Source organism: Marinomonas rhizomae, assembly GCF_003315485.1.
In the GTDB taxonomy this organism is placed as follows: domain Bacteria; phylum Pseudomonadota; class Gammaproteobacteria; order Pseudomonadales; family Marinomonadaceae; genus Marinomonas; species Marinomonas rhizomae.
The window spans coordinates 1-57,671 of the sequence record NZ_QNSE01000011.1; the positions used below are offsets into that span (position 1 = coordinate 1).

Consider the following 57,671-nt stretch of genomic DNA (forward strand, 5'->3'; position numbering starts at 1 on the left):
AGATAGTTTAACTTGTCGCGGGATGGAGCAGTCTGGTAGCTCGTCGGGCTCAACTTTCTATTGCTTAGGTACATACAGTCGAAGGTCGTTGGTTCACTTTTTAATTAAGAAAAGGGCTCTAAAACCACTTTCAAGTAAATTATTTTCCATTTTATATTCGAGCAATAATAAAGCTTTCTTGTTGGTAGTATTTGATGTTTTCTAATTTATCTAAGGAGTCAGTTTTGTGACTTCAGTCAGCAACCGGCTTAACTGCTGCATTTTTTCTTCGCCTAATTTGCCAATCAAGGTGGCATAAGCTTGATCTATTTTAGGACTAACTTCCTTAAAAATTTCGCTAGCTTTATCGCTCAGTGACAGCAAGGTAATACGCTGATCATGTTCGGAACGATTACGAATAATCAATCCTTCAGATTCAAAACGGCTGATGATCCGAGTTAGGCTCGGACTAAGGATGCAGCAGCGTTCAGCGAGCTGTTTTGCGTCCATCTGCTTATTGTCATTTAAGACTCGAATCACTCGCCACTGTTGCTCGGTGAAACCTGTTTCTTGAAGGATTGGGCGAAAGAACTGCATCGCCGATTCGCGAGATCTTAATAGTTGTAGCGTTAAAGAGTCTTCTAATTTTTTCATATATTTTCGATAGCAACGTAGTGTCGGATGTATGTGTAAAAGCAAAGTACTTAATTTGTTAACTAATTAATATAGCAAAATGCTTGCCAGTTTGCATAGTAATGATAGCTTTATGTGTTTTTACTTTGCTTCGAGTTCTGTGACCAGTGCCTTAAATGTAGCCATATGGCAAAGCTCATACAGGTAAAGATGAGCCAAAACACCAATGTTGGCAGGCTGGTGACGATTAGCGGAATAAACTGAGCAAATAAAGCGCCAGATAAGAGTTGTAAAAACCCCATTAAGCCTGCAGCCATACTAGATTGTTTATTAATACTGCTAATAGCGGCAGTTTGGTTAGTTGGTTGACTGATGCCGCGACCAAAAGTCACCAAACACATAGGTAGGAAAAGCCCAGCGTAATCGGTGTCTAAAAAAAGTTGAGTCAATAATAATAGGAATGCGCCAAGTAAACTGATGCTGTTACCGATGGCGATGGTCTTATCGAGCGTTAAATGTTGATTGATTAACGTACTCAGGTAGCCTCCAGCCATGAAAGAAATAGAAATGGAAATAAACCAATATCCGTAAGCGTGAATGCCACCTTTAAAAGTATTAGTAATATAGGGGGATGAGCTGACAAAGACATAAAAGCAGATGGCGACAAGCGTATTAGCGACGGCGTACGTTCTAAAGTCACGGTCTTGCAGTAGTGTTTTGTACTGAGTGATATTTTCTCTAAAAGATGGGCGTTGTGTTTGTTGAGAGTGGTGTGGGATAAGCTTTAAGGTCAACATCAGTAATAGGCTGCCTTGCAGGACAGAGATGGAAAAGATGAGTTGCCAACCCAGCAGTGAGTTAATCAGCCCCCCCATCAACGGAGCGATGCTCTGAGAGATCGCAATTGCCATGATAATGTAGCCCATTTTTTGCGATGCTTTTGTCTTTCCTGAGCCGTCAACCAAGAGTGCGCGCGCCAGTGACATGGCGATGGCTCCCCCCAACCCTTGCAAAACTCGGCCGATAAGTAACCCCTCGATATTGCCGAAGCCGCCGCTGATGGCGCTACCTAAAGTAAAACTTGCAAGACCAAGTAGCATGGTCTTTCGATAACCAAAATGGTTAACAATGCCACCTACTAATAATTGACCAAAAGCGAGGGCACACAAGTAAAGGGAATAACTCAGTTGCACCAAGCTAATATCGACATTGAGCTGTTTGGCGATATTTGGCAACGCTGGCAGCAGAATGTTGATGGCAATCGGGCTGCTCATCGCGATAAAGATCAAATAGCTAAGGGGAAAACTGGGCATATTTAACTCATAGGTTAATGGTTTTATTTGTCATTCTTAAAGCACGAAAAGCAAAAACCTCGACCATGAGGTTTTTGCTTTTTAACGTCAGTTTAACGATTTTCGACTACGCCAACCGGTGGCTAATTTAACTGCTTTAATACACTTTGCATTAGTTGTTTAAAGTTATCGTATTCTTTTTCGCTGAAATCACCAAAAATATCGTCTTGCTGTTGGTTTGCTATATCCCACAGACGAGCCGCCATATCTTGGCCTTTTGCTGTCAGCGTCAAAGCGTCGGTAATCAGTCCGGTTTGAGTGAGACGTTCCACTCCGGACTCGACATCTGTTTCAGGAATGGTAACTAAGTCTTTTAGTGTGTTTATATTTATGTCTTGCGTATCACTTAATACCAAAAGTAGACGAGCTTCGCTGGTATTTAAACCAATCGACGCTTGTTTTGGTAGGTAGTTTTCTTGAATTTTCTGCAAAACTTTATTCATTAAATAGAAGGCGTTGTTGTTCAACCTTTGGAGGGTGTCGGTTGGCGTGGTGTTTTGGCTCGTTGCGGTTAAGCCTGTAAAAGGAATGGCACCAGCATAACTGCCTTGTACGTAGAGTAGTGGGTTGCTTCCTAAATGTTCAAATGCCAGCACCTTACCAATCATGATCCAGTGATCGCCACCATCTATTACCTGATGCGTCTCACATTGAAAATTGGCGGTGGTGTCTTTCAAAATCGGACTATTGCCGACGCCAAGGGTGTATTCAATGCCTGCAAATTTATCATCGCTTGGCTTGGCAAAGTTATTTGACAAATCGATCTGATCGGCGGCTAAAATATTTACTGCAAAATGGGCTGATTTTTCAAAGGTTTCATAACTACTGGAACTTTTTACCAGACTCCACAAAACTAATGGTGGATCGAGTGAGACAGAGTTAAAGCTGTTTGCTGTCACGCCAACTTTGTTGCCTTCGGGGTCTTGAGCGGTAACCACAGTCACGCCAGTGGCGAAATTGCCCAGCGCTCTTCTAAATTCTTTTGGGTCGAAGTTCATACGTTTCTCTCTTATTTTTGTTCTAGATTAAAAAGGAAAATTACAGTAAAGAGGGATCAGGCTCTAAGCCCATTATTTCTCGTCCAAAGATTTGTGCACACACATCGTAATCTGTGTAGGCATGAGCACCGGTAACATGGCTATCACGAAACAAGCGTTGCGCTTCTTTATCCAGATACCAATGACTCGCGCCCATGCTGCTAAACAAACGATCTACGGCTTCAATACACATTTTCACTACATAGGCTTGGTTAGTACGCCACTCGGCTAAGGTTGCTCGGTCAGGGTAACGATGCGCTTCTGCGTATTCGGCGTGCTCTTCCCACGTTTTTTCTAAAAAAGCACGCGCCGCCATGACTTGATGAGAGGCTTCGGCAATGCGTAACAAGGCTGGTGTTGCTGTCCCAACTTTGGCACCAGTATAGGCACGAATTCGACCTTGAGTGGCTTCTTTAAAGACCGTCAACATACGCTCGGCAATGCCTAAACTAATGGCAGAAAACCCGGAAGCGAAGTAAGGACGATAGGGCGCATAAAAGATTTTACTGTCAGGGTATAAATCAAAACCGCCGGATTTTCCTTCCATCATATCTTTGGCTTTTTGTATTCTGTGTTCTGGTACAAATTTCTCACGTACAACCAGCGTTTTTGTGCCACTGCCTTTCATCGCCGCCGCTTGCCAGTCGTCGTCTATGGTGTAATCTGTCGCTGGAATTAACGCAAAACAATGGTCTTTACCACCTTCAGCATTTTCTCTCAGGAAACCACAAAGCGCCCATTGAGCATGGTCGCAACCACTGCTCCAGCGCATGTCGCCGGTGAACATCACGCCACCATCGGTTTCTTGGTATTTACCAAAAGGCGCAATACTACTGCTGGCTAAGGCATCTGGGTTTTCTTTCCAAATATCGTCTTGAGCTTGTTTTGGGAACAATGCGATTTGATGATTGTGAGTACACAGCAAACTGAATGCCCAAGCCGTACTGGCGCAGGCTCCTGCTAGCGCCGCAATGCAATCACCAAATTCAGGTAAGGATATTTCGTAGCCACCGTAGGCTTTTGGTAAGAATGCTTTATGAAGCCCGATCTGCTTCAGTAGATCGATGTTCTCTTTCGGGGCTTGGCGAAGCTCTTCGGCTTGAGAGGCATTTTCTGCAATTTTTGGCAGTACAGTTTGTAGTTCGATAAGTAATGGATTGGCTCTTTGCATAATAGATACCTTAATTATTTTTGTTTGGTGTTGTGTCGTGAAACGGTATGTTGAGAGTATTCGTGTTATGGCAACAGAAGAGAATGCAGATTTAGGATAATTGCTGGTACTTTTCTAGAATTTGGCCTATTGGTTTGAAAAGTAAGAAGGAAATAAGAGATCTAGAATTTCTGGATTATCAAAAGGTCTGTAGGTGCTGTATTAATGAATACTCTTTATGGACGAATTGCGGCTCAATTGATTGATGGATTAGAAGTCGTCGGTGTTAAACCGGAAGAAGTGAAGTATGTCTTGATCACTCTTGGCGATAATGTTCTTACCGCCAACCCGACACCGGGTCACACACCAGGGACTGTCTCTTATGAATACACTGTAAAAGACGGAGGCAAGTCTTATCAAGCTTTCACCGTTGGCGGCTTAGGTATGAATGCGATTAAGCGTCAAGAACAAGGCGAAGATTACATTGGCAGTGTCGATGCCATATTAGCGATGGTCAAATGGGATGAAAATCCATCACACGTGCATTTATCTGCCCATGGTCTTTCGAATAATCTTCTGGAAAATGCCGCTACGCTAAAAACACGACAAGCTGACGAACTTCATCCTATGGTTGATAAAGAAGGCTTTCAAGCGCAGCTATTACGTTTACGTGGGATAGCTGAAGGCCGAGTAGAAGTAGAAGAAGGTAAGAATTTTTTTCTAAAAATATCGTAACTCTCTGACTATACTAAACTTATATTCAAATATCCCGTTTGGGTTTTGTGATCGTTATAATAGGCGGGCGGCAATGTCATCACTCGATAATAAGCAATTATTAAACCTAATTCGCTATGCTCCAGTAGTAGTTGTGTTTGTATTTGCGTTGGCTGTAAACCTGATTGCGATTAAGGATAATCGCAATCAGGCCGAGTTAAGCATTAAAAATTTAAGAGAAGAACTGATTTTTCAACGTAAAGATTCTATTCGATCTCAGGTTCATCAAGTTTATAAGCAAGTTCTGCTAGAGCAGTCTCAGTCAGAAAATGAGTTAAAAAATCTTTCAAAACAACGTGTTTATGAAGCATTCGGAATCGCTAATCATATTTATGCTACAAATATGGGAAAGTCGAAAGCTGAGGTTAGTAAACTTATTATTGAAGCTCTTAGGTCTATTCGCTTTTTTGATGGGCGAGGCTATTTTTTTATTATTGCGAATGATGGCACCAGTATTATGAACAGTGCCTATCCCAGTTTAGAAGGAACGAGTACTTGGAATTTACAGAGTAGTAAAGGCCACTTTATGACGCGTGAAATGCTTAAGCTGACTGAAAGTAAAGGTGAGGGGGCGCTGAAATGGCTTTATAAAAAGCCGGGCTCTGTCAATGAGCAAGAGGCTGAAAAGATTGGCTACATTAAAAAATTTGAACCTTATGACTGGTCTATTGGTACTGGTGAGTACCTGACCGATTTTGAAGAAGATGTGAAAACATCACTCTTAACATGGTTTTCAGGATATGAGTATGGTGAAGATGGTTATTTTTTTGTTATCGATCGAAATGGCACACTATTAGCGCATCATCGCAATGACTTCTTAGGTTTAAATGTATCTGTTGGGAGTAAGCTTGATCACCAATTGGTGGACGATATCTCCGCTCAAGTTGAAAACGGTGGTGGATATGTTCGCTTTTTGAAGCCACTTACCTTGAGTGGTGATGTGACGTTAGAGCAAGTGAGTTATGTTAAGGAAATCAAGGAATGGGATTGGATCATTGGCACCGGCTTCAGTGCTCAAACGTTTGAGAAGCACATACGAGTAAAAGAAGAGCAACTGACTGAATTAAACAATCAAAGCCTAATGCGGTTGGTCTATCTGACGATTATTTCAATGTTTTTTCTGACATTGTCTTCCTTATATGTAGGTAACTTGATTGCAAGGCGTTTTGGGGCCTTTCAAAATCAAATAAAGGCTGACTTCAAGGAGCTCAATAATACCAAAAATGAAATGGAATATATGGCGTTACATGATTCGTTAACAGGCCTCCCTAACCGTCTCCTTTTGCAGCAAGACATTGCAGAAAGAATCCAGTTAGCAAAGTTGAATGGTGGGAAAATAGCCATAATGTTTGTTGATCTGGATAATTTTAAAAATGTTAATGACTTACATGGACATCATGCGGGAGATTTATTGCTTGATGCTGTGGCCGAAAGGTTCAAGGGGATTATGGATGTTCACAGTAGCGTTTCGAGGTTTGGAGGTGATGAGTTCGTTTTTTGTTTTTCGAATTTGACGAGCAAAGCGGAGGCAGAAGACAAAGCCAAATTGATCAGGGGGGCTTTGCTGGCACCTGTGGTTATAGAGGGAAGATCTCTCAATGTGAGTTGTTCTATTGGTGTGTCTATGTACCCGGAGGACAGCACAAATTTAGAAACGTTAATTAGTCAGGCTGATACCGTACTTTATAAGTCTAAAGCGGATAAAAAAGGACAATTTCTTTTTTATAACAACAGTATTAGTGAGCAAGTTAAGCGGAAAATGAATATTGAGAGTGAACTGATTTGTGCGATTGAGAAACATCAATTGTCGGTAAATTATCAACCACAAATTAGAGTCAGTGATGAAAAATTGGTTAGTGTCGAAGCTTTAATACGTTGGCAGCATCCTCAGTTAGGCTGCATTTATCCTGATGAGTTTATTTCTATTGCGGAAGAAACCGGAATCATTAATGAATTAGGTTTATTTGTATTTAAAAAAGCATGTGAAGATATTTATGCTCTTTCCCCAAATGGTAAAGAGGCACTTAAATTATCTGTAAACATTTCCCCTGTGCAACTTCTTGAACCGGACTTCGGTCCTCTCTTATTGGATATTTGTCATGAGGTTGGCATTGATCCGGAACGTATTACCTTAGAGTTGACCGAAAATATTTTCATTCATCGATTAGATATCGTGCAGCCTTTGTTGAGTAAGTTAAGGCAATTGGGTTTTGCATTATCGTTAGACGACTTTGGTACAGGCTATTCTTCTCTCAGTTACATCAATAGCTTGCCGCTAACCGAAATTAAAATAGACCGCTCGTTTATCAATAAATTTTTAGAGTTTTACCAGAGTGATATGTTGGTTCGTATGATTATTGAGATTGGGCGTTTATGTGGCTTATTGGTTGTCGCGGAGGGGGTTGAAACCAAGGAGCAGTTTAAGAAGTTACTGAGTTATGGTTGTCATCGCGTACAGGGTTACTATTTTGATCGTCCTTTAACCATAGAAAAGCTATCTGAAAAAATAATATTGTCTCAGCCTGAGACTGGTTCAAGCACCTATTTGAGGGAAGAATAAGAATCATGTTAAAAGAGACAAGAATGAAGTTGTCAGTATTGGGGGTGGTTGGCTTAAGTCTTTGCTCCAATATATTGTTGGCCGCACCACAGGAAATAGTGCTTTGGCGCCACATGGCAAGTGATGTTGAAATAAGTCGGTCATTGGCGGCAATCCAGCGGTTTAATGACAGTCAAAATAAATGGAATGTGGTGGCCGATCTCATCCCTGAAGCCTCCTATACGTTGTCTATAAGAGCCGCCGCCCAAGCAGAATTATTACCTTGTATTATAGAGATAGATCAGCCACTCGTTCCAAATTTTGCTTGGAGTGGTTATCTTCATCCGTTAGATGGTTTGTTGAGCGATGATGTATTGGCGTCGCTTAATGCGACAGGGAAAGGAAGTTATGATGGTCTAGTTTACTCTGTTGGAGGGTTGGAAGTTGCTTTGGCTCTTTTTACCACGAAATCTCTTCTTGAAAAGATCGGTGTTCGCTACCCAACCCTAGATAAACCTTGGGATAAAGCAGAATTCATGGCGGTGTTGGATGCCGTTAAGGCAACTGGAGAATATCAATACCCATTGGATATGAGAGCTCAAGATGTAACAGAATGGATTCCTTATGCTTGGGCGCCTTGGATGATGTCGTGGGGAGCTGATCTTATTGATCGCAGTGATTATATTACGGTTGAAGGCGTTCTAAATTCTCCAGCAGCCATAGACTTTGGCTTATGGATACAAGACTTAGTGAAAGATAAGTATATGGGGATCAACCCTCAAAGTAAAAATGGTTTTATTGATGGTGACATTGCTATTCAGTATGGTGGATCGTGGGCTCTAAGTGCTTACTATGAAAGGTTCCAAGAAGATTTGGCGGTATTGCCCGTTCCTGATTTTGGTCATGGCGCTACGATCGGGGGTGGATCATGGCATTGGGCTATGACTGAATCATGTCGTCACCCAGAGGCGGCCAAAGACCTGATTACGTTTCTAATGACAGCAGAAGAGCAGGCCGCGATGTCTAGGGTCATCGGTATTTTTCCGACCAACATTAATGCATTGGAACTAACAGCGAATTACTCAGAGCAAGGTAAGTGGCGAATGTTATTTGATTTCTCCAAACAGTTTTCAGTATTGAGACCAGAAACCCCCGCTTATGCAGAAATTTCGTCTAGTTACAAAAATGCCATGAGTAGTATTTTAAATGGTATGCCACCGGATCTTGCGTTGGATATCGCCGTGGAAAATATTCAAGCTGCGTTTGAACGGCATAACAACTATGGTGCTCGATTAAATGAATGAGACATACTAGGTAGGCAGAAAGAGTTAAATGATCTGGATTCTATTCTGACTGAGGCAAAGATAGAAATAGCCCTCGTCACTTTACAGCTTGATGATGTTGCCATTTTATCGGATCTTGTCTATCGACCTTGGTCTTTAGAAGGAAAGCGAATTGATACCCGTGCTTTAGACGATGCGGTTTTGCCTATGAGTGTGGGCTTAGCTTGGCGTCGTGGTAAACACTTTACGCCAGCCATGAATGCGATCCGAGAGTATTTCAAACAAGTGTTTTTAACGCCACAGCAAAATGTTCTCAAGCGAAGTTAGTGAAATCGCCAAGATTTTCCAAAACGAGTTGACGGCATTGTGGTGATTGGCGCCGCAGTTGGAAACGCTGTTATTTTGATCATTCGGGCTATGCTTATCCGCTTAAATCCTATTGTCCAATGCGTATTTTGTGATGACAGTAGAAGGTTTTGCTGAAGCGAAACTGAGCGCTAATAAATCGTAGTTTTGCTTGGGTTAGTGTTGTGACTAAGCGACTCAATGTGAGCCGCAATTCGTTTAATAAGACGATCCTTTTTGTGATAAACGATGAAAACCGTAGCTGATGATGCCGCATATTCCCATCATCACGAGCAATGAGCTGGCGGTGCCATCAAACACCATATTGGTCACCGAGCTTGAAAAGCCACCAACAATAAATTGGGTGGCGATGAGCAGGCCTGCCATGGTGCCTGCTCTTGTTGGCGCAATGTCGAACAAACAGGCTAAGCTGTTCGCACCAATCGCACCGGTTACACTAATGTAAAGCATGGTGACGGCAATAAAGAGTAAGGCGGTGCTTGGAAAGAAAAGCGCCACGATAAAGATCAGTAAGGTCGCGCTTAATGATGTAGTGGAGGTCACTCGTAACGCCTTATACACGGTAAATTGACTGACCAATTTCTTGTTGATGAAGGTGGCTGCAATGATCATTGCAACATTGGAGGAAAATACCATGGCGTAGGTGGTTTCAGAGAAGCCAAAGAAGTCGATGTAAACAAAGGCCGATGCAGCAATAAAGGCAAACATACCGCCAAAGGAAAACCCGTTAGCCAATAGGTAAAATGTCACCTTTTTATTAGACAGGCATTCCGCGTACATCTTCAAATAGCCTTTAAAATTGGTCTTATTGCTCGTGTCGCGTGGGGGCTCTTGTAGGATGCAGAAAATGCCAATAAGCGATAAAAAAGACAGTGCAGATAAAACGTAAAAAATCCATCGCCAGTTTAACCATGTGACGATATACGCGCCTAAAACAGGTGACATTAACATGACACTCATGGAAATGATGTGCATGTTGGATAAGATGCCAGCCGCTTTATCGAGCGGAAATAAATCTTTTACTAAGGCTCGTCCGAGTACGCCCGCGGAGGCCGCGCCAAGGGATTGTAAAAAACGCAACAACACCAATGATTCACCATCGTTTACGAGGGCGCAACCAATGCTACTAATCACGTAAGAGCTGGTACCAATTAAGAGCAGCTTTTTACGCCCGATTAAGTCTGACATAGGGCCAAAAAACAACATACCAATGGCCATGCCGAACAAGAAAGAAGTAATGGTGTACTGAATGGTTGATTGTGAACTGCCTAGATCGTTGGCAATAGTAGGTAAGCTGGGCAAATACATATCAACCGATAAGGGCCCAAAAGCAACTAAATAGCCGAGTAAAGGCACCAAGAGTTTTGAATGTGTTTGTGTTTTCGTCATAACGTAACCTTGAGCAAACTGGTAGCAGATAAAAGGCTGAGCAGTCAAACTGGTCAGCCTTTTCATGTGACTTAACTCGTTCTAAGTTTGTGCTCTTATTTTGGTGTTCTGAGTACGAGCAATTTCAGTTCTGTCATGTCTTCTATTGCAAAACGCACGCCTTCACGGCCTAATCCACTGTCTTTAACGCCGCCGTAGGGCATATGATCGACTCGCCAAGACGGCACATCGCCAATGACGACTCCACCAACTTCCAAGACATCCCATGCTTTGTAAGCCTTGTAAATGTCTTTAGTAAAGATGCCAGCTTGCAAACCAAAGTCCGAATTGTTCACTTCATCCAGAGCTGCATCAAAATCTGAAAATTTAGATAAGATGGCCACTGGCCCAAAGGCTTCCTGAGAAGAAATAGACATATCTGGCTTCACGTTTTCAAGCAGTGTTGCTTCTAGCATGGCCCCTTCGCGCTGGCCTCCGGCAAGCACATTTGCACCGCCAGCACGGGCTTCTTCTATCCAGCCGTGTAAGCGAGAAGCTTCTTTTTCAGAAATCATTGGACCAATAAACGTTGACTCATCTAACGGATCGCCCATGACAAGGTTGTTGACTGCCGCCGTTAGACGCGCTTTGGCTTCGTCGTAAAGGGACTCGTGAACGATAATACGCTGCACGCTGATGCAGCTTTGTCCCGATTGATAATAAGCACCGAAAATAATGCGTTGGACGGCATCCTCAAGGTCGGTGTCATGATCGACAATACACGCTGCATTCCCGCCAAGCTCCAGCACTACTGGTTTTTTGCCCGCTTTGGCTTTTAACGCCCAGCCTACATCAGGAGAGCCCGTGAAACTCAAGAGTTTTAGGCGCTCGTCGGTGGTGAATAAATCGGCACCATCACGGTGGCAAGGCAAAATTGAAAAGGCACCTTCCGGCAGGTCGGTTTCTGCGAGGATTTCAGCGACGATCAAGGCGCTGACGGGCGTTAAGCTGGCCGGTTTTAGAATAAAAGGGCAGCCAGCTGCAATGGCTGGGGCGATTTTATGGGCCGCCAAGTTAAGAGGGAAGTTAAATGGTGAGATGAAAGAACAGGGTCCGATCGGCACACGTTTCCACATGCCTTGGTAGTCTTCAGCGCGAGGAGAAATATCCATTGGCATGACTTCGCCATAGATTCGCGTGGCTTCTTCTGCGGCAATTTGAAAAGTATCGATTAAGCGAGTGACTTCACCGCGTGCGTCTTTAATGGGTTTTCCAGCTTCGATACACAACGCGTAAGCGAGCTCTTCATAACGCGCTTTAAAGCGTTCAATGCAATGTTGCAAGATGGCCTGACGTTTGTAAGCGGGCATGGCTTGCATCGCATGTTTGGCTTTATCCGCCGCTGTAATGGCGTTGTCGATATCGGTTACGCTTGCCATTGCCACATGGGTGGCGACTTGGTTGCTGTATTTATTGGTGACGGCCAAATCTTGATTCGCAAAAACCGCTTTGTTGGCGAGGTAAAAAGGGTAGCTTGATTGCAACATGTTTAATTCTCTTGTTATTTTGATAGGAATAATGAATTTAGCAACGTAGTGATGGCCATTTCGGCGCATTCAATATCTTGTGCTTCTGTGGCGCCGGATACGCCGATGGCAGCCACAATCTCGTTTTCGATAACCACCGGAATGCCGCCACCTAAATAGGTAAAATTGTCTTCTCTCAATAGGGCACTCATGGTGTCTGGCTTGTGTTTGAGCTTGTCTTGCCATGATTGGCTCGGGACGTGAAAACTGGCCGCGGTGTAGGCTTTTTTGCGAGCAATGTTTACGGCGTGCAATGGCGCTTGATTCATCCGCACCGCGGACAGCTCTATCCCAGCTGGGGTTAATACCACGACAGCAATGTTGGCAGGGAAGGTGTTGGCGTGGTTGATGGCGGCGAGACACAATTGAACGGCAAATTCATGATTGAGCTCTTTAGTTGACCGAATGATATCTTGCATCGTATTACCCTTGGCTATGTCGTTTTTTATATTCACTGGGTGTCAGGCCTGTTTTGATTTGGAAGAAACGCGAAAAATAAGATGGGTCCAGATAGCCAAGGTTGTATGACAATTCGTTCAAACTTTGATTGGCGTGTAGGATGTGACGTTTCGCTTCCAGAATGACACGACTGTTAATGATGGCTTTAGGGGGAGAGCCAGAGATTTTTTTACAGACGTAATTTAGTCGGCTTTCATTGATATCTAACCGCTGGCAATAGAAGGAAATGGTTTTTTCGGTTTTATAGTGATTTTCTACTAACTGATTAAAGTGCTTATAAATTTCGACTTCATGACGGCTGCTGCTATTGGTTTTTTCATCAGATTCAGACAGGCGAAAAATATTGAGCAGCAACAATTTGATGAGCCCTAAAATGGCCTCATTTTTATAAGATAATTCGCTGCTCCACTCAGATTTTATCATCTCGATCAGTTCTAATGTTGTCCTGAATAGCTTTTCTTTCTCTAGTCTAGTGTTTTCAGAAGTGAGGCAAATGGGCAGAATTAAGAAACGATTTTGTGCGTTAGCACCTAACTCGTCGGCAATTGTGCTGGTAATAGAATGATGTAGCGTTAGGACATAACCTGGCGCGTTTGCTTCCGTAAGAAAAGCATGAGGTGTCGCTGGTGGCGTATAAAAAATAGCGGCACCAGAGGTTTTATAAATATTTTGGTCAATGTTAAATTGCGTATCGCCAGTTAGGACAAAATGAATTTGGCAAAAATCGGCGTGCATGTGCACAGGCATATCACGGCCAAAAAAGTCGGCCATGGCACCAAGTTGGTCAAAGTGAATGTCTGCATCACGGTACTTACTGTCATAGTCTTGACCGATTTGTAGGTTGGGGATCCATTCTTTTGTCATGGTTCTTTACCTGTTTGGTAGGCTATCTTTATAGACAAGAAGGGTCTAATTGACCGACTCAGCTTAATAAACTGAGTCACCACCTTTATCAGTATTGGTTGTGTTGTTGGAAAATGAATCAACAAGGTTTTTTGTGCTGTTCATCAGTAAGCCGGTGTCACTGCCGACGGCCACAAACAAGGCGCCTTGGGCAATATAACGTTTCGCTTGCTCTTGTGCTGCCATTAGAATGCCTGGTGCTTTATTTTTTGCGACAATTTTGGCTATGCAGGCTTCGATAACGGCGACCACCTCAGGATGATTCGGTTGACCAATAAAGCCCATGGAAGCACTTAAATCTGCAGGGCCAATGAACACACCATCAACGCCTTCCACATCCAGAATGGCGTCCAATGCATTCACGCCTGCAAGGGTTTCTATTTGCACTAAAACACAAATTTCGTCATTGGCGGTGGTCAAATAATTGGGCGTGCGGTTGAACTGGGAAGCGCGAGCTAGGGCGCTTCCAACACCTCGAATACCTTGGGGAGGGTAGCGTGTTGCTTTGACCACTTGCTCTGCTTGCTCTGCGCTGTCAATCATGGGGGCCAAAATCGTTTGGACACCAAGATCGAGTATTTGCTTTAGGCTGACATGATCTGCCCACGCAGGGCGCACAATAGGGTGACTCGGATAAGGCGCGATGGCTTGCAGTTGGCTTACCATGGTTTGCAAGGTGTTTGGCGCATGCTCTCCATCGATTAATAGCCAATCAAACCCAGCGGAGGCAATCAGTTCCGCCGTGTAAGAATTGGCAAGACCCAGCCATAAGCCAATCTGTGTGTCACGGTTTTTAAGAGCCATCTTAAATTCGTTTTTTGGCGCGCTCATCCGGTTATCCTCATATTTTTTGTTATTATCGTTCTTTCTATTTCAGTCGGTAAAATGATTGACTAGGTTTTTTATTTTAAATGGCAAGACACTATTTAAAGTGACAAGAGACCGTCCCAAGTGGGCCATAATCCACCGTGAATGTATCCCCTTTTCGAGCGGCCGTTGGTCGAGTGAACGACCCACCTAAGATGATTTGCCCCGCTTCCAGCTCGACATCAAACGGCGCCAGTTTATTGGCTAACCATGACACACCATTGGCTGGGTGATTCAATACACCGGCGGCGACGCCGGTTTCTTCTACTATGCCGTTACGCATCATGATAGCCGATACCCAGCGAAGATCCATTTCGTCGATTTTGATTGGTCGACCGCCCAGGATAATAGCGGCGTTAGCGGCATTATCCGAAATGGTGTCATAGACCAAGCGAGGTCGTTTAGTCACAGGGTCGATTGACTGACTTCTTGCATCAATCAATTCAAGTGCTGGCACCACGTAATCGGTTGCGTTGTATACATCAAACATGGTGCAGTTTGGGCCTTTGAGTGGTTTTTTCAGAATAAAGGCCAGTTCCACTTCAATGCGCGGTACGATAAATTTGCTGGTGTCGATTTCACAGCCGTCGTGATAGAGCATGTCGTCTAACAATGTGCCGTAATCGGGCTCGTCAATTTGCGAACTTAATTGCATGGCACGAGAGGTCAAACCAATTTTATGACCAATAATCTGACGACCTTCTGCCAATTTGATCTTGAGCCATTCGCGCTGAATCGCGTACGCACCGTCGATGTCAATATTAGGGTATTCCAGCGATATTTGACGAATCTGAACGCAGTCCTTTTCGGCCTGATGCAAGTTCTGAGCACACTGTTTGATGATGTCGGCTGATAACATGGTGAGTTCCTTGTTGTTTTTGTTAGAGGCTACTTAGATAGTCAGTTTCTGAAATAATGGTATTTTTCAATATGCCAACGCCTTCCACTTCGGTAATGACTTCATCACCTGGATACACATGGGCAAGTCCTTCTGGGGTGCCAGTGAAAATCATATCGCCCGGTGTAAGCGTCATAATGCTGCTTAAGTAAGACACCAAGTAAGGCACATTGAAGATCAAGTCTTTGGTGGAACCTTGTTGTTTCAGTTCACCATTAATGTAGGTACGGATTGTCAAATTATGAGGATCTGGTACTTCGTTAGCATCGATAATGTAGGGGCCGATTGGCGTGCAAGTATCGCGGCTTTTTACACGTAGATTAGGGCGGTAGTAGTTTTCTAGATAGTCACGAATGGCGTAATCATTACCGACTGTGTAGCCACCAACGTATTCCATGGCATTTTCTAGAGAAATGTTTTTTGCTTCTTTACCAATCACCACCACCAATTCGCACTCGTAGTGCATATAGTCGATGTTGTCTGGCTGATAGGTTTTTTGATCGTGACCGATTAGGGTGTTGCTGGATTTGAGAAACACTAACGGTTCATCTGGCGCTTTAAAAGACAATTCTGCTGCGTGATCGGCATAGTTGATTGCCAACACAAAGGCTTTGCCTTCACAAGGTGGTAACCAAGTAAATGTCCCTTCTTCTATAATAGTGCCTTGCTCGGTAACGACTTGGTTCGCCGCATTAATGGTGACGTTTACAGCTTCTTCATTTAATAAAATCTTTGCGCGTTTCATGGTAATCACTCCTTATTCTGCGGCAACTGGGTTAACGAGACGGCCAATCTTTTCGATCTCAACCATGACTACATCATTAGCCTTAATCTCAAGGCTTTCAGTGCGAAGTGGTGTGCCTGCGATAATCATGTCGCCAACGTCTAGAGTGATAAAACTGCTGATATACGCGATGACTTGTTCAATGCTATGAATCATTTGGTTGGTGCTGGTTTCATGGCAGAGCGTATCGTTTATATAGGTTTTGATGGTCAAGTTTTGGGGCGTCTCCACGTCAGTGGCATCAACCACCCAAGGCCCGATAGGGCAAAACGTGTCGCGACATTTGGCTTTGACGGCTGGGCGGTAGAAAGACGTTTCAGCTAGGCTAACCTCATTCACTATGGTGTAGCCTTGAACGTAATCAAGCGCACTTTCTTCGGTGACGCGACAGGCTTTTTTGCCGATAACAATGCCTAATGATGGCCCAGCAAAAACCGATCCTAGGTTGCTTGGGATTTGAATAGTATCGCCATAGCCAATGTGAGTGTTGTCGGTTTTAATGTGCAGAACCGGTGTCTTAGGTGGGCTGACATGAGGCTTTTCGTTAAATTGTTTTTCTAACGACTGATAAAGAGTCTTGTCGTTTAGAGCCACACCAATCACGGCGCCGTTAACAGCAGGTAAAAGGTTGTTTTCTAACGGTACTTCAAAGGCGGCTTGCGCTTGTAAATTGATCACCTGATCATTCTTTCTTGTTTTGTAATAGAGCATGGGATGTTTGTCCTAATGTGCTTAACATGTTAACTATATTTGCTTAATCCTTTTCTTCTGTCAACTCAAAAAAATCAGATTGGGTGAAAACTAAACATAGATAAGGGCGATCAAGTTGAGCAGAAGAAAATTCGCTCTGTTCTATTCTTGTCTCTTGACAATTTCCTTTATGAGGAATAATTTACTTAACATGTTAATGAGTTTTGCTCTGCTTGATGTTATTTAGAGCTCTTTTTTGAGTTCTAATAACGGGCAGGGAAGAAAAAATAATCTGCTTTGAAGAGGCTATAAAAATGATAAAAAACTTAATCAATGGCAAATGGGTAGAAAGCAAAGAAACTTTCCAAACCTTTAATCCTGCAACGGGTGAAATGCTGGCTGAAGTCGCACATGCATCGGATGCGCAAGTCGCAGAAGCCGTGGCCGCAGCGAAAGCGGCATTCCCTGCTTGGGCGAATATGCCTGTAGCAAAACGTTCTAAAATCATCACCAAATTAGGCGATTTGATTGCAGACAACGTGGAAGAATTGGCGCAAATGGAAACGGCCGATACGGGGTTGCCTCTGTATCAAACACAAAATGCATTGGTACCGCGCGCTTCCAATAATTTCTATTTTTTTGCCGAAATGGCAAAACAAATGAACGGCCATACTTATCCTATGGACGATCAAATGTTGAATTATTCTCTGTATCAACCGACGGGCGTTTGTGCACTTATTTCCCCATGGAATGTGCCTTTTATGACGGGGACTTGGAAAACAGCGCCTTGCTTAGCATTGGGTAATACAGCGGTAATGAAACAATCAGAGTTGTCTCCTTTGACCACAGATTTTCTAGGTAAGCTGGCCATGGAAGCCGGTATTCCGGCGGGTGTATTTAACGTGGTTCATGGTTTTGGTGCAACCACGGGTAATGCTTTAATTACCAATCCAGATGTCGCCGCGATTTCTTTTACTGGTGGTACCGCCACTGGTGAACATATTATTTCAACAGCGGGTCTAAAGAAATTCTCCATGGAATTAGGTGGAAAATCTCCGGTGATGATTTTTGATGACTGTGACTATGATCGTGCCCTTGATGCGGCTGTATTTGGGATCTTTTCGATCAACGGCGAACGTTGTACAGCGGGTTCTCGAATTTTCGTACAAGAAAGCATTTACGATAAATTCTGTGCGGACTTTGCGGCTCGCGCGGAGAAAATCGAAGTAGGTGATCCGACGGATATGAATACCAAAGTAGGTTCATTGATCAGTCAACAGCATTGGGAAAAAGTAACAGGCTACATTAAAACAGGCATCGAAGAAGGCGCAACCTTGATCGCTGGTGGTCCTGAAAAGCCCACTGCGGAATTGCCAGATCATCTTAAAGGCGGTCATTTTGTTCGTCCAACGGCGTTTCGCGATGTGACCAATGAGATGCGAATTGCTCGTGAAGAAATTTTTGGCCCTGTTGCTGTTTTGATTCCATTCAAAGATGAAGAAGATGTCATTCGTATGGCTAATGACAACGACTATGGCTTGGCCTCTTATTTATGGACACAAGACAATGGCAAGGTGCATCGTATTGCACGTCGTATTGAAGCAGGAATGCTGTTTGTTAATAGCCAAAACGTACGAGATTTACGTACACCATTTGGGGGAATGAAAGCCTCTGGTACTGGCCGCGAAGGTGGTACATATAGTTACGAAATTTTCTGTGAACCAAAGAATGTGTGCATTAGTATGGGAAGTCATCATATTCCTAAATGGGGCATTTAGTCGTTATTCTGGTGATGTTCTGATAAAACGTCGATTGAGGAACTCTCTCTTTATGAGGGTTCCGTTGAGGAGCGAAAATGCCACATTTTATTATTGAGTATTCAGCAAATTTGGAAGAGCAGTTGGATTTTCAGCCGCTTTTTAAAGCGTTTCACGAGTATGTGGTTTCGACGGGGGCATTTCCATTGGGTGGTGTCCGAAGTCGCGCCATTCGGTGTGATGATTATCGTGTTGCGGATGGGCGCGAAGACTTTGCTCTGCTGAATCTGACTCTCAAAATTGGTCACGGCCGCAGTATGGAATTACGCCAAGAAGTGGCAGAGAGGGTATTTGAAATACTCTGTGATTGGATGAAACCCATTACGGATACGAGTTACTGCCAAATATCATTTGAATTAACGGAATTACACCCCGTTCTTAAATTTAATAAAAATAATATTCACGCTCTCTTTAAGTAGAACGTGACACGTTAAGAGGTTTTACTTATGGGTAAGTTAGCACTCGCCGCCAAAATTACGCATGTGCCTTCTATGTATCTTTCGGAATTAGATGGCCCCAGAAAAGGTACTCGTCAAGCCGCCATTGATGGGCATTATGAAATCGCACGTCGTTGTAAAGAGCTCAACGTCGATACCATTATTGTCTTTGATACGCATTGGTTGGTGAACGCTAATTATCACATCAATTGCGCGCCGCATTTCAAGGGGACTTACACCAGTAATGAGTTGCCACACTTTATTAAGAATATGGATTATGAGGTGTACGGTAATCCTGAGTTAGGCAAAATCATTGCTCAAGTGTGTAATGAGCAGGGGGTTGAAACCCTTGCCCATGATGAAACAACACTTGCACCAGAATACGGCACACTGGTTCCTATGCGTTATATGAACCAAGACCTGCATTTCAAAGTTATTTCTGTTTCGGCATTATTAACGGTTCATTATCTTAATGATTCTGCTCGTTTTGGTTGGGCGCTGCGCGAAGCCATTGAGAAACACTACGACGGTAATGTGGCGATTTTAGCCAGTGGTTCTTTGTCCCATCGATTTGCTCAAAATGGCAGTGCGCCGGATTTCGCTCATAAAATTTGGAGCCCTTTCTTAGAATCTCTTGATGAATCCGTAGTGAAAATGTGGGAAAACGCTGAATGGGATACTTTCTGCGAAATGTTGCCTGAATACGCCGCCAAAGGCCATGGCGAAGGCTTCATGCATGATACTGCAATGTTGCTTGGGGCGCTTGGTTGGTCGGATTACGATCAAAAAGTAGAAGTATTAACACCGTATTTTGGTGCGTCTGGAACGGGGCAAATCAATGCCATTTTTCCTGTCTCCCCTCAAACGGGGACCGCTGTTCCTAAGCCTCAAGCTTCTGAAGAAAATGGTACTTTTACTTACGGTAAAAGCCGTCTGTAATGGATTTAATTCTGATAGGAGTAGATTATGATCCAAGTCCCTGAGTTGAAACACTTTGCGACGTTAAAAGTGGAAATTGATGTGCCCCAGGAAGTGGGCGTGTCAGTGCATGGCGAGCGTCGAGTTATTCCGATTACAGGTGGGTCAGTTGAAGGGCATGGTTGGCAGGGGAAAGTGCTACAAGGTGGCGCTGACTTCCAATTAATCCTAACCCCCAGAATGACGCATCTCGATGCTCAATACGTCATTGAGTTAGAGAATGGTGAGTTAATCTTTATCCAGAACAAAGCGATTCGTGTGGCGTCAGCAGACGTGACGCAAAAGATAAAAGCAGGCATAGCGGTTGCGCCTGAACATATCTATTTTCGCTGCGTACCATCATTTGAAACAAGCTCGCCGTCTATGCAATGGATAACCGAACGTGTTTTTGTTGGAACTGGTATACGTCGCCCTGATTTAGTTGAACTGCAAATATTTGAAGTTATGTAGACCATATATTTTGCAAGGTTTTTTATCAAAAGCGGTTTTATTTTAATGAGCATTTAGTTAACATGATAACTAAATAAAAATAATAACTAGAGTATGAACTAGGAGTTGTCATGCAACTAAGTAGATGGATAGAAAAGCAATATCCGGAACCTAATATCTACCGATGGATTGGTTTGATACTTGAAGGGATCGCTGCGACGGTATTGCTGTTGATCGTATTATTGACTTGTTTTGATGTAGCAGGTCGATACCTTTTTAATAATTCTATTAATGGCGCTGTTGAGCTGACTCAAATCGGTTTAGCAATTATGGTGTTTGCTCAAATGCCTATTATTACTTGGCGCGGTAGTCATGTTGTTGTTGATCTATTGGATCAAATCTTAGGCTATCGTATTGTCAAAATTCTCGCTATCTTTTCTGTATTTATCATTTCGACGTCTTTTTATTTTCTAGCCGTTCGTATTTATCAGTTGGCAGAACGCTCACTTCGTCGTGGAGAACTCACTGAATATCTTGGTCTGCCTGCTGGTCATATTGCACAATATATTGCATTAATGAGTTGGGTCACAGCAGCATGCATGCTGACCTACGGTGCTTATTGCGTATTAAAAAATAAAAATATTTCTCAGTCGGTTGGAGAATAACGTGTCAGTTGTATTTATTGGTTTTGCCGTACTGTTACTTTTAATACTCGTGTTTCGTATGCCGATTGCATTTGCGATGGGCATTGTTGGCTTTTTTGGCTTTGCAATTTTGCAGGGGCTTGGCTTTGACAACCTCTTTTCGTTTCGATGGACCGCACCATTGACACTGGCTTCTAATCGGGTAGTTGAAACCGTTCAGGAATACAGCTTATCGGTTATTCCACTGTTCATTCTGATGGGGAACATTGTCACTCGATCCGGCCTTTCTCAAGAGTTGTATAACGCATCGTATGCTTTTTTGGGACACCGAAAAGGTGGTCTTGCTATGTCGACCGTATTGGCTTGCGGTGGTTTTTCAGCTATTTGTGGTTCAAGTCTGGCCACTTCGGCGACCATGGCGAAAGTGGCCATGCCACCCATGCGTAAATTTGGTTACTCCGATAGCTTGGCTACGGCCTCTATTGCAGCGGGCGGAACCTTGGGGATATTGATTCCACCAAGCGTCATTTTAGTAATCTACGGTTTGCTAACCGAATCCAGTATTCGCGAGCTGTTTGCTGCTGGTTTTATTCCTGGAATGTTGGGTATCGTACTGTATATGGCTGCTGTACGTTATGTGGTTTGGCGTAACCCAGCAGCAGGTCCGGCTGGGGAACGTATGACGTTCAAAGAACGCATGATTGCCTTAAGGGGAATTTGGGGTGTACTCATGCTGTTTACCATCGTTATGGGTGGTATTTATTTGGGTGTTTTTACGCCAACGGAAGCCGCTGGTATTGGTGCTGGTGGTGCCTTGGTTATTGGTTTTGCGCGCCGCAGTTTGAGCCTTCCGGGTTTGTACGAAACACTAATCGATACGGCCAGAACGTCCGCGATGCTATTTAGCGTGGTTATTGGGGCTCTTATTTTCTCCGATTTTATTAACCGAGCAGGGCTGCCGGATGCGCTGTTAAACTTTGTTACAGCCTTGGATGTTGCGCCCATTGTGGTGATCTTGGTTATCTTATGTATTTACGTTGTATTAGGTATGGTGTTTGAAAGCCTTTCTATGCTGTTGCTGACGGTGCCTGTGTTCTTTCCTTTGGTGGCTAGTTTAGGTTTTGATCTTGTTTGGTTTGGTATTGTTGTTGTAGTGGTGACTGAGATCAGTTTGATTACCCCACCTGTTGGGATGAATGTCTTTGTGCTGAGCGCAGTGCTAAAAGATGTGAGAGCAGGCACCATTTTTAAAGGTGTTACTCCTTTTTGGTGTGTCGATATTCTTCGGCTTTTGATCATTGTATTTGTGTTTCAAGTGTCGATGTTCTTACCTGAGCTTCTTTATCGATAACGAGTGTTTTAGTAAAGGATGTCACTGACTTTGCTTTTGAAGTTGGTGGCCTCGAATATAATTCATAAATAATAGGAATAATAAAATGATGAATTTTAAAAAAAATCTACTTTGTGTGACTGCTGGTGCGGTACTTTCTCTTTCCGCAGCGGCTGCAGAAACTACTCTACGTGTCGCCACTTGGTTACCGCCTACCAACCCTCAGAATGCAACGGTTTGGCCAACGTGGAAAAAATGGGTTGAAGAGGCGACTGAAGGTCGTGTCGAAGTGGTTATTGAAAACTACACCGGTCACCCAAAAACCATTTATGATGCGGTTGAAGACGGTATTTATGATGTCGGATTTAGCGTTGAAGCGTATTTACCTGGGCGTTTTAAATTGTCTGGTGTGGCGGAAATCCCGGGTGAAATTACGGATGCAGAAACGGGGTCTGTGGCCTTGTGGAGAACCTATAAAGATTACTTTGAACCAGCAGACGAATACGAAGGTTTTCAGCTATTAGGCTTATTCGTACATGGTCCAGGACAACTTCATACCAAGTTTCCAGTGAATTCTTTGGACGATTTAAAAGACAAAAAAATGCGTGTTGGTGGTGGTTTGGTTAACGATCTTGCTGAACGCCTTGAAGTCACTCCAGTGTCAGCCCCATCACCTAAGTCTTATGAAATGATGCAGCAAGGTGTTGTCGATGGCACGTTCTTACCAGCTCAAGAGCAGAAGTTTTTCCGCTTAAGTGAAATAAGTACCGACCTTACTTTGTTCCCTAAAGGTTTGTACACCACTGCGTTCAGCATAGTAATGAACCAAGACGTATTTGAAGGGCTTAGCACAAAAGATCAGCAGGCCATTATGAGCGTTTCTGGTGAAAGGCTGTCGCAACTTGCTGGCGCAGCTTGGGGTAAAGCGGATGATAACGGGATTTTGGAAGCGAAAGAAAAAGGTGTAAACGTGGTGTTCCTTGCTGAAAATGACCAACGCGTGAAAGACCTAAATAAATTGGCTGAAGGTATTGATCAGATCTGGGTCGACTCTGTTACTGATCGTGATGTTGATGCAAAGGCCGCCTTGGCAGATTTTAGAAAATATGTGGATGATATCAACAGCAAGAAATAGCAGTAGCAAAAATAGCAACATGGGTAGCTATTAAATAACTCTATACTAGTGCTGATGATTTTTTGAAATAAGCCGGATGATAGTTAAGTATCATCCGGCTTTTTATTATAACTCTGCTTTTTTATATAGGCCTTTAGTGGTCGCAAATAATCGCGTAAGACCAAATAGGGACTCAATATTTGGTGACTCTATTTCTAGCCTTTGGGTGAGTTCATAGATGATACCAAGAATTGAATCTAACTCTATAGCACCTCCATTTTCAACATCTTGCAGCATAGATGTTTTGAATGCGCCTAGTTTTTCTGTGCCTTTGTGTCTAGTCTCTGGGTCTTCGTCAATCATACAGCCTATATGTTCGCCTAAAATAGCGGCTTCATTCATGACGGATGAGCAATATTTTCGAACAAGAGGGTCTTGCAGTATCTTATCAGCCGTTGCTCCTGTGACAGCACTCACAGGGTTGATTGTCATATTCCCCCACAGCTTGAACCAAATTTCAGAGCGGATGTTTTCAGAGTGTATAGTGTCAAAGCCGACGTCAGAAAGCATGTTGGTTAGCATTTCAGCTCTTTCTGATTTGTCGCCTTTAGGCTCACCAATAATTAATTTATTTCCCGCTTTGTGCTGGATGAGACCTGGCTCTTTACGAATCGCCGCCGCATGAACAACTAAGCCAATGATATTTTCATAGGGGATGGCTAGGCTGTTTTTTCCTTGCGGGTTAACTGATTGAAATACTTGGCCAGATTGTTTTTCAATATCTCGGAAGAACCACCAAGGAATACCATTCATTGCAGAAACAACTAATGTTTTTTCGTCAATTAATGGCGCAAGCGTTGGCAAAACCTGTGCTAAAGCTGGTGTTTTTAAAGCAATAAATACAATGTCTTGGACACCAAGCTCTTCTGCAGACTCAGTTGCGATACAAGGCCGCTGGATGACCTCCCCGTCTTGCTCTAAACGCCAGCCATATTTATTAAGGGCGTTTAAACTATCACCTCGTGCTAACGCACTGACGGTGAGGTTATTATTCGTAGCAAGGCGACCGCCAATAAAGCCGCCAATCGCTCCAACACCTACGATACATACTTTCATATTCTCTTTCCTTTTTGATTCATGTATTTTTTATAATAACTAGCATGTTAAAAAAAGCTTAGATAGAGCAAAACCATAATAAATATGGTGTAGGTCACAGCTTTTTATGGAACACCGAGAAAGCAGGATGGAGCGTTTGTTTTTAATTGACCAAATGCCATTATGATTGCAATGTTGGCTTGAAATGGCCTCATTAAAGACGCAAGCACTCTTACACCTCATATGCTTTTTGAAGCACTGGAAGAGCGTGGTTATCGGCTTAAATAGGTTGGGCGTGTTTATAGAAATGACTTGGGAAAGCCAGTCGCTAACCGTCTCTTTAGAACCATGTTGGTGACCCCGTTTTATCATGCGGACAGTGACATCGCCCTGAATGAAGGCGATGTCATGAATTGAGTCCTCTTGCGATTATTTCACAACGAACAAAGGTTATCGTCCACTTACTCTCGGTACTTGAAAGCACGTTTCTAGTAAATGGATTGAGAGTATTGAGAACCCTTCGGCTGGATTTTGGCTTAATGCATAAAGGAAGGGTCTTGTTTTGCAACAATGCGTTTCATCGCCGCAAAGACATCTTCACCAGCGCCGAATTTAGGGTCAAAGTTAAGCGACTGAGCGGTACATTTTTTGCAAATTTCTTCAGGGATTTCTCTTACGGCTCCCATCGACATAGAAGCCATTTGTACTTCACAAGCACGGTTGACTAGCCACATCAGAGAGAAAGCTTGTGCAAGTGATGCGCCCATGACAACGGGACCATGGTTCCGCAACATCAACAGTGGTTTGCCACCGGCACTGTCTAGAATGCGTTGACCTTCATCCATATGCAATGTAATGCCTTCAAACTCGTGGTAAGCGACTTTGTCCCATAGTTGTGCGGAGTAGAAGTTACTGTAAGACAATCCGTCCTCTAAGCAACAGACAGCAAGGGTTGGCGTAGTATGAACATGCATAACACAATGTGCATCATCTACCTTGTCATGAATCGCACTGTGGAAAGTAAAGCCGGCCGGGTTAATCGGCCAGTCTGAGTGACCGATAATATTGCCTTCAAGGTCCACCTTTACCAAATTGGAGGCTGTCACTTCACTGTAGTGAAGCCCAAATGGGTTGATCAAAAAGTGATTGTCTTCTCCTGGTACACGCACTGAAATGTGGTTGTAGATGGACTCGTCCCATTTTAGATACGCAAAAATGCGATACATCGCGGCTAAGTCGACACGAGCTTTCCATTCTGTATCGTTAAAGCGAGTTGGGTGTTCAAAATTTCTAGGAGTAGAAGCCATGTTATTTCTCTTTCTAAATAGTTTTTGTTTGATTAAAAGTTCGTGGTTAACATGTTAAATAAACTAGTGGATATAAAAAACTAAAATGATTATGGTGGAGCTCCATATTTTTTATATAGCTATGAATTATGAATACCAAGCAACTTTTATTTTTTCTAAAAACGGCAGAGACTAATAGTATTGCCGCCGCGGCTCGTGCTTTGGATGTTGCTCAACCAAGTATTAGTTTACAGCTTGAGAACTTAGAGCATGAAGTCGGAGCGAAATTATTTGAACGTAGCTTTCGCGGAGTGGCATTGACAGAAACGGGGCGAATTTTCAAAGCTCACGCTGAATCAATTATTCGTCAAGTTGAACAGGCTAAGTTTGATGTCCACCAATTTGAAAGAGAGCCCGCGGGGCAATTATCAATCGGCATGACTCAACCAATTGGTAACGTCATTTCTGTGCCTTTACTGGCTTTGGTTGAACAGAATTTCCCTAAGATTCAATTGCAACTCTATACTGGCTTATCCTACAGCCTCTCCAATCAACTGTTGGCAGGGGAAATAGACATAGCAATTTCTTCGCCCGATGGCAGTGATGTTAGCCAAATTCGCCAAGAAAAACTGTTCCGAGAAAAGCTTTTCATTTCAATGGGGTGTGATCCAAAAGTGAAGTCGCATTTACCTCTAAGAGAAAAATCGACCATTCGTTTTTCCGAGCTGGCAGAGCATGAAGTGATTGTGACTGGTGAACGTGATTCCTTAGGTTATATTTTGAGGCAATATGAAGAAGAGACAGGAATCAGGGTGACACACAAACCAGCTTTTGGGCAATTAATGACAACACTACGTTATGTGGTGGATGGATATGGCATTTTATTGTCACCAACATCGGCTTTTTATCACTTACAACAAGTAGGACAAATTCATGCTCTAGAAGTTGTTGAGCCAAATTTATGGCGTGATGTCTATATCTCTACCTCTAAAAGCCGCCCAGAAACGGCTATGTTACGAGCGATTATTCCATTAATACATCAAGTCACCAAGCAAGAATGCAAGACAGGCTATTGGAAAGGTGAGTTGATGTGATGTGTTGTAGAGAGGGGGTTTAATGCCATGTAAATTGGTAATTCATCATGCTCACAAAAAATACTCGTAATGGAGGTCGGCTACAGCACCATTGATCTGGCTGCATAAGGTAATAATATTTTTTAACTAGGGAGAAAAAGTGGATGCGTTTTTTTGCTAATAAATAAAAAATGTATCTATTTTACTTAATTTACAAATCTATTTTTACAGGTGTCCTAGAACTAATTACGATCATACTTTGAATAGAATTATATAAAGTGATTATGTTAACATGTTAAGTAATTTTTTTGATAAAGAAAAAACTTATGAATTTAAAGCTATCAGTTGTTGATCAAAGTCCAGTACACGGATCTCACAGTAAAAAAGAGGCACCTTTGTTAACAGTAGAGTTAGCAAAGCTGTGTGATGAGCTGAATTATCATCGTTTTTGGGTCGCAGAGCATCATGACAGTGTGCATTTTGCGAACCCATGCCCTGAAATATTAGTCGCGCATTTGGCCAGTATTACCTCACGAATTAAAGTTGGCAGTGGTGGTGTGATGTTGTCACATTATAGTCCCTTAAAAGTAGCGGAGTGCTTTTCGATGCTGGCGTCACTTTTCCCTGACCGTATTGACTTAGGGGTAGGTCGAGCACCTGGTGGGTCGGGATTAACGTCGTCGGCTTTGGCATTCCCGAATAAACCATCTAACGGTCAGTTTTATAAAGAGCAAGCGCGTCTTTTAGAAGGTTTTATTCATGGTACCTTTGAAAAAGACCATCCTTTTGGCTCGATTAATGTGATGCCAGATGTGAGAGATTCGCCAGATTTATGGATGCTGGGCTCAAGTGGGGGCAGTGCGGAACTAGCGGGTCAATTAGGCTACCATCTGGCGTTAGCACGCTTTATTGATCCGGACAATTGTCATCCACGAATATTTGAAGCGCACGAACAAGCTTGGCGAGCGGCAGGGCATCAGCGAACCTTGCAGCGCATGTTAGCGATAGCTTGTATATGTGCAGCTACAGAAGAAGAAGCCAAACTTCGTGCGGGAACTGCTGTGTATCGTAAGTTTGCAACTCAGATGGGAGAGAGAGAAGATTTCCTTACACCGAGTGAGGTGCGTGACCGATATCGAGCTTTACCGGTTTCCCATCAAGCCTTGTTTGATCGCATTGAAGCTAGTTATACCATTGGTACACCTGAGCAATGTTGGGATGAAATGATGTTACTGGCGAAAGAGTTTAAAGTTGATGAGATGTCTCTTGTTAGTGTTACTCATAGTCAAGCCGACCGTTTAGACAGCTATCGATTATTAGCAAAGAATCTATAAGATAAGCCCCAAATAGCTATTTATCCTTGATTAGTTGAAAGTAGCAGTAAGCTCGGCATGTTGTTTGATTTTGCTAACATGTTTCGAGCTTATGACTTACTGATTCAGGTGCTTAACATCTAATAAGGCATGTGGCTTTGTATGTTGTTTTGTTTTTTGATGTGTTTTAGCCATCGTTTAGCCATCGTTTAGCCATCGTAAGACTCTTTCTTGAAATCCACGAATGGGGGCTTCTCCGTGAGCGGCTGAAGGGCCAAATTCAAAGTAGGGGCTTATTAAGGATTTTTGCAACTGCTCACATACATAGATGTCTTCTTGCATAAAGTCGGCACTACCAAGAGGGTGCTTGTTAGGGTAGCTGTTATCTTTGGGTTTGATTCGGGATGTCCAAAATTTGGCGGAACGGGCGGCTTGGCTTAAAAAATTCAATGACGATGTATTTTTGACTTTGTTGCGAATAATTACTCGCGTTTTGTTTACTTCAAGCGGGAGGATCTGATAAATAGACCAGCTAGATTCACTCTCGGCTAGGCCAAAGCTTGGAAAGAGCATAGGTACAAAGGTTCCTAATTGAGGACTGTTTTTGTCCATTAAAAGTGGCAAAGCACTGTTGGTTGCAAGGTTGCTACGAAACTCCTCTGATAAAGGTTCCCAAAAGTAATAATGGTCGCCACAAAAGCCAAATTGTGCGCTTTTGTGATCATACATATTGAGTGTGCCTCGGTGTAGTTGGGAAAGATGATAGTGGTCGATGTAATTTTCAACTACTAGTTTCCAATTTGCCGTAATAACCACTTCGAATATTTCGTCTTTTGCTTCTATTAACTCTTCTACACAATAGGGTGCTAAGTGTTCAGGCATACCTGAAAAGTAGTCTTCTAACGAGGTTGCATCTTGGTCCGGGTGAACCCACAACATGCCACGCCAAATGCTCACTTTTGCAGGTTTTAATGACAAACAGGCTTTATCTAAGCCTTTAAATTGGGCCTTTTCTTGTGGTAATCCTTTGAGTTCCCCTTGCCAGTTATATGCCCAGTCGTGATAAGGGCAACTAAGGTGAGAATGAGATATTTCTCCACTTCCCTCTAGTATTTTCATGCCACGATGACGACAGCGATTATGGAAGGCATTGAGCTGTCCATGATCATTACGGACTATAACAAGGTTGTTGTAGCCAGCCAGTACTGTTAAGTAATGGTTGTTTTTTGACAAGTCCTCCACTAAACCTGCGAAATGCCAGCACTGTGAAAAAATTTTTCTCATTTCTAAGTCAAAGATAGCTGGGTCGGTGTAATTTTTGGCGGTAAAGATGTTGTGTTCCATTGTCTCTCTCCTAGCTTATTGACCAGTTAGGAAAAATAAAACAGGACGCTGCGACCAGTGCCCAAACAAACATCGTAAACCAATACATGGTTGGCTGTTGCTGACGACTGTAAGGTTGCCAAATGTAAGCAACACCACGTACTAAATCGTATATCAACCAAAGTAATAGAAGTGCGCCAAGCCAGTAACTCCAAGGTAAATAAGTGAGCATGTTAGATCCTATGATTTTCGTAAAGGGTGGCCTTAGTTGTTTTGATCGAGTGGTGTTCACGATCTCCCTTGTTTGGGTGGGGCTAAGGTGTTATTTATTTTCATGTTGATAATTTATTGTTTATACGTGTTTTAAATTGTTTGTCAACATGAAAATTTAATCAGTCATGATATAATCTTGAATATTTAAGAAGGAGGATTTATGGCTAGACCTAGTATGGCGGCACAGAGAAAAGAAGAGATTCTTGATTCGCTACAGCAGTGTATTTTAAGTCACGGCATTCAGGCGACATCCTTAGAGAATATTGCCGACAAGGCAGGTATGAAGCGCACCATTTTAAGACACTATATTGGTAATCGAGATGACATTATTTGTGCGTTAAGCTCTCGGTTTAGAGGCCTCTACACTCAACAATGGCAGCAACTTCTGAGTTGGTTGCCAAGTGCTAATAAAGTAGATGCTTTGCTTGATTCATTGTTTAGTGTTGGTAATCAAGAACATATAGAGAGAGCTATCATTGGTGAGGCCATTTTTTCTGAAGCCAAACGCCTTGATGAAGTGAAGCAAGATCAACAAAGTATTATGAATGAATTTATTGAAATTGTGAGCTCCTTATTGCAGGAGGAATATCCAGCAGCAGAAAATAACAAGGTCTCTTTGGTTGCTCATGGAATTTATGCAAGCCATTTGCTTGCAGAATCTTTTCTACCACTGAACGCCATAGATCAAATTTACCAACTTAAGGCGACAGCCAAACTGCTTGTTACTACTTTGGAATAGGATCTGAAAACCTATTAATTTTCATATTGACAATTTATATTTTTAATTCTAATCTACGCAACATGTTCATGCGGAGATGGCATTATTATGAATTTTTCTCAATCTATTATCGTTTCGGTGTTGGTGGTTGGTGTTGGCTGGTCAGCTGCTTTGTTGCAGCCGCAAGTCGCCAATGCGCATAGCACCGAAGGGAAACCTAAGGCTCAATTAGCATCTGTACAAATGGAGGCTCAGAATGGCGAGGATATGCAGGAGTCAGTTGTTCGTTCTAAGGCTCGTACTATTGTGGGCGCCAGTGACACACTAGACATTGCTGATGTGGGTAAACTATGGCAAGCCTTTAACGACAATACTGTACTTCATGCACGTTTAAAAAAGGCGCCGACCCGAGTGTTTGTTGCTTATCAAGACTTTTCTAATGATTTTAAGAGAGCGCATATTTCTATTGGTTATGAGCGGACAATCGTGCCTCTCGCGGATGCGGGGATCAGTTTGAAGCCAGGATTGCATATACAAATTCTTGCTCCTGCAAAATACACCTCAGAAGAAATAGAAAAAGCATGGCAGACCCTTGATTATCGTAGACCTATTGAGCAAGTGATTGAGGTGTATCAGTTGTCTGCAGATAATACGGTTATGGCAAGTAATATGTTGGTGTTATACGGAGAGTAGAATGGACTGGTTAACTTATGTGTTTACGGCAGATGACGTTTTTTGGTTAGAAGAGTTTATTGGCGACTGGTTTTTTGTGATCGCAGCCAGCCTTTTTATAGTCGAAATACTGCGTTATGCATTTAAAAAGCAAATCACTAAAAACCTACTTGGGGATAGTGTAGCAAACTTCGTGACTCTAGCCTTGTTTATTGCCATTGTCAGTTTAGTCGGACTGGCTTATTTGGGGATTTTCTTTTACGTCTATGAGCACTTTAGGGTCACGGATTTGCCTCTAACTTTATGGACTATTGGTTGCTGTATTGTACTAGCAGACTTAGCTTATTATTGGGAACATCGATTCTTGCATAAAAATGGTTTTGCTTGGGCGACACACACTGTTCATCATAGTTCTCCGTATTTTAATATCTCAGTAGCTTATCGGTTTGGCCCTCTTGATTGGCTCTTTCCATTATTTTTTCATTTACCTTTGGCGCTTTTAGGTTTCCATCCATTTGTTATTTTGTTGGCAGAGATGGTAGTTCAGGTGTTTCAAACGTTGTTGCACACTGAGGCCGTTAAAAAGTTCCCACGACCTATTGAAGCCGTTTTTAATACGCCATCACACCATCGGGTTCATCATGCTACAAACAGCCAATATTTAGATAAGAATTATGCTGGCATTTTTATCATTTGGGATAGAATGTTTGGTACTTTTGCAAAAGAGGAAGAGACTGTCACGTATGGTGTTTTCCCACGTATTAATAGCGTTAATCCATTTAAAATTTTCTTCAGTGGTTATGTAAAACTTGTACAGCAATTGATAAGCGCACCGTCATGGAGCTATCGTTGGAAATTACTTGTGAAGCCACCTATTTGGGTATGGCAACAAGAGCAAGCCGTAAAAAAAGAGCAGGGAAAAAAACGAGAAGGGTAGCATTGCTTTTCATTTATGTGGCTTTTATTTAGGTGTCCTGCATTTAAGTGTATTTGATTAGGTTGTCTTTAATAGAGAATGGCGTAATATTTTTTGCAAGCAAGAAATAACGGTTTTTGATTGGCCTTTTGCAGAACATAAATTGAGTTCGGCGATTGCCCATTGTGAAATAGGCTGTCACTGGTCAGTAGTCGACGTTCTCCAAGATAGCTTTCAGTCGTTTAATAAAGCGATTTCTGGTACTTATTAGTAGCTGAGTAGCTGAGTAGCTGGCTATATGGCGTATACGCCGTTTAGTGAAATGAAGGTGTTATTTGATTATCGCTATTTTATGGCTGCTTGTTCTTGGGTGGGTGCTTCAAGAATCAAAAAAATCTTTATTTATTGCAGAATTGATAAATACTTAAGCCATCAGAGCAGGATTTCCTCTGCCTTACATAAAATGGAGTTGTTATGTCTTTGTTAGTGTCTATGTCAAAACCCTTTTTTGCCTCTTATATTGAAGAGCTAATTGTGCAATATGCACGAGAAAATGTGGAATCGGGTCGCTGGCAGAAAACAGGATCATTAACTCGAGCTAGGCGTGATACTGAAAGACTGCTACCTCGTGGTATAGAAACGGATAATAATCACTTTTTTGAAATGAAAGTGCCTGAAGTAAACGAGACAGTCGGTATGATATGGTTGTCGCTAGAAAACAGCAGCACCACAAGTACCGTGTTTATTTACGATTTAGAAATCAAGGCAGAATATCGTCGTCAGGGTTATGCCAAGCTTGCTCTAAAAGAAATTGAAGACTTCGCTGCAACGCATAATATCGTCAATATTGGCTTGCATGTTTTTTCCCACAATAGCGCCGCGCAAAAGCTTTACGCTGAAATGGGTTATGAAACCGTGAGCGTAAACATGGTGAAGAAAATAGGCCAAACTGAAGTGTGATGTTTGTTGGCAAAATAGCGCATCGTCACTAAATCAGCCAAGCTAACCACTGAGCTTGGCTGATTGGTTCTGTTACTGAAAAATAGAGCTGCACATATAGAGTGGCAAAGGTGGGTAGGTTAGTCGAGCATCCCCCGTAATACGTATTGTAAAATCCCGCCATGTTTGTAGTAGTCCCACTCTTTGGGCGTATCTATTCGGACATCCGCACTAAAATGTATTGTGTGGCCTTCGCTATTCGTTGCCACAATGGTAACTTCATCGACTTTGTCGAGTAGCCCATTGATGTCAAATTGTTCTTGCCCTGTTAAGCCAAGAGATTCATAACTGTCACCGTCTTTGAATTGTAGGGGCAAGACCCCCATGCCGATTAAATTAGAGCGATGAATTCGCTCATAACTTTGTGCTATTACGGCTTTTACGCCCAGCAATAATGAGCCTTTAGCTGCCCAGTCACGTGACGAGCCGGTACCATACTCTTTGCCTGCAAGAATGACTAATGGTGTGTTGTTTTCTTGATAAGTCATTGCTGCATCGTAAATGCTGGCTAGGTTATTGTCAGGTTGAGTACGAGTAACGCCGCCTTCGGTGCCTGGAGCAAGCAAGTTTTTAAGTCTTACATTGGCAAATGTACCTCGGACCATGACTTCATGGTTACCTCGACGAGAGCCGTAAGAATTGAACTGGTTTTTTTCTACGCCATGTTTTTGTAAATATAAACCGGCGGGTGAATCGGCTTTAATCGAGCCCGCAGGAGAAATATGGTCGGTAGTGACAGAATCTCCCAGTTTGGCTAAACAACGGGCTGCTTTGATCGTTGGAATGCCTGGAGGGTCGATGCTCATACCATCAAAAAAGGTGGCTTTCTTAATGTAGGTTGAGGCATCGTTCCAGTCGTAAAGTTTGCCATCAGGTATTTGAATTTGCTGCCAGTGACTGTCGCCTTCATATACGTTGGCGTAGCTTTTGGCAAACATATCTTTAGTAAGGGTTTCTTTAACCAAATCATTGACTTCTTGTACGCTGGGCCAAATGTCTTGCAAGTAAACATCTTTGCCATTGGTGTCCTGTGTTAGAGGCTCCTTGTAAATGTCTATATCGGTACGACCAGCAAGGGCGTAGGCGACAACGAGCGGTGGGGACGCCAAGAAATTCATTTTTACGTCTTGGTGAATACGCCCTTCGAAATTTCGGTTGCCTGATAAAATAGAGCTAACAATAAGTTTGTGTTTTTGGATGGCGTCGGCTATTTCATTCGCTAATGGACCTGAGTTGCCAATACAAGTAGTGCAACCATAACCTACAAGGTCAAACCCAAGGCTTTTTAGATCATCCATTAAGTCTGCTTTTACCAAATAGTCTGTCACGACTTTAGAGCCAGGTGCCAATGAAGTTTTTACCCAAGGTTTAACATTAATACCTAGCTGGGCTGCTTTCTTAGCAACCAATCCCGCTGCTAGAATCACACTTGGGTTGGAAGTATTGGTGCAACTGGTAATGGCGGCAATAACACAGGCGCCATCATTCAGTTCAAACTCTTGGCCTTTAAAATTAACGGTAGCGGCACCTTTAATTGGCGCTTCATCTACGGATTCATCGGGGTGGGTTACAGGTCCTTCGCTTTCTATCCGGGCTTGTTCTTCACTGCTTTTATTTTCACGAGCTATGCGCTCATCTTGAAAGCCTTTTAGATGATGACGAATGGCATCGCCCGCTGTATCAAGGGGAATTCGGTCTTGTGGGCGTTTAGGGCCAGCAAGGCTTGGGACGACATCGCTTAATTTAAGTTCTAGTGTGTCGGTGTAATTGGCTTCAATACTATCATTGCGCCATAGGCCTTGGTGTTTTGCGTAGTCTTCAATCAGGTTAAGTTGCGTTTCATCGCGGTTTGTTAGGCGAAGATAGTTAATGGTTTCATCATCAATAGGGAATATGCCGCAGGTCGCGCCGTATTCTGGTGCCATATTGGCAATCGTCGCTCTGTCGGCAAGCGGTAAATCAGCAAGGCCATCACCGTAAAACTCAACAAATTTACCGACAACGCCGTGGCTACGGAGCATTTCGGTAAGGGTTAAAACGAGATCTGTTGCCGTTGTGCCTTCGGGTAGTCGCCCACTTAATTTAACACCGACAACTTGAGGGATCAGTAAGCTAATAGGTTGGCCAAGCATAGCGGCTTCCGCTTCAATGCCGCCCACACCCCAACCAAGGATGCCTAAACCATTAATCATGGTGGTATGTGAATCGGTTCCCACTAGCGTATCTGGGTAGGCGTATTTTTTGCCATTTCGATCTTTGTTAAATACTACACGAGCTAGATATTCTAAATTGACTTGGTGAACAATGCCGGTCGCTGGTGGCACGACTTTTAGGTTGTCAAAGGCTGTTTGTCCCCAGCGCAAAAATTCGTAGCGCTCTTGATTTCTTTCGTATTCCAGTTTGGTGTTTAAATCAAATGCATCGGCATTACCGTAACCATCGACTTGAACAGAGTGGTCAATAACCAATTCGGCAGGAGATAGAGGGTTTATTTTAGCTGGATCACCGCCCAATTTTTCCATTGCATCGCGCATTGCGGCTAGGTCAACAATGGCTGGTACGCCAGTAAAGTCCTGCATGACAACGCGAGCAGGAGTAAAAGCGACTTCGGATGCGGGCTTTGCTTGAGGATCCCAATTTAATAAGGCTTGGATGTCTTGTTCTTTGATATTTAGGCCATCTTCGTTACGAAGTAGATTCTCGAGCAATATTTTTAAGGAAAACGGCAGTTGTTTGGCTTTGTCACCAAGCTCTTTTAAGGAGTGAATATGAAATTGCTCACCGTTAACAGTGATCTGTTGTTGGGTGTCGAAACTATTGTTCATTTTTTTCCCCTTCGTCTATTAGGCAGATATCTTGAAAAAACCTCTAGGATGTGATGTGTTGGTTATAGAGTGTAGCAGTACTTTTTCGCTTAGACGACAGCATGAGTTTGGTGTTCCATAACTTATCGGCTGTAAGGCTGAGTATGGGCAGGACAGCAGGGAAAAGAGTCTTAATATTTTCGCAATTACTTATTAAAGGCGAATCAAAAGCACTGTATTGATAGGGGGTGCAGGTGATGAAAATAGGCTCGATATAACGAGTACTTATCAATATAAACAGGCATTCGAAAAAGCATAGAGTCAGTAAATGAGGTTTTAAAGCGTATTTGGGTTCTTATCTATGGGTTTAGGTTGTTAAATTTAAGTCGATTCGTTACGGTTTTGTCAGAGTGTTTCTTAGGTTAATGATAGGAGTAAAAGTGATAAAAGCGAATGGTAGAGAGCTAGACATAGATATTGGTAACCAACACATTGTTGTTCAACGTCGATACGAAGCACTTGGTGCTTTCAATGACCTGATGATTGCCATTTGGTTTTTGATAGGAAGTTTCTTTTTTCTTAATGATTCGCTGGTAGAAAGTGGCACTTGGTTATTTGTCGTTGGTAGTGCGCAACTTATCATTAAGCCCATTATTAAGTTAATAAGCTTGGTTCATGTAGGGGCTCTACATAAAGTGGCTGCATAGTTGTTCCCTTGTGGTGTTTATAATTTCTGTACTGAGTAAGGTAAGGCTCCCAGTTTTTCCCTTCCTAAGAGCCTTATTAAAGTACCTATTAAATCGAAAAAGCAAAAATTAACATTAGTCCTGCTGACAGATAAAAGGCACGTTTTAGTATTTTAAAAGGTGCGATTAATGACATTGAAATGCAGTAAAGTGCGAGTGCGATTTTTAATCCACTAGCGATAGCGAGCAAAGGGCTGGTACCTAACTCGATCAATGAAGGGTTGGCGATCATCGCCAGCGGAATTAAATATAAGCCAATCCCTAACATCATAGCGACGCCTGCTACTTTCAGCCAGTTTTCCTTCACCATGCCTGCAGCAATAAAGACGCTACCACATACTGGTGGTGTGATAGTTGATAATAGTGCGAACCAAAATACGAATAAATGTGCCTGTATAAGAGATAGGCCTAATTGGGCTAAAGCCGGGCCCGCAACTGAAATGCAGATTACATAAGCCGCCGTCGTCGGCACTTCCATCCCTAAGATTAAGCAAGCAATAGCGGTCAAGATAATTGCTGGCCAGAGCATCCCTGATGCCCCTGAAATAATGAGAGAGGTGATTTTTACGCCTAGCCCCGTAATAGATAGCACGCCAACAACGATAGAGGCACATAAAATAATGGCGGCTATCATTGCTATTTGTTTGCCTGCATTAACGCCAACGTCTTCTAAACGTTCAAAAATCTGCTTTTTATTTGATACTCCTTTTGAGTTAAAGAAGAGCAAAATCGCCGCGCCAAATATTGCAATACTGGCTGCGAATTGTGGTGTAAAAGCAGGCCCAAACATTCCCCATAGTAAAATCGTGAATGGGATCATGAAGAAGCTGCAGGTAATCAGTAATTGTCGTCGACTTGGTTGCTGGTCTTTGTTGACGGCTTTTAGGTCATAACGCAGAGCAAAGGCATCAATACCAATCCACACGGCCCAAAAGTATAAAATAGCGGGTAGGATGGCGGCCATCATGATACTTTGGTAAGGAATACCCGTAAGTTCAACCATAACAAAGGCGCCAGCCCCCATTAAAGGCGGCATGATTTGCCCACCAGAAGAGGCAACGGCTTCGGTCGCTCCTGCAAGTGATTTTGGATAGCCTTGTTTAGTCATAGCGGGTAGCGTGATCGCGCCGGTGGATGCTACATTGGCTGACGCTGAACCAGAAATAGAGCCAAACAATGCAGAGGAAATAACCGATACTTTTGCTGCACCGCCACGAAGTCTTCCTGCCGCAGCCATTGCTAGATTCATAAAGCCTTGTCCCGCTTCGCCTGCGTTTAATACGGCTCCAAAGATAACAAAAATAGCGACAATGCTGACAGAAACCCCTGTGAGTTTGCCCCAAATCCCGCCTTCAGCAATGGTTAAAGTTCCTAAAAAACTGCCGATTGGCGTACCTGGGTGACCGAATTCACCGGGAATGTATTGTCCAAATAATCCATAACAAAGTGCGATAGCGGCGACTAAAGGCAGTGGCCAGCCGATACAGCGTCGAGCCATTTCTAAAACACTAAGAAGTAAAATGCCAGCGATCCAGAGTTGGTATCTTTCACTGATGTAGCCGTACTGATCAACTAGAATATCTGCGTTGTAGGCAACCCAACATGTTGCCATTAAACCTAATACTGTAAATAGATAGCCTGAATAGCGTTGTAAGGGTGTGTTGCTGAGGAAAATAAACGCCCAAGGCAGCGCCAGCGCCATATGAAGTGGTCGACTGACTAAATTCGGTACCAAGCCTGAAAAAATCAGGGTTAAATGAAAGAGGATACTGATGAAGCCAAAACTGGCCCAAAAATATTTACTAGGCATAAAAATTCGGCCTGTGTCAGAAAGTAGATGAGTGTCTTATAATAAATAAGCAAAACCTACCTATTAAGTGAGTTTTGCTTTTTAGTCATGAGTATCTATATGTAACGACGGTTTTATTGTTTCGTAAACTCATTAAATATGTTGTTTATTGTTGCTGTTCGTTTAAAGAAATACCGATTTCACGGTAATACTTTGCTGCACCTGGGTGAATTTTACCATCGATGTTGCTAAGCATGTCAGTCGTAACGCCTTTCCACCATGGTGATGAATCGGACATGTTTTTCTTTTGATCCCAAAATGCTTTGGTTAAAGTGTATGCCGTTGCATCATCCATTGCTTTACTGGTGTAAACAACAACTGGTAATGACGTTGTGTTGATATCGGTATTTTGTCCAGCATACGTGCCTGCAGGAATGATCAGTTTTGTGCGTTTCGTTTGTGCTATTTGATCATCGCTGAAGGATAATATTTTCACTTTGGTTCCAGCGGATGCTTCTATTACGTTTGGTGCTGGAAAAGATCCAGAGGTAACAAAACCATCAATTTGACCATTTTTTAGGGCTGGCACAGCATTGGACAATTCTACTTGGGCGAGGTCTATTTTATTTTCTAAGCCAAATAGTTTGATGTATTTGGCGCCTTCATTTGCTCCGAAAGTACCTTTGCCTAACAATATTTTTTTATCGGCCATATCTGCAAAATTATTAATTGCGCTTTTATCGGATACAACAAAATGCATTGCTAAAGAAGGAATAGGGAATAGCGCCCGAATGTCATTAAATTTAGGGTTGCTTTTGTTTTTGAACATTGCTTTGCCGTTTTGCGCTAAATTAACTAGCGCTGGTGGCGTTGTAAATACATAATTAGCACCTCGAAAAGCAGTTTCCATCACGTTTTGTACTGAGCCTTGGCTTTCTTCAACTGTGACTATAAGGTTACTGTCGGTGTCTTTTTTTACTGCCTGAGCAATTTCTACCGCCATTTGATAATAAGAAGAGCTAGTCTTAGCGGATTTAAAAGTGAGTTGAGTTTGGCCGAAGCTCAGTTGTGTCACCGCTAAACCAATGGCTGTGCCGATAACTGCTTTATAAAATTTCATCTAGGCTAGTCTCTTTTTTTAGTTATTTATTTGAATTGGTGAGGCAAAGATTATAGCGAATCCTTTTTTGATTAAGAAGCCCAAAAGGCGGTCAGTGATCGGAGGCGATAAATGATTTTCAACGTAAGTCATTTAAAGTGTAAGTCACTTAAATTGAAGCGTATTTTCTAGTGTTGTATATGGTTGAGTTTTCATGCCATTTTAAGGCGTTCTCTTACGGTTAGGAATTGATATCAAGTTGAATAACAAAGAAGTGAATAGTGAGTCCAATCAAACTGCTTGGACTGTCTGTCCCGCGTGCCAGGGGCGCGGTAAAAGAAGCCGCAGGCTGCGCAAAAAAGTGCGTTTGCTCTATTTAAAAGAATTGAGTGAATTTGAACGATTGAAGAACGAAGGTCCAGCCCCAGTACGTCCTAAGGGGCATCTTGAGTCTTGTTCAGCGTGTGCTGGCTCGGGGTTGCTTGCCTCCGCCAGTTTTCCTGAACCTGATACTGAAAAGTACCCTAATGTTGCCATTATTGGTGGTGGTATTGGCGGCGTTGCTTTGGCCGTTGCTTGTTTGCATCGTGGTATTCCTTTTACACTTTATGAGCGAGACCTCGGTTTTAATGCTCGCTCACAAGGTTATGGCTTGACCCTACAGCAAGCGAGTAAAGCAATTGAAGGTTTTGGGATTTTCTCGTTAGAAAAAGGCGTTGTTTCAACACGACATGTGGTTCATACCACAGAAGGAAAAATTGTTGGGGAATGGGGAATGAGAAAGTGGATGCAGTCTGATACGAGCTCTTCCCCTAAGCGAACCAATATCCACATTGCGCGTCAGTCTTTGCGTTCCGCCTTGATTGAACAATTAGGCGGACATGATGTTGTAAAATGGGGGCATCAATTAGTTGGCCTAAAAGAGGGCGATGATGTTGACCTCAGTTTTTTGGTCGATGGCGAGTTACAGCACATCAAGGCCGATTTAGTTGTTGGTGCGGATGGTATTCGCAGTACAGTGCGCCGTTTACAGATTGGGGAGGAGACTACACCATTGCGTTATCTTGGTTGTATTGCGATTTTGGGGATTTGTCCCTTGGCTGATCTAGATGGCTTTGACAACGATTTGTTAGATTCAGCAACGGTATTCCAAACAGCTAATGGCAATGAGCGTATTTATATTATGCCTTATGATGCGAACTCTGTTATGTGGCAGCTTAGTTTTCCAATGGCTGAATGTGATGCGAAAGCCTTGAGTGCTCAAGGTGTTAAGGCTTTAAAAGAGGAAGCTTGTCGTCGAACTCAATGGCATGATCCTATACCACAGATTTTAGCTGCCACTCAGGCTGCTCAAGTATCCGGCTATCCTGTTTATGATAGAGAGCTACTTACGCCAGCGTTATTAGAAAAAAGTGATAAAGTAACCTTGATTGGCGATGCCGCTCATCCGATGAGCCCATTTAAGGGGCAGGGTGCTAACCAAGCTTTGTTGGATGCGCTGGCATTGGCTCGCGAGATCTCTAAAGGTTGCTGGTCAAAATCCCAATGGCGCAAAGCGGGTATTCGCGTAAGTGTACTCAGCGAGTTTGAAGCTGAGATGTTAGAACGCAGTGCGATTAAAGTAGAAGGCTCGGCCGAGGCCGCTGAGTTCTTACATTCTGATATTGTGCTTTATGAAGGTGATGAGCCGAGAGGTCGAGCCTTAAAGAGAGAAGATAGTTAGGAAGAGTGGCTCGTTTGCACCTTCCCTAGCTATGAAGAATAGAGCAATTTCTACCTTGACGCTTTGCTTGATACAAAGCGATATCCGCTTTTTTGAGTGTTATTTTGATTGTATCGTTGCTATTACTATCCCAGTATGAAATGCCTAATGAAACTGTGATGTTACCAGCTATAGGCATATTATATTGGGCAATTTTTACACGTAATTTCTCTGCAAAAAAATGTGCGTCAGCTTGTTTAGTAGAGGGCAATAGGATGAGGAATTCCTCTCCGCCATTACGAAAAGCGATGTAATTTTCGTTGCAGTTCTCTTTCATCAATAAGCTTAAATGCTTTAAAACTTCATCGCCTACATCATGACCATAAAGATCATTGACTACTTTGAAGTGGTCAATGTCCACCGCAATAACAGCAAAGCTTTGTTTTAATTCTCGCCATTGCTCTAATAGTTGATCTAAGCTGCGACGATTATACAAACCCGTCAAAGGGTCTGTATTCGTGTCTTTATTTAACTGATTGATTTTATGTTTCAAAGTGCCTAAACCGCTAAGTATTGCTCGCTTAAGCTCATGAACCTCAAAATACCAAGACTTAATATTTAAGATGTTTTGTTCTGCGTCATTTTGATACATGTGATTAGCCTGACTAGCTAATGCTTTTAGCGGCTTAGTAATGTATCGGCTTGCAATTAAAACAATGGTTAGTATTAAAAATAACAAGGGCAAGCTTTTCAGAACAACTTCGGTTAACTGTACATCAAGTTCAGCCATAACATTTTCGAGAGGGCGTTGTGCCACGACTCCCCATCCTGATCGTTTTATATAGGCAAAACCGGCTAACATGGGAATGCCCAGAGAATTAACAACCTTATCGCTTCCTGACGTGCCAATAATGACAGAATCTATCACATGATTACCTTCAATCTGCTCACCGATCCGCTTCTTGTTGATGTGATAAATTAATTCTTTGTTTTGATCTACAACGTAGATATATGAACCGTCAATGTATGAATGTTGGCTGAGAAGTTTAAAAAATACATTGTTTTGGTGTAGATAAATGCTGCCAGTAATAAAGCCAAGATACTTTTCGTTCATGCCGAAAATAGGATGAGATATGCTCATTAAGTAGCTACCTGTAGGTGCTACCATTGGGTTCGAGACTAATGGTTTTCTTGCATTGAAGGGGTTTCTGTTATTTTCTGGTAGTAATAAGCCTTTTATAGGAATTGTTTTTGGAAAAACGGTAGTGATAATTGCTTTTGAATTAATAATGGAAACAGAGTTAAAGAAGCTTGATTGCTGGTATAGTCTTTCAGTTTCCGATTCGCGTAGCGACTCATTATCAAAATCTGTTGATAGGATTTTTGCACTGTAAGCTAATTGCTTTTGCGCATTTTGTAAAAAATTGTTGGTGGTTTCGGCCAGCTTCGCAGCGTAAACGCGATTGGCTTCAAGCGTTGAATCGATTAATAATTGCTTTTGGACTTGGTAAGTTACGTAGTAGCTATTGGCAAAAGTAAGTAACACAGCAGCAGTGGTCAGCAGTAAAAAAAGTCTTTGTAAGTCTAAACGGAACAACCCTTATCCCCTGTGCTAAGCCTGATATCATGTGTTGGTCTAGATATGCGCTTTTATTGTTTTAAATATGTTTAATAAGTTGCCATTATAGCGAAAGCTCGGCTTTATTAGCAGTAAAAAATCATTGTCTACAGAATAGGGTAGAATCATGCTCTTATTAGCCGATTAAGCTCATTATTATCAAAGGCCCTAACTATATTATGACGAGAAAAATATTAAGTTTGAAAGGTAAGCGAACTGCTAATGTAGAGCCTGCCAACACTGAGGCGGTGGCTGAAGATTTATATCCTAAAGATCCACAAAAACGTTTTTTAAGTGGCGTTGCTGTGCATCCTTCTCCCTGCATTTCTCTTGCGTCTGGTTCTCAGCATCTTTCGATGCGAGCGATGGATTTGATTACCCCTATTGGAATGGGGCAGCGAGGTCTAATTGTTGCACCTCCAGGCTCAGGTAAAACGACTACGTTAAAGCAGATTTGTCACTCGGTTGCTACCGCTTATCCTGAAATAAAACTCTATGCTTTGCTGATTGATGAACGTCCAGAAGAAGTGACGGACTTTAAGCGCAGTGTGTCGGCAGAAGTGCATGCTTCGTCTTCAGACGAAAGTTATGCTCAGCACGTTAAAGTTGCTGATGATCTCTTGGATATTGCTCGAACACAAGCAGGAGAAGGGCATGATGTAATGATTGTGATCGACTCTTTAACTCGGCTGGCACGCGTCCATAACGCGGATAGAAAAAGTAGCGGTCGAACCATGTCTGGAGGGCTGGATACACAGGCGCTAGAGATTCCTCGTAAGCTATTTGGTGCAGCGAGAAAGATAGAAAATGGTGGCTCTTTAACAATTCTTGCGACTATTTTGGTGGATACAGGTAGTAAGATGGATCAGGTGATCTTTGAGGAATTTAAAGGTACGGGTAATATGGAGCTTGTATTGTCAAGAGAAGCAGCGAGCCATCGAATTTTTCCAGCTATTAATATTGCGAAAAGCAGCACACGCCGAGAAGAATTGCTTATTGGTGAGAAAGATCTTGAGAAAGTACGAGGTTTGCGTCGTTCGTTAACGAATCTTAAACCAGTTGATGGTGCTCAAAAACTAGTTGAATTGTTGCAGGGATACCCAACTAATGCAGAGCTACTGAACGCTTTCCGCTAACCTAAAAAATAGGATTAATGTTTTTGTGTTAAGCGTGTTTTTAAAGAGGCTTATGGTGAATACTGTTATTAATTTAAAAGTGCTTATTGGGATATAGATGAATAGACTATGTATTACGCCAATTTTTTTAATGTTTTTTTCGTTAGTCTCTGTTGCTAAAACTTTAGAGTTCACAGAACCTGAAAAGGATTTTATCAAGAGTAATCCAGTCGTGACCGTTGGAATGATGCCTGATTTTACTCCATTCTCTTATTATATTGAGGGTGAGCCTGTTGGGTTTGAGCATGAATTGTTAGGTTTAATCTCTAAAAAGACCGGGATAAAATTCGAAAAGAAAATTGCTAAATGGACAACTATCTATAATTCTTTTAAAAACAAAGAAGTTGATATGATAAGTAGTATTTCATATAAAAAATATAGAGAGCCATTTACCCTTTTTACGAGCCCTTACTATAATATTCCTATTATGATTTTCGTTAAAGATGATTTTGGTGATTACAAAGGGTTGAAAAGTTTAACTGGAAAGCGCGTCGGTGTTTTGAAAGACGTTTTTTATATTAAAGAGCTTGAAGATTTAGGTACAATGAATCTAGTTTTTTATGATAGCTATGATGCGTTAACGAAAGATCTAGTGTTTGGGAAAATAGATGCGTTAATGCAAAATTTACCGAATGTTAATCATTTAATAAAAAAGAATCTTTATAATAATATAAAGCTTGCCAGCGAACTGGTTCTACCTAATACCAAAAGAGAAGACTTACGCTTTGGAGTTCAGCCTGAAAAAAGCCTTTTAAGCTCGATCTTACAGAAGTCTCTGATGTCGATATCAAAACGAGAAATGGAAGAGCTCAGTGATAAGTGGATAGGTTCTATCAAAGAATATCCAGGAGGTCATATAGATCTTAATGATAATGAAAAGGCTTATATTAATAAAAACATTATAAAATATTGTATTAACCCAAGCGGTTTACCTTTTGAAGGGCTAAGCGAAGATGGTGAACATGTTGGAATGAGCTCAGATTATTACCGCCTATTTGAACAAATGCTATCTGCTAACTTTGAATTAGTTAAAACAAATACCTGGAGTCAATCAGTAGAATATATAAAGCAAAAAAAATGTGACATGCTAGCTTTAGGTATGGAAACGCAGGAAAGAAAGAAGTACTTAAATTTCACCAGTCATTATCTCGATGTTCCTTTAGTCGTTGCCACAAGAGTTGATGTTCCTTTTATTAATCAAATTTTGGATTTGGAAGGTGAAAAAATAGGAATAATCAGAGGCGATGTCTTTGTTAAAAAACTTCGAAAAAAATACCCATCCTTAAAAATAGTCGAAGTAGATGATATTTATGATGGTTTAGATCAAGTGAAAAATGGGCAGCTCTTTGCCTATATTGATACGTTAGCCAGTATAGGCTATGAATTTCAAAGTAAATATTTTGGTGAATTGAAAATAGCAGGAAAGATATCAGAAAACTTACTGCTCTCTATCGCTGTTAGAAAAGATGACGAAACTCTTTTAGGAATTCTTCAAAAAGTAGTTAATAGTATTACAAATGATCGTCATAGAAAAATATTTACTAAATGGATTCCAATAAAATACGAGCAAGACGTAAATTATAAGGTTGTATGGCAAGTAATGCTGGGTGTTTTTGTTTTCCTTACTTTTATGATGTATTGGAATAGGAAAATAGCTAAAGCAAATACATTATTAAAACAGGCTCAGAAAGATATTGAAGAAAAAAATAAAGAACTAAATAGATTGGCGCTAACAGACAATTTAACAACACTTTTTAATAGAAGGAAGCTTGAAGAACTTATACAAGCTGAAATTGATAAAGGAAAAAGTACGAAGAAAGATTTTTGCCTTTCTATGCTTGATATTGACCACTTTAAAGAAGTTAATGATAATTTTGGCCATCAACGAGGTGATAGTGTTCTTGTTGAAATTTCAGATATTTTAAAGGAAAGCCTAAGGGTAATGGATTATGTCGGACGTTATGGTGGGGAAGAGTTTATTATTATTTTTCCCGCATCAGATGTCGAAGAGGTAAAGTTAATAGTAGAAGAGATTAGGCTAAAAATAGCTCATTATGATTTTGATGAGATCGGGCATAAAACCGCTAGTTTTGGTTTAACCTCATCTAAGGCTAACGATTCGATAGAGAGCATTATTAAAAGAGCCGATAATGCTCTCTATGAAGCGAAAGAAAGTGGCCGTAATAGAGTTATCATACATTGAATAATAAGATAACTAATTTTTTCAAGGGTTGGGTATGATATAAAAATACCCGATCCCGTGCAGAGGGTTAAGTATTTTTATCATTGTTAATCAAAACTACTTTTTCTTCTTGATGATTTAATCCGTCTAGGTCGTCAAGGTCTCTTTGGTTTTCTTCACCCTGATCGGAGGAGTGGGTAACCCCCATAAATTTACCGCCAGGTTCAATGCTTAAATTGTCACTGTAAACTGTGCCACTGACTCGTCCATAGCTTAAGATCTCAATGTAGGTTGCGTGGCAGATGCCTTCAAAATTACCATTAATGATCAAGCGTTCTGTGGTTATTTCCCCTTGAACACTGCCTGATGTGCTAATTTTAATTTGATTTTTTGCTTCAATCTGGCCTTCGACATTTCCATCAATTTGTAGATGGCTGTCGACGTTTATGTGTCCGTTAATTGTGCAGCCTTCTGCGATGAGAGTTGTAGTTGCTGACTGACTCTTAATTCTATTTTTCCCACCAAAGATTCCCATTGTATACCTCTTACACTTTCAAAAATTGTGTCAAAATTATCAACATCCCAAGCGATAAAAGGTTTGGGATCCAGCGCTCGTCCAATGAACCGAATTTCATAATGTAAGTGTGGCCCTGAAGTTAACCCGCTATTCCCTGAATAGCCAATTAAGTCGCCTTTCTTAATAAAGTCACCCTTATTCACAGCGAACTTACTCATGTGAGAGTAAGAGCTGGAGAATCCATACCCATGCAATAAACGTAGAAAGTTTCCGGAGCCTTTTTTACTGGGTCTAGTTACTTCTACCGTCCCATCTGCCGGAGCATAAATAGGCGTTCCTGTATTTACTGCAAAGTCTTGGCCGCGATGAAATTTTATTATGCCAAGAACAGGGTGCTGCCTTTTACCATAACCAGAAGAGGTTCTTGCATTCTTCACTGGCGGGCCGCTTGGAATCTGAGTCAACATGGCTACTCGTAATGATGAGTTCATCGCCGCGGTATCTAAACGTGATTCAAGTTCGACACTGTCTTGATCATCCATTCCGAGAACTTTTTCTAGGTCGTTTAATCGATCAGAGACCAATTGCATTCGTTCTTCTCGATCTGTTAAGTCCTGCTCCAAGCTTATTTTTAGTGCAGTAAGCGATGTAATTTCTTTGCTCAGAGAAGTCGATTTGCTTTCTAACTCGAGTAGTTTGAGCTTTGAATACTCCGCATCGCTAACTAAGTAGTAGATAATGCCTGCGGTTACTAAGAGTCCAAGGAAAATAATATAGCTTATAAATTTAAATGTATGACGTGATCGTTTTCCGAAACTAAAGTGCTTTGTTCCATCTACTGAAGAAATGGATACCGTTATATTATCTTTCATCGTTCTACTTTTTTACCAACATCATAATTCATTATTTAGATATACAGCAAAGCAACTATCTTTGTAAACTTTTGTATGTGAAAGCGGCATTTTTATGCATAAATAATTTAATGTCTATTTTAGAGTGTTCATTTTAAAAGGCCCTTTCTTTCAAATAAGAGTCAGGAGCGCTTTAACGGTTTGCTTTACGAACGTAATTTAAAATAGAAATGGGTACGGCTTTTCTGACCGGAAAGCCTGAAATTTCTTTGCGATTTATGATGTGTTTTAAGCGGCTTTCAATAGCACATAGGTTTTTGAAGTCACCCATAGCAACGAAAGAAATTGCTTCACCAGAAGCACCAGCTCGACCAGTTCGACCAATGCGATGGATGTATTCTTCTGGTTTGAAGGGTAAGTCATAATTGACCACGCGGCTTAATTCACCAATATCCAAACCACGCGCAGCAACCCCGGTTGCAACTAGGTATTTTAGTTCGCCAGATTTGAATTGCGCCAAGATCTTTTCACGCATGGCTTGGCTTCTATCACCATGAATGCAATCAGCGACTATGCCACGTTTTGCTAGTTGATCGACGAGCTTAGCGGCACCGTGTTTTTTCTCGATAAAAATAAGTGCCTGATCCCATTTTTGCTCGTTAATCAAATGGCTCAATAAAGCAGATTTTGTGTCTTTATCGACAGTAATCAACCACTGCTTGATATTGGCGGCGGCGCGGATGTTAGGCGAGATGGATATTTCAGTAGCTAGACCCGTCATCTTGCTGTCTGAGAAATCAAACGCTAGAGCACGGACGTCGTCGGTCATGGTTGCTGAAAATAAAAGGTTCTGACGGCTTTCGGGTAAGCGCTCCATGATTTTGTTGATATCACCAACAAAGCCCATATCGACCATTCTGTCAGCTTCGTCCAATACCATGACTTTCAGCTCATCAAAGTGCAGGGCGCGCTGATGAGCCAAATCGAGCAATCTGCCCGGAGTGGCGACTAGAATATCAACACCTTCGATTAAGCGTTCTTTTTGAACTTCGGTATCCACACCGCCATAGACGGCCATAGAGGTTAGCTTGGTGTGTTTGGCGTATTGAGCAACACTGGATTCAACTTGAACCGCTAATTCACGCGTTGGCACAAGAATAAGTACTCGAATACGTTTACCGCGTAATGTCCCCGCTTTAGTGAACCTTTCTAGTAGAGGCAGAACAAACGCTGCGGTTTTGCCTGTACCAGTTTGCGCGGTGGCGATTAGGTCTTTGCCGGAAAGAATGGCTGGAATAGCTTGTTTTTGGACTGGTGTGGGGGTCTTGTAACCTAATTCTGTAATGGCTTTAACAAGAGGACTGGATAATCCTAGTTTTGCAAATGGCATAAATTGCTCTGACAGATTGTCGTAAGGGGGCGAAGAAAGATGGCGAAGTATAGCGCAAAAGTGACGTTCGTTGTTCTAATGTTGCAATTAGCTACACAGTTTTCGATTGCGACTATTGATGAATTAAAATGTGTCCATTAAAAACGCATTGGAAGTGCTTTTTTATAGTGAGTTTTGCTTTCTATGAGTGGCGCCACCCTAAAGCTAAAACCACTTTTTTAGTGTTTGTAGTGGTTTTATGGAAATATTATTTATAGCAGTTGATCTAGTGGATTATTGGTTCCAGTAAAATGCTGACCTATTATATGTGTATAAATATGTATTGTTGACACATATTTATGTCCTAGCAGCTCTTGAACGGTTCTTATATCTCGTCCGGCCATCAAAAAGTGAGTCGAAAAAGAATGGTGGAAGGCGTGACAATTTACTTTTTTTCATTAATCCCTACTTCATAGACCGCTGCTTTTAATGCTTTACGGGGAACTGAATCATGCAAATGATGCCGACATAATTCGCCAGTCAAAGGGTGCTGGCTGATTGAGTAGAGGGAAATAAAAACATCCAACTTAATTGACGAAATGCGTTTGTTGCATCGTACCACCAAACTACCTTGATCTAAATTAAGATCTTGAATTCGAATGCGTAAGCATTCGCTAATTCTAAGGCCCGAACCATGCAGCAACGAAAATATTAAGTGGTCTCGTTCATTCATAAAGCCTAGTATGTTTTGAATCTCATTGGTCGCTAAAACAATAGGTAAACACCGCCCTTGTTTAGCATGCTGGAACCCTAAATCACCCAATGGTTGACAATTTTAGCGAAGGGTTATTACCAGCTTTATCCAAAACGGAGATGAGTTAGCTACTGAATGTTTTGATGCAAAAGCCTTGGGTTGTCTATTGTAAATCAGCGCTTGAATATCGTTCGACCTTGGTAACTTATTTAGCACGCTATAGCCATCGTATTGCCTTACCTAACAATCGTTTCCAAGTGTGGAACAACGACAAAATCAGCCTTCAATATCGAGACTACCGCTCTGATAAACAGTCGCTTTTAACATTAACGCGACAAGAACTGGTAAGACGCTTTTTTATTCCATGTATTCCCAAGGACTTTATGACTTTTCTTTAATGTAAAAAGCGGCATTATGGCTATTTGTCTAATGCCATAAGAGTCAAGGTGAAGAAGCGGATAGATAAGCAGTTAGACATGTACGAGCCACGAACGACAGTGAAAAGGCCGCTAAATCAAATTGCTCATGCCCTGCTTGTGGCGAGAGTATGGTGATGTATCTGAGAGTAAGGTGATAGAACGGCTTTGCGTCATGCTGCCATGGGGTAATGGCTGTTAGCGTTAGCGCTTAGTGAGATTAGAGTATAAAAACAGATCAGGTAATAAGGCCTGAGGGAATTGCTTGCTTCGCGGGTCAAATCGAGCTACAAAAGAGCAAATGAAGAATCAATATAATGGCGATCAAAGACGATCTGAAGCGGCATAATCCAAACAGGCTTTGGTATTTAGCGAGTTATTTAACAGGGAAGTCCCACTATGAAAAAAGCCCCCTATATAGACAATGCAGCCGTTCAACAGTGGGTTATAGCCGCAGCTACGCTGCTGTATAGCCCTTAATTGTTATGAGCCATTAGGGATAACCTCGTGAATTTCTTCAAAAGATGGATGTTAAAATCACTTCTAAAGAAACCAGCTCCTGATCGTATTCCAAGATCCGGAGAGAAAGCCAAAGATGTAAATTGTAATGTCGTTTATATCCGAGCAAAGAATGAATCTTGGACGATTCTTTGGAACAAAATCGATTCTAAAGGTGTTATAGGTAAGGTTTGGCTTAATCAAGAAGAGTTTGAAGAGCTTTCTATACCCTGGCCTTGGTTAAGTGATTATGAGTTAGATATTACCCACTTTTATGGCGTATACGACTTACGTTACTCTTCGATTCCACAATATTTCTTTGAAGGAATATTACCGTGGGATAAGTTAAAAATTGTGCTTGGTAAAGTTCAACAGTTTCTTTTCAATCGCAAAGAATTAGTTCGTTCGGAAAGAATCGAGACACTCAAAATCATTCTCGAGGAAGCAATCGAGAATAGAAATTTTACTGTAAGTTCGGTTTCTTTATCTGGCATGTTGTATACGCAAAGGTGGGTATTTCATCCAGACAAAACCAGACAGTTAGCCTACAACGACTTACTTCTGAAATCACTCGAAGAAAGTGGAGAGTTACAAGCTATACAATATGGCTACAAGCTATCACCAAAAGCGTTAGTCACAATCTCTGCTTATGAAGAAGATCAAAAAAGACACAGGGATAACTTAGCGCAATCCAATGCGGCTAAATGGCTAACCTTTGCATTAATTATTGTCGGTCTTATACAAGCTGGCGTAACCTATTATGGTGTTTATAAAAATGGCTCATGACAAATAGTTCCATCCGACCTTCACTGCGTTGCTCGTTTTGTGCTTTAAAACAATCAACTTCGTTCCGGCGGCTTAGTGGGGGCGTTAGGTGATTAGCGTATTCAGCAGCTCTACTCATCAATAAAACTATGGATTTATTAAATATAGGGAACATTATGAAATTATTTTTTATTGCATCACTTTGGCTATCCACTACTTTTAATTCATTCGCCACTCCAAGAGAAAAAGTTGTGAGCATTGATACAGGTACGGGCAAGTTAGAGGGCACTCTATTGATAAATGATTTAAAAGGGTCTAAAACAGTAGCGTTAATTATTGCAGGCTCAGGACCAACCGATAGAGATGGCAATACCCCAACAATGATAAACAACTCTTTAAAAATGTTGGCTGATGAACTTGCTAAAATAGGAGTTTCATCGTTAAGGTATGACAAAAGAGGTATTGGTGAAAGTAAAGATTCAGGGTTAAAGGAAAATGAGCTGCGTTTTGATAACTATATTAATGATGCTAATAGCTGGGTTGAATACCTGAGGAATTTAAGCAACTTTAACAAAATAATTGTTATTGGTCATAGCGAGGGGGCTTTAATCGGTATGGTTGCTTCACAACAAAAAAATGTAGATAAATTTATATCTATAGCAGGTGCAGGACAACCAATAGATCAAACAATACGAGATCAGTTAAAATCGCAACCGCCTATTTTTTTAGAGCAATCAACACCTATATTAGATAAACTTTTGCAAGGTCAAGCAGTTGAAAATGTTCCTGCATTCTTAAACTCTTTATTTCGTCCAAGTGTGCAATCTTATATGATTTCTTGGTTTAAATACGACCCGAAAAAAGAAATTGCTAAACTTAATAAGCCTGTGTTAATCGTTCAAGGCTCAACAGATATTCAAGTTGGCTTAATGGATGCTGATAAACTTGCAGCAGCAAATAAAAAGGCTGAACGAGTTGTAATTCAAAAAATGAATCACATTTTCAAAGAGGCTACTCTTGATAGGCCGTCCAACTTTAAAACATATAATCAACCTGAGTTATCTATAAAGCCTGAGTTAGTTAAAGTAATTAGTGAGTTTGTACTTAACTAATTAAAAAATCACCTAACAAGCTAATAAATAAGGGCGTTACTTGTAAATCACGATGATCAAGTTTCAGATAGAAGGCGAAATTCATGCAGAGCCTCAAGGTAATTACGGTACCTTTGAAGAGGTGATGACGGAATTAACCTGCCGCGTAAATATTGCTTAGCACAAAGAACCCAACAGGTATCCTTGTACAGGTTGGAAAACGTGCGGGAGAGGTTATCAAATTCTTGAATATGATTGCTCTACAACGTTCTACAGGACACTTCTTAAAACCACTCCAGTACTATCTATTTCTACAAAGGGTGTAATTGGAAAAAAGTTTTGGGTCCTAGTGCAAAATACATAATAAACAAAGGCAGTATCCTATCTTTTGTATCCTTATCAATGCGTGGTTGATAAAAGTCAGTTAGAAAGGATAATGTCCGGCTATTTCATCTGTTAATGTTGTCTGCCATGCGTCTTGATAAATTTGTTTGTAAAAGTACTGAGCTAACCCGAAAAGAAGCAGTTCAATACATTCATGCGGGTGAGGTTTGCATCAATGGTGAAGTAGTGACAATCGAAGCGACTCAAGTGCATGAAAATAATACGGTGCTCTTGAATGGCGGTAGGCTAATTCCCCGTGATTTTCGTTACATTATGATGAATAAGCCAGCAGGTACGGTGTGTTCTAATATCGATGAAGTTTATCCGTCACTGTTCAATTTTCTAGACATTGAAAAAGCTTCTGAGCTTCATATAGCAGGACGCTTGGATGCGGATACAACCGGCTTGGTGCTGATTACCGATGATGGGCGCTGGTCTTTTAATATCACACTGCCAACGAATGGTTGCTGCAAAGCCTATCGAGTTCAGTTGTCTCGAGCGATTTCAAAAGAGAGTAGCCAAGACCTTATTGCTCAGTTTAAAAAGGGGCTGAAACTGCAAGGTGAACAAGGTTTAACTCGTCCCGCTAAATTAGACATCATTACTCCAAAAGAAGTACTTTTAACCATCACTGAAGGCAAGTTTCATCAGGTAAAGCGCATGTTTTCTGCCGTTGGAAATCGTGTGGTCGGTTTACATCGAGAACAAATTGGCGAGGTTTTCCTTGACCTTGAGGTCGGGCAATGGCGTTATTTATCTAAGAACGAAGTAGAGTCTTTCAATAATAATTAAAATACATTGAGGTTAGATTATGACAGCAAAGAGAATATTATTTACAGGTGGATCTGGAAAAGCAGGTAAGCATGCGGTTGCTTATCTTATTGATCAGGGGTATCGAGTGCTTAATGTAGACTTGACGCCACTGGATCATCCCAAAGTCGATAACCTAATCGCGGACATTACTGATTCCGGCCAGATGTTCAACGCCATGAGTTCGTATGCTGGTTTTGATGAATTAGAGCCTGGTACTGGTATGCCAGTATTTGATGCCGTGGTGCATTTTGCCGCGGTGCCTAGAATCCTAATTAATCCAGATAACGAAACCTTTCGAGTGAATACCATTGGCACTTACAACGTTATCGAGGCCGCTGTAAAACTTGGTATTAAAAAAGTGATTGTTGCGTCGTCAGAAACTACATATGGTATTTGTTTTTCTGATGGTCAAACTAATCCTCATTCTTTGCCATTAGAAGAAGATTACGATGTTGATCCTATGGACAGCTACGGTTTGTCTAAAGTAGTTAACGAGAAAACAGCACGTAGTTTTCAGCGTCGTTCAGGGATTGATATTTATGCGCTGCGCATTGGTAATGTGATTGAGCCTCATGAATACACTGAACTGTTTCCGAATTATTTTAAACAGCCTGAAGTTCGCCGTCGAAATGCCTTTTGCTATATCGATGCCCGTGACCTTGGGCAAATTGTCGATTTATGTTTGCAAAAAGACGGCTTAGGTTTTCAAATATTTAATGCTGGAAATGATCACAATAGTGCGGTTATTCCAACAAAAGAATTAGCTGAGCGATTTTTTTCTGGTGTGCCATTTACTCGAGAAATGGGCGAACATGAAGCCTTGTTTTCAAACCGTAAAATCCGTGATGTGCTGGGCTTCAAAGAACAACATAACTGGCGTAAGTATGTGAGTGCTTCTGGTGAGTAAAATTTAAAGGAAAAATATCACAACATTAATCCTATTTCATTGAGCTAGGAAAGTGTGCGATGGCTTAAAAAACGGCTTCTGTTTTAGAAGCCGTTGAGGTGTTTTAGGATGAGATAACTTAGTCTGTCCTTAGCTTAAATGATGGACTGGCTCCATGCCGTATACGGGTGTTTCTATTCCTTCCATACGCGCTTTTATTTGCAGTGATAGATACTGAGAGTAGTGTCTTGATTGATGTAAATTGCCGCCATGGAACCAGAGGGCTTCTTGATGAGTTGGTTTCCACATATTGCGAAGCTCTCCTTCCCATGGGCCAGGATCTTTTGCTGTGTTCGATCCCATGCCCCAGCATTTCCCCACTTTGTCAGCGACGTCTTGGGAGATGATTTTTGCTGCCCAGCCGTTCATCGATCCGAACCCTGTTGCGTATACGATTAAATCCGCTTCTAGTTCAGTACCATCCGTAAGTAACACAGATTTTGGCTTTATGCTCTTAATAGAAACTCCAGCCTTAAGTTTAATGTCCCCATTGGCGACAAGTTCTGAAGCACCCACATCAATGTAATAGCCTGAGCCACGGCGAAGGTATTTCATAAATAAACCAGAGCCATCTTCGCCAAAGTCTAGCAGGAATCCTGCATCTGTTAAGCGTTGGTAGAAGTCTTTGTCTTTTTCAGCTACTGCTTGATAAGCTGGAATATGAAATTGTGGCATCACCTGAAAGGGAATGGATGCAAAGGTTAAATCTGCTTTATAGGTAGTCATGCCATTCTCGACGGCTTCTTCTGAGTACAAACCGCCCAGAACGAGCTCCATCAATGAATCAGATTTGATGATATGAGTGGATGAGCGCTGGATCATAGTGACATCTGCATCGTTTTCCCACAGGGCACAGCAGATATCATGGGCTGAGTTGTTGCCACCAAGAACGATGCATTTTTTTCCTTTATAGGCTTCTCCGCCAGGATGCTGGCTGGAATGATGTTGTTCTCCTTCAAAGGTATCCATTCCTGGTATGTTGGGCATGTTCGGTATGCCAGACATGCCGGTTGCTAGTATGAGTTGCTTAGGGCGAAGGGTGAGTTTCTCGCCTTTTTTATCAATCGTTACTAGCCATTCTTGTTTTTCTTCATCAAATTCTGCATGCGTACAGCGTGTTGATCCCCAATAATTGATTTCCATGACTTTGGTGTACATCTCTAACCAATCACCCACTTTGTCTTTTGGAGTGAAGACCGGCCAGTTTTCAGGGAAAGGAAGGTAAGGCATGTGGTCATACCAAATAGGATCGTGTAATGAGAGTGATTTGTAACGATTGCGCCATGTATCACCTGGTTTTGGTAGGGCATCAATCACAATAGTGGGAACATCAAGCTGACGCAGGCGAGCAGCTAGACCTATGCCGCCTTGTCCTCCGCCGATAATCAGGCAATAAGGTTGTTTTGTATACCCTAGAGTGGCTTCTTCATGTTGGCGTTTCTCTAGCCATGTTTGGCGGTTTTTATTGGCACCATGTTCAGCCCCTTTCGGACGAAGCCTGTTTCGTTTTTCTGGATGATCTTTAAGTTCCGTCATTGTTGTTAGGAAAGTCCAAGCAAGGTTATTACGCAATCGTAAATAGGCACGTCCTTTAGCAACAGCCGTTTCAAAGCTAATCCAAGCATCAATCACACCGTCCGCTTCGGTGGCATCTTCTTCTAATTGCCAGTTAGTCGGACAAACATGTTTCATGGTGTTTGCGATCATGTCGCTAATGGCAGTGCGACCTTCAAGGGTTTTAATGTTCCAGGTGAAGGAGATTAAATCACGCCAATAGCCATTTTCTTCGAACAGCAGTGCTGCATCGGTTGGGGTATTTGAGCTAAGAGTGCCCGATAATTTTTCTAGCCAATCCATAACTGCTGTGTTGGGTTGATGCATTGTATTTAGTGAAGATATTTTTTTTGAAGAATCCGTCATAAGTTACTCCAATGTAGATTATTATTTTTATTGCTACCCTGATACCAAGTTCATATGCTTGCGTTTCTTTTGAACTATATTGGTAATGACGATGGAGCAGTATGTGTGCCAATAAAATACTCTGAATGTATTTTTTATAACGGTATGATTTATTTGGTTTATTTTTTAAATTGAGCTTAATTAAATAATAATACATTCCGTATTCGTTACACTTGTAATGCTTTTTTGTACAGGTGTAACGCCCAGTGTTCACCTTTTAACTGAGTGGAAATAGGCACGTCTGAGATGTTGATCTTGAGTTGGGGGATGAATCAGAATGGGGTAAAGAAGTATAGAAAGCCTGATTTTTCGCGCGTAGACTGCAAGTAACCTAAAAATAAAAATAATAGTCAGGAGCAAAGAGTCTGTATGAATAATACAAGTCAGCAACGTCGGCATATTGATGCAATACTTAGCTACAGTGGCGGCCAAGTCTTAAGTCGGCATTATTCTCCCCATGAGTTAATTGGGCGTTCTTGGCAGCGATGTCTTAGTGACTATGGCTTAGACCCAAGCCAGCCAAGACCAGCTCGTATTGTGACGCATCAGATTCTTCGCGAGCACCAAGATTCGGTGGATGAATTTTTGAATGTTGCACGTGCCGGTGTTGAGCAGCTCTATACGCAAATAGCAGGTTTGGGTTATGTCTTGTTATTGAGTGATTATCGAGGCATTACTGTGCAATTTTTAGGAAGTAAAAATGACGATGAGCGTTTGCATAGAGCGGGTCTGTATTTAGGGGCGGACTGGAGTGAGCAATATGCAGGTACTTGTGCGGTAGGTACTTGTATTCAAGAACAACAGGCTCTAACTTGCCATCGAGTTGATCACTTTGATAGCTCTCATATCGGCTTGACCTGTACTGCTGCGCCGATTAAAGATCCATCTGGTCAGTTACTGGCGGTGCTGGATATTTCGGCGCTTGATTCGTCACGAACACCGGATAGTCAAAATTTTGCTTTGCATTTAACTCAGCTTTACGCTCGATTAATCGAGGATGCGTATTTTTTGAGACGTTATCGGCACAGCTTGATTTTTAAGTGCGATCAGTCTCGTGAATTGGTTCAAGTAAATGGGCAGTGTTTATTTGCATTAGATGAAGGGGGTG

General features: G+C 41.9%; 51 protein-coding genes and 1 pseudogene (1 of these 52 running past the window's edge). 26 read left to right on the forward strand and 26 right to left on the reverse strand.

All coding sequences use genetic code 11. The features are described 5' to 3' along the window. Window positions 1-210: 210 nt before the first annotated feature. The 4 genes from hpaR to DFP80_RS14630 all read right to left on the reverse strand — a co-directional run bounded on the left by hpaR (window position 211) and on the right by DFP80_RS14630 (window position 4,172). Window positions 211-633, reverse strand: coding sequence for a homoprotocatechuate degradation operon regulator HpaR (gene hpaR / locus DFP80_RS14615; RefSeq protein ID WP_113917554.1), 423 nt, complete (start codon window positions 631-633; stop codon window positions 211-213). Between the two features lie 110 nt (window positions 634-743). Continuing rightward, complete coding sequence (locus DFP80_RS14620; RefSeq protein ID WP_113917555.1) at window positions 744-1,925, reverse strand: MFS transporter; 1,182 nt, start codon at window positions 1,923-1,925, stop codon at window positions 744-746. A 122-nt stretch (window positions 1,926-2,047) separates the two neighbouring features. Further along, entirely contained in the window at window positions 2,048-2,962 is a 915-nt protein-coding gene (locus tag DFP80_RS14625) for a p-hydroxyphenylacetate 3-hydroxylase reductase component (RefSeq protein ID WP_113917556.1), read from the reverse strand. A 40-nt stretch (window positions 2,963-3,002) separates the two neighbouring features. Then, window positions 3,003-4,172 (reverse strand): p-hydroxyphenylacetate 3-hydroxylase oxygenase component, encoded by a 1,170-nt coding sequence (locus tag DFP80_RS14630; protein ID WP_113917557.1) that lies wholly within the window; start codon window positions 4,170-4,172, stop codon window positions 3,003-3,005. 204 nt (window positions 4,173-4,376) lie between these two features. On the opposite strand from DFP80_RS14630, the gene DFP80_RS14635 reads away from it, so the two are divergent. From DFP80_RS14635 to DFP80_RS14645, 3 genes are all read left to right on the forward strand, one after another. Next, window positions 4,377-4,886: an MBL fold metallo-hydrolase gene (locus DFP80_RS14635; protein WP_113917558.1), complete on the forward strand. Its 510-nt coding sequence runs from the start codon at window positions 4,377-4,379 to the stop codon at window positions 4,884-4,886. Window positions 4,887-4,959: 73 nt separating this feature from the next. Beyond that, window positions 4,960-7,485, forward strand: a complete 2,526-nt coding sequence (locus DFP80_RS14640) for a bifunctional diguanylate cyclase/phosphodiesterase (protein WP_113917559.1) — start codon at window positions 4,960-4,962, stop codon at window positions 7,483-7,485. Window positions 7,486-7,508: 23 nt separating this feature from the next. After that, window positions 7,509-8,768: an extracellular solute-binding protein gene (locus tag DFP80_RS14645; RefSeq protein WP_113917560.1), complete on the forward strand. Its 1,260-nt coding sequence runs from the start codon at window positions 7,509-7,511 to the stop codon at window positions 8,766-8,768. Window positions 8,769-9,311: 543 nt separating this feature from the next. Here DFP80_RS14645 and DFP80_RS14655 read toward each other — a convergent pair. From DFP80_RS14655 to DFP80_RS14690, 8 genes are all read right to left on the reverse strand, one after another. After that, window positions 9,312-10,502: a multidrug effflux MFS transporter gene (locus DFP80_RS14655; RefSeq protein ID WP_158601371.1), complete on the reverse strand. Its 1,191-nt coding sequence runs from the start codon at window positions 10,500-10,502 to the stop codon at window positions 9,312-9,314. 95 nt (window positions 10,503-10,597) lie between these two features. Beyond that, a complete protein-coding gene (locus DFP80_RS14660) occupies window positions 10,598-12,028 on the reverse strand; it encodes an aldehyde dehydrogenase family protein (RefSeq protein ID WP_113917562.1) in 1,431 nt (476 codons plus the stop codon). Between the two features lie 14 nt (window positions 12,029-12,042). Continuing rightward, on the reverse strand, window positions 12,043-12,522 hold the full coding sequence (locus DFP80_RS14665; protein ID WP_147243853.1) for a GlcG/HbpS family heme-binding protein: 480 nt from the start codon (window positions 12,520-12,522) through the stop codon (window positions 12,043-12,045). Beyond that, on the reverse strand, window positions 12,491-13,390 hold the full coding sequence (gene hpaA, locus DFP80_RS14670; protein ID WP_113917564.1) for a 4-hydroxyphenylacetate catabolism regulatory protein HpaA: 900 nt from the start codon (window positions 13,388-13,390) through the stop codon (window positions 12,491-12,493). Before hpaA ends, DFP80_RS14665 begins: the two co-directional genes overlap by 32 nt. 63 nt (window positions 13,391-13,453) lie before the next feature. Continuing rightward, complete coding sequence (gene hpaI / locus DFP80_RS14675; RefSeq protein ID WP_113917565.1) at window positions 13,454-14,260, reverse strand: 4-hydroxy-2-oxoheptanedioate aldolase; 807 nt, start codon at window positions 14,258-14,260, stop codon at window positions 13,454-13,456. A gap of 91 nt (window positions 14,261-14,351) precedes the next feature. Further along, window positions 14,352-15,155: a 2-oxo-hept-4-ene-1,7-dioate hydratase gene (gene hpaH / locus DFP80_RS14680; RefSeq protein ID WP_113917566.1), complete on the reverse strand. Its 804-nt coding sequence runs from the start codon at window positions 15,153-15,155 to the stop codon at window positions 14,352-14,354. 22 nt (window positions 15,156-15,177) lie between these two features. After that, complete coding sequence (locus DFP80_RS14685) at window positions 15,178-15,939, reverse strand: fumarylacetoacetate hydrolase family protein (RefSeq protein WP_113917567.1); 762 nt, start codon at window positions 15,937-15,939, stop codon at window positions 15,178-15,180. 12 nt (window positions 15,940-15,951) lie between these two features. After that, entirely contained in the window at window positions 15,952-16,656 is a 705-nt protein-coding gene (locus DFP80_RS14690) for a fumarylacetoacetate hydrolase family protein (RefSeq protein ID WP_258546988.1), read from the reverse strand. A gap of 326 nt (window positions 16,657-16,982) precedes the next feature. On the opposite strand from DFP80_RS14690, the gene hpaE reads away from it, so the two are divergent. The 7 genes from hpaE (at window position 16,983) to DFP80_RS14725 (ending at window position 23,438) form a co-directional block, all read left to right on the forward strand. Beyond that, a complete protein-coding gene (gene hpaE, locus DFP80_RS14695) occupies window positions 16,983-18,446 on the forward strand; it encodes a 5-carboxymethyl-2-hydroxymuconate semialdehyde dehydrogenase (RefSeq protein ID WP_113917569.1) in 1,464 nt (487 codons plus the stop codon). Window positions 18,447-18,523: 77 nt separating this feature from the next. Then, entirely contained in the window at window positions 18,524-18,904 is a 381-nt protein-coding gene (locus tag DFP80_RS14700; RefSeq protein WP_113917570.1) for a 5-carboxymethyl-2-hydroxymuconate Delta-isomerase, read from the forward strand. A 27-nt stretch (window positions 18,905-18,931) separates the two neighbouring features. Next, on the forward strand, window positions 18,932-19,861 hold the full coding sequence (gene hpaD, locus DFP80_RS14705) for a 3,4-dihydroxyphenylacetate 2,3-dioxygenase (RefSeq protein ID WP_113917571.1): 930 nt from the start codon (window positions 18,932-18,934) through the stop codon (window positions 19,859-19,861). 27 nt (window positions 19,862-19,888) lie between these two features. Beyond that, the gene (locus DFP80_RS14710; RefSeq protein ID WP_113917572.1) at window positions 19,889-20,350 is read left to right on the forward strand and encodes a DUF3237 domain-containing protein; all 462 of its coding nucleotides are present in this window, start codon (window positions 19,889-19,891) and stop codon (window positions 20,348-20,350) included. Between the two features lie 110 nt (window positions 20,351-20,460). After that, complete coding sequence (locus DFP80_RS14715) at window positions 20,461-20,994, forward strand: TRAP transporter small permease (RefSeq protein WP_113917573.1); 534 nt, start codon at window positions 20,461-20,463, stop codon at window positions 20,992-20,994. Between the two features lies 1 nt (window position 20,995). Then, window positions 20,996-22,324 carry a TRAP transporter large permease gene (locus DFP80_RS14720; protein WP_113917574.1) on the forward strand — a complete coding sequence of 443 codons (1,329 nt, stop codon included), beginning with the start codon at window positions 20,996-20,998 and terminating at the stop codon, window positions 22,322-22,324. Window positions 22,325-22,409: 85 nt separating this feature from the next. Further along, complete coding sequence (locus DFP80_RS14725; protein WP_113917575.1) at window positions 22,410-23,438, forward strand: TRAP transporter substrate-binding protein; 1,029 nt, start codon at window positions 22,410-22,412, stop codon at window positions 23,436-23,438. 105 nt (window positions 23,439-23,543) lie between these two features. Here DFP80_RS14725 and DFP80_RS14730 read toward each other — a convergent pair whose 3' ends face one another. After that, entirely contained in the window at window positions 23,544-24,533 is a 990-nt protein-coding gene (locus tag DFP80_RS14730; protein ID WP_113917576.1) for a 2-dehydropantoate 2-reductase, read from the reverse strand. 515 nt (window positions 24,534-25,048) lie between these two features. Beyond that, complete coding sequence (locus tag DFP80_RS14735; RefSeq protein ID WP_113917577.1) at window positions 25,049-25,819, reverse strand: class II aldolase/adducin family protein; 771 nt, start codon at window positions 25,817-25,819, stop codon at window positions 25,049-25,051. Window positions 25,820-25,947: 128 nt separating this feature from the next. Between DFP80_RS14735 and DFP80_RS14740 the strand changes: the two genes are divergently transcribed. Next, entirely contained in the window at window positions 25,948-26,892 is a 945-nt protein-coding gene (locus tag DFP80_RS14740; protein ID WP_113917578.1) for a LysR family transcriptional regulator, read from the forward strand. Window positions 26,893-27,197: 305 nt separating this feature from the next. Beyond that, the gene (locus DFP80_RS14745) at window positions 27,198-28,205 is read left to right on the forward strand and encodes an MsnO8 family LLM class oxidoreductase (protein ID WP_113917579.1); all 1,008 of its coding nucleotides are present in this window, start codon (window positions 27,198-27,200) and stop codon (window positions 28,203-28,205) included. Window positions 28,206-28,382: 177 nt separating this feature from the next. On the opposite strand, the gene DFP80_RS14750 is transcribed toward DFP80_RS14745, so the two are convergent. Together DFP80_RS14750 and DFP80_RS14755 are read right to left on the reverse strand one after the other, a co-directional pair. Then, window positions 28,383-29,528 (reverse strand): aromatic ring-hydroxylating oxygenase subunit alpha, encoded by a 1,146-nt coding sequence (locus DFP80_RS14750; RefSeq protein ID WP_113917580.1) that lies wholly within the window; start codon window positions 29,526-29,528, stop codon window positions 28,383-28,385. A 10-nt stretch (window positions 29,529-29,538) separates the two neighbouring features. Further along, complete coding sequence (locus DFP80_RS14755; protein ID WP_113917581.1) at window positions 29,539-29,739, reverse strand: hypothetical protein; 201 nt, start codon at window positions 29,737-29,739, stop codon at window positions 29,539-29,541. A 201-nt stretch (window positions 29,740-29,940) separates the two neighbouring features. Here DFP80_RS14755 and DFP80_RS14760 point away from each other — a divergent pair, with 201 nt between their 5' ends. The 4 genes from DFP80_RS14760 to DFP80_RS14775 all read left to right on the forward strand — a co-directional run bounded on the left by DFP80_RS14760 (window position 29,941) and on the right by DFP80_RS14775 (window position 33,046). Beyond that, entirely contained in the window at window positions 29,941-30,519 is a 579-nt protein-coding gene (locus DFP80_RS14760; protein ID WP_113917582.1) for a TetR/AcrR family transcriptional regulator, read from the forward strand. A gap of 87 nt (window positions 30,520-30,606) precedes the next feature. Continuing rightward, window positions 30,607-31,191, forward strand: a complete 585-nt coding sequence (locus tag DFP80_RS14765; RefSeq protein ID WP_113917583.1) for a hypothetical protein — start codon at window positions 30,607-30,609, stop codon at window positions 31,189-31,191. Between the two features lies 1 nt (window position 31,192). Beyond that, entirely contained in the window at window positions 31,193-32,107 is a 915-nt protein-coding gene (locus DFP80_RS14770) for a sterol desaturase family protein (protein WP_113917584.1), read from the forward strand. A gap of 453 nt (window positions 32,108-32,560) precedes the next feature. Then, complete coding sequence (locus DFP80_RS14775) at window positions 32,561-33,046, forward strand: GNAT family N-acetyltransferase (protein WP_113917585.1); 486 nt, start codon at window positions 32,561-32,563, stop codon at window positions 33,044-33,046. Window positions 33,047-33,165: 119 nt separating this feature from the next. Here the strand turns inward: DFP80_RS14775 and acnA are convergent, their stop codons facing one another. Further along, window positions 33,166-35,910, reverse strand: coding sequence for an aconitate hydratase AcnA (gene acnA, locus DFP80_RS14780; RefSeq protein ID WP_113917586.1), 2,745 nt, complete (start codon window positions 35,908-35,910; stop codon window positions 33,166-33,168). 419 nt (window positions 35,911-36,329) lie between these two features. Here acnA and DFP80_RS14785 point away from each other — a divergent pair, with 419 nt between their 5' ends. Continuing rightward, a complete protein-coding gene (locus DFP80_RS14785) occupies window positions 36,330-36,596 on the forward strand; it encodes a YrhK family protein (RefSeq protein WP_241560290.1) in 267 nt (88 codons plus the stop codon). An 88-nt stretch (window positions 36,597-36,684) separates the two neighbouring features. Here DFP80_RS14785 and DFP80_RS14790 read toward each other — a convergent pair whose 3' ends face one another. After that, complete coding sequence (locus DFP80_RS14790; protein WP_113917588.1) at window positions 36,685-38,445, reverse strand: TRAP transporter permease; 1,761 nt, start codon at window positions 38,443-38,445, stop codon at window positions 36,685-36,687. A 145-nt stretch (window positions 38,446-38,590) separates the two neighbouring features. Beyond that, window positions 38,591-39,544 (reverse strand): TAXI family TRAP transporter solute-binding subunit, encoded by a 954-nt coding sequence (locus tag DFP80_RS14795; protein ID WP_113917589.1) that lies wholly within the window; start codon window positions 39,542-39,544, stop codon window positions 38,591-38,593. 238 nt (window positions 39,545-39,782) lie between these two features. Here DFP80_RS14795 and DFP80_RS14800 point away from each other — a divergent pair, with 238 nt between their 5' ends. Then, window positions 39,783-41,246 (forward strand): FAD-dependent oxidoreductase, encoded by a 1,464-nt coding sequence (locus tag DFP80_RS14800; protein ID WP_241560291.1) that lies wholly within the window; start codon window positions 39,783-39,785, stop codon window positions 41,244-41,246. A 25-nt stretch (window positions 41,247-41,271) separates the two neighbouring features. On the opposite strand, the gene DFP80_RS14805 is transcribed toward DFP80_RS14800, so the two are convergent. Then, complete coding sequence (locus DFP80_RS14805; RefSeq protein WP_113917591.1) at window positions 41,272-42,822, reverse strand: sensor domain-containing diguanylate cyclase; 1,551 nt, start codon at window positions 42,820-42,822, stop codon at window positions 41,272-41,274. 200 nt (window positions 42,823-43,022) lie between these two features. Between DFP80_RS14805 and rho the strand changes: the two genes are divergently transcribed. Further along, window positions 43,023-43,979 carry a transcription termination factor Rho gene (gene rho, locus DFP80_RS14810; protein WP_113917592.1) on the forward strand — a complete coding sequence of 319 codons (957 nt, stop codon included), beginning with the start codon at window positions 43,023-43,025 and terminating at the stop codon, window positions 43,977-43,979. Between the two features lie 97 nt (window positions 43,980-44,076). Continuing rightward, window positions 44,077-46,221, forward strand: coding sequence for a transporter substrate-binding domain-containing diguanylate cyclase (locus DFP80_RS14815; protein WP_113917593.1), 2,145 nt, complete (start codon window positions 44,077-44,079; stop codon window positions 46,219-46,221). A gap of 67 nt (window positions 46,222-46,288) precedes the next feature. Here DFP80_RS14815 and DFP80_RS14820 read toward each other — a convergent pair whose 3' ends face one another. From DFP80_RS14820 to DFP80_RS20700, 5 genes are all read right to left on the reverse strand, one after another. Next, window positions 46,289-46,735 carry a bactofilin family protein gene (locus DFP80_RS14820; RefSeq protein WP_113917594.1) on the reverse strand — a complete coding sequence of 149 codons (447 nt, stop codon included), beginning with the start codon at window positions 46,733-46,735 and terminating at the stop codon, window positions 46,289-46,291. Continuing rightward, window positions 46,645-47,589, reverse strand: a complete 945-nt coding sequence (locus DFP80_RS14825; RefSeq protein WP_113917595.1) for a M23 family metallopeptidase — start codon at window positions 47,587-47,589, stop codon at window positions 46,645-46,647. Before DFP80_RS14825 ends, DFP80_RS14820 begins: the two co-directional genes overlap by 91 nt. A 172-nt stretch (window positions 47,590-47,761) precedes the next feature. Next, complete coding sequence (locus DFP80_RS14830; protein ID WP_113917596.1) at window positions 47,762-48,958, reverse strand: DEAD/DEAH box helicase; 1,197 nt, start codon at window positions 48,956-48,958, stop codon at window positions 47,762-47,764. Between the two features lie 251 nt (window positions 48,959-49,209). Further along, entirely contained in the window at window positions 49,210-49,341 is a 132-nt protein-coding gene (locus tag DFP80_RS14835) for a hypothetical protein (RefSeq protein ID WP_258546989.1), read from the reverse strand. A 41-nt stretch (window positions 49,342-49,382) separates the two neighbouring features. Beyond that, a complete protein-coding gene (locus tag DFP80_RS20700; RefSeq protein WP_175020622.1) occupies window positions 49,383-49,670 on the reverse strand; it encodes a tyrosine-type recombinase/integrase in 288 nt (95 codons plus the stop codon). A 101-nt stretch (window positions 49,671-49,771) separates the two neighbouring features. Between DFP80_RS20700 and DFP80_RS21120 the strand changes: the two are divergent. From DFP80_RS21120 to DFP80_RS14860, 5 genes and pseudogenes are all read left to right on the forward strand, one after another. Beyond that, window positions 49,772-50,309: pseudogene (locus DFP80_RS21120) on the forward strand (transposase); the annotation flags it as partial. Between the two features lie 305 nt (window positions 50,310-50,614). Then, window positions 50,615-51,391 (forward strand): hypothetical protein, encoded by a 777-nt coding sequence (locus tag DFP80_RS14845; protein ID WP_147243854.1) that lies wholly within the window; start codon window positions 50,615-50,617, stop codon window positions 51,389-51,391. Between the two features lie 155 nt (window positions 51,392-51,546). Continuing rightward, the gene (locus DFP80_RS14850; RefSeq protein WP_113917599.1) at window positions 51,547-52,482 is read left to right on the forward strand and encodes an alpha/beta hydrolase; all 936 of its coding nucleotides are present in this window, start codon (window positions 51,547-51,549) and stop codon (window positions 52,480-52,482) included. 450 nt (window positions 52,483-52,932) lie between these two features. Beyond that, a complete protein-coding gene (locus DFP80_RS14855; protein WP_113917728.1) occupies window positions 52,933-53,637 on the forward strand; it encodes a pseudouridine synthase in 705 nt (234 codons plus the stop codon). A gap of 19 nt (window positions 53,638-53,656) precedes the next feature. Continuing rightward, complete coding sequence (locus tag DFP80_RS14860; protein WP_113917600.1) at window positions 53,657-54,565, forward strand: NAD-dependent epimerase/dehydratase family protein; 909 nt, start codon at window positions 53,657-53,659, stop codon at window positions 54,563-54,565. A 129-nt stretch (window positions 54,566-54,694) separates the two neighbouring features. On the opposite strand, the gene DFP80_RS14865 is transcribed toward DFP80_RS14860, so the two are convergent. Beyond that, the gene (locus DFP80_RS14865; RefSeq protein WP_113917601.1) at window positions 54,695-56,524 is read right to left on the reverse strand and encodes an NAD(P)-binding domain-containing protein; all 1,830 of its coding nucleotides are present in this window, start codon (window positions 56,522-56,524) and stop codon (window positions 54,695-54,697) included. A gap of 408 nt (window positions 56,525-56,932) precedes the next feature. Here DFP80_RS14865 and DFP80_RS14870 point away from each other — a divergent pair, with 408 nt between their 5' ends. Next, window positions 56,933-57,671, forward strand: partial view of a sigma-54-dependent Fis family transcriptional regulator gene (locus DFP80_RS14870; protein WP_113917602.1) — the beginning only. It continues 1,241 nt past the right edge of the window; 739 of the gene's 1,980 nt are visible here — the first part of the coding sequence; its start codon is at window positions 56,933-56,935; its stop codon lies beyond the right edge, outside the window.

Excerpts from the sequence above, each read along its gene's own strand:
- hpaR (WP_113917554.1), bottom strand. The coding sequence starts at position 633 with ATGAAAAAATTAGAAGACTCTTTAACGCTACAACTATTAAGATCTCGC.
- DFP80_RS14620 (WP_113917555.1), bottom strand. The coding sequence starts at position 1,925 with ATGCCCAGTTTTCCCCTTAGCTATTTGATCTTTATCGCGATGAGCAGC.
- DFP80_RS14625 (WP_113917556.1), bottom strand. The coding sequence starts at position 2,962 with ATGAACTTCGACCCAAAAGAATTTAGAAGAGCGCTGGGCAATTTCGCC.
- DFP80_RS14630 (WP_113917557.1), bottom strand. The coding sequence starts at position 4,172 with ATGCAAAGAGCCAATCCATTACTTATCGAACTACAAACTGTACTGCCA.
- DFP80_RS14635 (WP_113917558.1), top strand. The coding sequence starts at position 4,377 with ATGAATACTCTTTATGGACGAATTGCGGCTCAATTGATTGATGGATTA.
- DFP80_RS14640 (WP_113917559.1), top strand. The coding sequence starts at position 4,960 with ATGTCATCACTCGATAATAAGCAATTATTAAACCTAATTCGCTATGCT.
- DFP80_RS14645 (WP_113917560.1), top strand. The coding sequence starts at position 7,509 with ATGAAGTTGTCAGTATTGGGGGTGGTTGGCTTAAGTCTTTGCTCCAAT.
- DFP80_RS14655 (WP_158601371.1), bottom strand. The coding sequence starts at position 10,502 with ATGACGAAAACACAAACACATTCAAAACTCTTGGTGCCTTTACTCGGC.
- DFP80_RS14660 (WP_113917562.1), bottom strand. The coding sequence starts at position 12,028 with ATGTTGCAATCAAGCTACCCTTTTTACCTCGCCAACAAAGCGGTTTTT.
- hpaA (WP_113917564.1), bottom strand. The coding sequence starts at position 13,390 with ATGACAAAAGAATGGATCCCCAACCTACAAATCGGTCAAGACTATGAC.
- hpaI (WP_113917565.1), bottom strand. The coding sequence starts at position 14,260 with ATGAGCGCGCCAAAAAACGAATTTAAGATGGCTCTTAAAAACCGTGAC.
- hpaH (WP_113917566.1), bottom strand. The coding sequence starts at position 15,155 with ATGTTATCAGCCGACATCATCAAACAGTGTGCTCAGAACTTGCATCAG.
- DFP80_RS14685 (WP_113917567.1), bottom strand. The coding sequence starts at position 15,939 with ATGAAACGCGCAAAGATTTTATTAAATGAAGAAGCTGTAAACGTCACC.
- hpaE (WP_113917569.1), top strand. The coding sequence starts at position 16,983 with ATGATAAAAAACTTAATCAATGGCAAATGGGTAGAAAGCAAAGAAACT.
- DFP80_RS14700 (WP_113917570.1), top strand. The coding sequence starts at position 18,524 with ATGCCACATTTTATTATTGAGTATTCAGCAAATTTGGAAGAGCAGTTG.
- hpaD (WP_113917571.1), top strand. The coding sequence starts at position 18,932 with ATGGGTAAGTTAGCACTCGCCGCCAAAATTACGCATGTGCCTTCTATG.
- DFP80_RS14710 (WP_113917572.1), top strand. The coding sequence starts at position 19,889 with ATGATCCAAGTCCCTGAGTTGAAACACTTTGCGACGTTAAAAGTGGAA.
- DFP80_RS14715 (WP_113917573.1), top strand. The coding sequence starts at position 20,461 with ATGCAACTAAGTAGATGGATAGAAAAGCAATATCCGGAACCTAATATC.
- DFP80_RS14725 (WP_113917575.1), top strand. The coding sequence starts at position 22,410 with ATGATGAATTTTAAAAAAAATCTACTTTGTGTGACTGCTGGTGCGGTA.
- DFP80_RS14730 (WP_113917576.1), bottom strand. The coding sequence starts at position 24,533 with ATGAAAGTATGTATCGTAGGTGTTGGAGCGATTGGCGGCTTTATTGGC.
- DFP80_RS14735 (WP_113917577.1), bottom strand. The coding sequence starts at position 25,819 with ATGGCTTCTACTCCTAGAAATTTTGAACACCCAACTCGCTTTAACGAT.
- DFP80_RS14740 (WP_113917578.1), top strand. The coding sequence starts at position 25,948 with ATGAATACCAAGCAACTTTTATTTTTTCTAAAAACGGCAGAGACTAAT.
- DFP80_RS14745 (WP_113917579.1), top strand. The coding sequence starts at position 27,198 with ATGAATTTAAAGCTATCAGTTGTTGATCAAAGTCCAGTACACGGATCT.
- DFP80_RS14750 (WP_113917580.1), bottom strand. The coding sequence starts at position 29,528 with ATGGAACACAACATCTTTACCGCCAAAAATTACACCGACCCAGCTATC.
- DFP80_RS14755 (WP_113917581.1), bottom strand. The coding sequence starts at position 29,739 with ATGCTCACTTATTTACCTTGGAGTTACTGGCTTGGCGCACTTCTATTA.
- DFP80_RS14760 (WP_113917582.1), top strand. The coding sequence starts at position 29,941 with ATGGCTAGACCTAGTATGGCGGCACAGAGAAAAGAAGAGATTCTTGAT.
- DFP80_RS14765 (WP_113917583.1), top strand. The coding sequence starts at position 30,607 with ATGAATTTTTCTCAATCTATTATCGTTTCGGTGTTGGTGGTTGGTGTT.
- DFP80_RS14770 (WP_113917584.1), top strand. The coding sequence starts at position 31,193 with ATGGACTGGTTAACTTATGTGTTTACGGCAGATGACGTTTTTTGGTTA.
- DFP80_RS14775 (WP_113917585.1), top strand. The coding sequence starts at position 32,561 with ATGTCTTTGTTAGTGTCTATGTCAAAACCCTTTTTTGCCTCTTATATT.
- acnA (WP_113917586.1), bottom strand. The coding sequence starts at position 35,910 with ATGAACAATAGTTTCGACACCCAACAACAGATCACTGTTAACGGTGAG.
- DFP80_RS14790 (WP_113917588.1), bottom strand. The coding sequence starts at position 38,445 with ATGCCTAGTAAATATTTTTGGGCCAGTTTTGGCTTCATCAGTATCCTC.
- DFP80_RS14795 (WP_113917589.1), bottom strand. The coding sequence starts at position 39,544 with ATGAAATTTTATAAAGCAGTTATCGGCACAGCCATTGGTTTAGCGGTG.
- rho (WP_113917592.1), top strand. The coding sequence starts at position 43,023 with ATGACGAGAAAAATATTAAGTTTGAAAGGTAAGCGAACTGCTAATGTA.
- DFP80_RS14815 (WP_113917593.1), top strand. The coding sequence starts at position 44,077 with ATGAATAGACTATGTATTACGCCAATTTTTTTAATGTTTTTTTCGTTA.
- DFP80_RS14820 (WP_113917594.1), bottom strand. The coding sequence starts at position 46,735 with ATGGGAATCTTTGGTGGGAAAAATAGAATTAAGAGTCAGTCAGCAACT.
- DFP80_RS14825 (WP_113917595.1), bottom strand. The coding sequence starts at position 47,589 with ATGAAAGATAATATAACGGTATCCATTTCTTCAGTAGATGGAACAAAG.
- DFP80_RS14830 (WP_113917596.1), bottom strand. The coding sequence starts at position 48,958 with ATGCCATTTGCAAAACTAGGATTATCCAGTCCTCTTGTTAAAGCCATT.
- DFP80_RS14835 (WP_258546989.1), bottom strand. The coding sequence starts at position 49,341 with ATGGCCGGACGAGATATAAGAACCGTTCAAGAGCTGCTAGGACATAAA.
- DFP80_RS20700 (WP_175020622.1), bottom strand. The coding sequence starts at position 49,670 with ATGAATGAACGAGACCACTTAATATTTTCGTTGCTGCATGGTTCGGGC.
- DFP80_RS14850 (WP_113917599.1), top strand. The coding sequence starts at position 51,547 with ATGAAATTATTTTTTATTGCATCACTTTGGCTATCCACTACTTTTAAT.
- DFP80_RS14855 (WP_113917728.1), top strand. The coding sequence starts at position 52,933 with ATGCGTCTTGATAAATTTGTTTGTAAAAGTACTGAGCTAACCCGAAAA.
- DFP80_RS14860 (WP_113917600.1), top strand. The coding sequence starts at position 53,657 with ATGACAGCAAAGAGAATATTATTTACAGGTGGATCTGGAAAAGCAGGT.
- DFP80_RS14865 (WP_113917601.1), bottom strand. The coding sequence starts at position 56,524 with ATGACGGATTCTTCAAAAAAAATATCTTCACTAAATACAATGCATCAA.